This is a genomic window from Nocardiopsis halophila DSM 44494, from assembly GCF_000341245.1.
Taxonomy (GTDB): Bacteria; Actinomycetota; Actinomycetes; order Streptosporangiales; family Streptosporangiaceae; genus Nocardiopsis_A; species Nocardiopsis_A halophila.
Window position 1 is genome coordinate 1 of sequence record NZ_ANAD01000075.1, and the last position, 46,901, is coordinate 46,901.

General features: G+C 74.3%; 35 protein-coding genes, 1 other RNA gene and 1 pseudogene. 11 read left to right on the forward strand and 26 right to left on the reverse strand.

The genetic code is table 11. From position 1 onward, the window contains the following. Positions 1-469 precede the first annotated feature (469 nt). The 3 genes and pseudogenes from D450_RS35410 to D450_RS0109685 form a co-directional block, all read right to left on the reverse strand. The gene (locus D450_RS35410) at positions 470-1,435 is read right to left on the reverse strand and encodes a CDP-glycerol glycerophosphotransferase family protein (protein WP_338037965.1); all 966 of its coding nucleotides are present in this window, start codon (positions 1,433-1,435) and stop codon (positions 470-472) included. Then, positions 1,399-4,107 (reverse strand): annotated as a pseudogene (locus D450_RS29855) (glycosyltransferase); the annotation flags it as partial. The gene D450_RS35410 and the pseudogene D450_RS29855, both read right to left, overlap by 37 nt. 197 nt (positions 4,108-4,304) lie before the next feature. Next, positions 4,305-6,296: a glycosyltransferase gene (locus tag D450_RS0109685; RefSeq protein ID WP_017538469.1), complete on the reverse strand. Its 1,992-nt coding sequence runs from the start codon at positions 6,294-6,296 to the stop codon at positions 4,305-4,307. Positions 6,297-6,455: 159 nt separating this feature from the next. Here D450_RS0109685 and D450_RS0109690 point away from each other — a divergent pair, with 159 nt between their 5' ends. The 4 genes from D450_RS0109690 to D450_RS0109705 all read left to right on the forward strand — a co-directional run bounded on the left by D450_RS0109690 (position 6,456) and on the right by D450_RS0109705 (position 10,293). Continuing rightward, complete coding sequence (locus tag D450_RS0109690; protein WP_017538470.1) at positions 6,456-6,767, forward strand: hypothetical protein; 312 nt, start codon at positions 6,456-6,458, stop codon at positions 6,765-6,767. Between the two features lie 106 nt (positions 6,768-6,873). Beyond that, a complete protein-coding gene (locus tag D450_RS0109695) occupies positions 6,874-7,863 on the forward strand; it encodes a metallophosphoesterase family protein (RefSeq protein ID WP_017538471.1) in 990 nt (329 codons plus the stop codon). A gap of 70 nt (positions 7,864-7,933) precedes the next feature. Next, a complete protein-coding gene (locus D450_RS0109700) occupies positions 7,934-8,236 on the forward strand; it encodes a hypothetical protein (protein ID WP_017538472.1) in 303 nt (100 codons plus the stop codon). A 584-nt stretch (positions 8,237-8,820) separates the two neighbouring features. Next, on the forward strand, positions 8,821-10,293 hold the full coding sequence (locus D450_RS0109705; protein WP_017538473.1) for an SDR family oxidoreductase: 1,473 nt from the start codon (positions 8,821-8,823) through the stop codon (positions 10,291-10,293). Positions 10,294-10,310: 17 nt separating this feature from the next. Here D450_RS0109705 and D450_RS0109710 read toward each other — a convergent pair whose 3' ends face one another. After that, positions 10,311-10,844 carry a MarR family winged helix-turn-helix transcriptional regulator gene (locus tag D450_RS0109710; protein ID WP_017538474.1) on the reverse strand — a complete coding sequence of 178 codons (534 nt, stop codon included), beginning with the start codon at positions 10,842-10,844 and terminating at the stop codon, positions 10,311-10,313. A gap of 198 nt (positions 10,845-11,042) precedes the next feature. On the opposite strand from D450_RS0109710, the gene D450_RS29860 reads away from it, so the two are divergent. Then, positions 11,043-13,286, forward strand: coding sequence for an MMPL family transporter (locus tag D450_RS29860; protein WP_017538475.1), 2,244 nt, complete (start codon positions 11,043-11,045; stop codon positions 13,284-13,286). A gap of 157 nt (positions 13,287-13,443) precedes the next feature. Here the strand turns inward: D450_RS29860 and ssrA are convergent. The 8 genes from ssrA to D450_RS0109750 form a co-directional block, all read right to left on the reverse strand. Next, positions 13,444-13,816, reverse strand: a transfer-messenger RNA (tmRNA) gene (gene ssrA / locus D450_RS32370). A gap of 402 nt (positions 13,817-14,218) precedes the next feature. After that, the gene (locus tag D450_RS0109720; RefSeq protein WP_017538476.1) at positions 14,219-16,321 is read right to left on the reverse strand and encodes a penicillin-binding transpeptidase domain-containing protein; all 2,103 of its coding nucleotides are present in this window, start codon (positions 16,319-16,321) and stop codon (positions 14,219-14,221) included. A 23-nt stretch (positions 16,322-16,344) separates the two neighbouring features. Continuing rightward, positions 16,345-16,809 (reverse strand): SsrA-binding protein SmpB, encoded by a 465-nt coding sequence (smpB, locus tag D450_RS0109725; RefSeq protein WP_017538477.1) that lies wholly within the window; start codon positions 16,807-16,809, stop codon positions 16,345-16,347. A 45-nt stretch (positions 16,810-16,854) separates the two neighbouring features. After that, the gene (gene ftsX, locus D450_RS0109730) at positions 16,855-17,763 is read right to left on the reverse strand and encodes a permease-like cell division protein FtsX (RefSeq protein ID WP_193789657.1); all 909 of its coding nucleotides are present in this window, start codon (positions 17,761-17,763) and stop codon (positions 16,855-16,857) included. A gap of 63 nt (positions 17,764-17,826) precedes the next feature. Then, positions 17,827-18,516, reverse strand: a complete 690-nt coding sequence (ftsE, locus tag D450_RS0109735) for a cell division ATP-binding protein FtsE (RefSeq protein WP_017538479.1) — start codon at positions 18,514-18,516, stop codon at positions 17,827-17,829. A gap of 330 nt (positions 18,517-18,846) precedes the next feature. Further along, a complete protein-coding gene (gene prfB, locus D450_RS0109740; RefSeq protein WP_026128464.1) occupies positions 18,847-19,965 on the reverse strand; it encodes a peptide chain release factor 2 in 1,119 nt (372 codons plus the stop codon). A gap of 113 nt (positions 19,966-20,078) precedes the next feature. Then, entirely contained in the window at positions 20,079-24,944 is a 4,866-nt protein-coding gene (locus D450_RS0109745; RefSeq protein WP_017538481.1) for an NAD-glutamate dehydrogenase, read from the reverse strand. A 444-nt stretch (positions 24,945-25,388) separates the two neighbouring features. Next, positions 25,389-26,159 carry an HAD family hydrolase gene (locus tag D450_RS0109750; protein WP_017538482.1) on the reverse strand — a complete coding sequence of 257 codons (771 nt, stop codon included), beginning with the start codon at positions 26,157-26,159 and terminating at the stop codon, positions 25,389-25,391. A 137-nt stretch (positions 26,160-26,296) separates the two neighbouring features. Here D450_RS0109750 and D450_RS0109755 point away from each other — a divergent pair, with 137 nt between their 5' ends. Then, a complete protein-coding gene (locus D450_RS0109755) occupies positions 26,297-27,919 on the forward strand; it encodes a hypothetical protein (protein WP_017538483.1) in 1,623 nt (540 codons plus the stop codon). Between the two features lie 123 nt (positions 27,920-28,042). On the opposite strand, the gene pruA is transcribed toward D450_RS0109755, so the two are convergent. Beyond that, positions 28,043-29,671 (reverse strand): L-glutamate gamma-semialdehyde dehydrogenase, encoded by a 1,629-nt coding sequence (pruA, locus tag D450_RS0109760; RefSeq protein WP_017538484.1) that lies wholly within the window; start codon positions 29,669-29,671, stop codon positions 28,043-28,045. A gap of 113 nt (positions 29,672-29,784) precedes the next feature. Here pruA and D450_RS0109765 point away from each other — a divergent pair, with 113 nt between their 5' ends. Then, on the forward strand, positions 29,785-30,912 hold the full coding sequence (locus D450_RS0109765; protein ID WP_017538485.1) for an AraC family transcriptional regulator: 1,128 nt from the start codon (positions 29,785-29,787) through the stop codon (positions 30,910-30,912). A 255-nt stretch (positions 30,913-31,167) separates the two neighbouring features. On the opposite strand, the gene D450_RS0109775 is transcribed toward D450_RS0109765, so the two are convergent. Beyond that, complete coding sequence (locus tag D450_RS0109775) at positions 31,168-32,157, reverse strand: lipase family alpha/beta hydrolase (RefSeq protein WP_017538486.1); 990 nt, start codon at positions 32,155-32,157, stop codon at positions 31,168-31,170. 370 nt (positions 32,158-32,527) lie between these two features. Between D450_RS0109775 and D450_RS0109780 the strand changes: the two genes are divergently transcribed. Continuing rightward, on the forward strand, positions 32,528-33,322 hold the full coding sequence (locus D450_RS0109780) for a MerR family transcriptional regulator (protein ID WP_017538487.1): 795 nt from the start codon (positions 32,528-32,530) through the stop codon (positions 33,320-33,322). A 217-nt stretch (positions 33,323-33,539) separates the two neighbouring features. Here the strand turns inward: D450_RS0109780 and D450_RS0109785 are convergent, their stop codons facing one another. The 4 genes from D450_RS0109785 to D450_RS0109800 all read right to left on the reverse strand — a co-directional run bounded on the left by D450_RS0109785 (position 33,540) and on the right by D450_RS0109800 (position 35,544). Beyond that, a complete protein-coding gene (locus D450_RS0109785; RefSeq protein ID WP_017538488.1) occupies positions 33,540-33,992 on the reverse strand; it encodes a DUF6912 family protein in 453 nt (150 codons plus the stop codon). A 111-nt stretch (positions 33,993-34,103) separates the two neighbouring features. Then, positions 34,104-34,532 (reverse strand): type II toxin-antitoxin system HicB family antitoxin, encoded by a 429-nt coding sequence (locus D450_RS0109790; RefSeq protein ID WP_017538489.1) that lies wholly within the window; start codon positions 34,530-34,532, stop codon positions 34,104-34,106. Next, on the reverse strand, positions 34,529-34,720 hold the full coding sequence (locus D450_RS0109795) for a hypothetical protein (RefSeq protein WP_026128466.1): 192 nt from the start codon (positions 34,718-34,720) through the stop codon (positions 34,529-34,531). The genes D450_RS0109790 and D450_RS0109795 overlap by 4 nt, the downstream gene beginning before the upstream one ends. A 161-nt stretch (positions 34,721-34,881) precedes the next feature. Next, on the reverse strand, positions 34,882-35,544 hold the full coding sequence (locus D450_RS0109800) for an HAD family hydrolase (protein ID WP_017538491.1): 663 nt from the start codon (positions 35,542-35,544) through the stop codon (positions 34,882-34,884). Between the two features lie 149 nt (positions 35,545-35,693). On the opposite strand from D450_RS0109800, the gene D450_RS0109805 reads away from it, so the two are divergent. After that, a complete protein-coding gene (locus tag D450_RS0109805; RefSeq protein WP_017538492.1) occupies positions 35,694-36,890 on the forward strand; it encodes an acyl-CoA dehydrogenase family protein in 1,197 nt (398 codons plus the stop codon). Positions 36,891-37,382: 492 nt separating this feature from the next. Here D450_RS0109805 and D450_RS0109810 read toward each other — a convergent pair whose 3' ends face one another. The 8 genes from D450_RS0109810 to D450_RS0109845 all read right to left on the reverse strand — a co-directional run bounded on the left by D450_RS0109810 (position 37,383) and on the right by D450_RS0109845 (position 44,509). Then, entirely contained in the window at positions 37,383-39,047 is a 1,665-nt protein-coding gene (locus tag D450_RS0109810) for a glycoside hydrolase family 3 protein (RefSeq protein ID WP_017538493.1), read from the reverse strand. Positions 39,048-39,213: 166 nt separating this feature from the next. Then, positions 39,214-39,639: a VOC family protein gene (locus D450_RS0109815; protein ID WP_017538494.1), complete on the reverse strand. Its 426-nt coding sequence runs from the start codon at positions 39,637-39,639 to the stop codon at positions 39,214-39,216. Positions 39,640-39,917: 278 nt separating this feature from the next. Further along, positions 39,918-41,612 (reverse strand): phosphoenolpyruvate--protein phosphotransferase, encoded by a 1,695-nt coding sequence (gene ptsP / locus D450_RS0109820; RefSeq protein ID WP_017538495.1) that lies wholly within the window; start codon positions 41,610-41,612, stop codon positions 39,918-39,920. Next, the gene (locus D450_RS0109825; protein WP_017538496.1) at positions 41,612-41,869 is read right to left on the reverse strand and encodes an HPr family phosphocarrier protein; all 258 of its coding nucleotides are present in this window, start codon (positions 41,867-41,869) and stop codon (positions 41,612-41,614) included. Before D450_RS0109825 ends, ptsP begins: the two co-directional genes overlap by 1 nt. A 19-nt stretch (positions 41,870-41,888) precedes the next feature. Then, a complete protein-coding gene (locus D450_RS0109830; RefSeq protein ID WP_017538497.1) occupies positions 41,889-42,566 on the reverse strand; it encodes an HAD family hydrolase in 678 nt (225 codons plus the stop codon). Further along, positions 42,557-43,009, reverse strand: a complete 453-nt coding sequence (locus tag D450_RS0109835) for a PTS sugar transporter subunit IIA (protein ID WP_017538498.1) — start codon at positions 43,007-43,009, stop codon at positions 42,557-42,559. The genes D450_RS0109830 and D450_RS0109835 overlap by 10 nt, the downstream gene beginning before the upstream one ends. 60 nt (positions 43,010-43,069) lie before the next feature. Further along, positions 43,070-43,399 carry a glucose PTS transporter subunit EIIB gene (locus D450_RS0109840; RefSeq protein ID WP_083932591.1) on the reverse strand — a complete coding sequence of 110 codons (330 nt, stop codon included), beginning with the start codon at positions 43,397-43,399 and terminating at the stop codon, positions 43,070-43,072. Between the two features lie 66 nt (positions 43,400-43,465). Further along, on the reverse strand, positions 43,466-44,509 hold the full coding sequence (locus tag D450_RS0109845) for an SIS domain-containing protein (RefSeq protein ID WP_026124592.1): 1,044 nt from the start codon (positions 44,507-44,509) through the stop codon (positions 43,466-43,468). 158 nt (positions 44,510-44,667) lie between these two features. On the opposite strand from D450_RS0109845, the gene D450_RS0109850 reads away from it, so the two are divergent. Both D450_RS0109850 and D450_RS29865 read left to right on the forward strand, forming a co-directional pair. Continuing rightward, complete coding sequence (locus D450_RS0109850) at positions 44,668-45,405, forward strand: GntR family transcriptional regulator (RefSeq protein ID WP_017538501.1); 738 nt, start codon at positions 44,668-44,670, stop codon at positions 45,403-45,405. 72 nt (positions 45,406-45,477) lie between these two features. Next, on the forward strand, positions 45,478-46,901 hold a 1,424-nt coding region (locus D450_RS29865), incomplete at its 3' end, for a PTS transporter subunit EIIC (RefSeq protein ID WP_017538502.1).

Consider the following 46,901-nt stretch of genomic DNA (forward strand, 5'->3'; position numbering starts at 1 on the left):
CGCCGTCCCGTCGCCCCCTCCAGCCCGCACCACCGACCAACCGGCGGCCGACAGCCCAGGCCGGGAAACCGCCCCGCCCCGTCGTCGCCGCCCTCCGCCCGGCACCCCGCCGCCCGGCCGACGGCCCTGAGCGGGGTCCCGCTGTTCCCGTGTCGCCGCCTCCGCCCGGGCCCCGGCGGCCCTGCGGCCGCCCGGGAGCCGGGGGGACCGCCCCGCCTCTTCGCCTCCCGGGGCGTCGGCCCTCGGCGGAGGCGATGAAGCGCTCGCGGCCGCTCGCGGCCGACGGTGACGCGTTCGACGGTGCCCGTGGCGGCGGTGCGTCCGCCAGGCCACGGGGACGCCCGGACGGCGACGCCCTCGGCACACCGTCCGGACACCACCGGAGAACAGGCACCGGCGCCACCGGTCCGCCGCCCTGCCCTGCCCCGCGAACACCCGGGGACCCCGGTCGCTCCGCTGCCGAGCGGGGTCAGGTGCCTCCCGGTCCCGCCTCCTCCAGATCGGGGGCGGGGGTCTCCTGCCGGGGCGTCGGTGCCGGCACCGACGCCCCGGTGCCGGCGGTGCCGTGGAGGTCGCCGAAGACGGCGTCCACGACCCGCGCGGCCGCCTTGCCGTCGTCGAGGGGGCAGAACCGGTCCACGAAGGCCGCATACCGGTCGCTGTACTGCGACCGTACGGCGTCGGCGGCCCGCACCGCCTCCACCAGGCCGTCCTGGTCCTGGATCAGCGGACCCGGCGCGACCTCCTCGAAGTCGAAGTAGAAGCCGCGCAGCCGGTCCCGGTACTCCTCCAGGTCGTAGGTGTAGAAGAGCATCGGCCGCCCGGTGTTGGCGAAGTCGAACATCAGCGACGAGTAGTCGGTGACCAGCACGTCCGCCACCAGGAACAGCTCCTGCACCTCCGGATAGGCCGACACGTCCACGACGAACCCGTCGCCCGCGCCGGGCACCCGGTCGACGATGTTGGGGTGGCGGCGCACGAGCAGAACGTGCCCGTCCCCCAGCGCGTCGCGCATCCGCTCGATGTCCAGCCGCAGGTCCAGCTTGTACCGCCCCGGCGAGTAGAACCTGTCGTCCCGCCACGTGGGCGCGTACAGCACCGCCTTCTTGCCCTCGGGCAGCCCCAGCCGTGCGCGCACCGCGCGGGCCGTCTCCTCGCGCTCGGGCGAGTGGAAGATGTCGTTGCGCGGGTACCCGGTCTCCAGCACCGTCCCCTCGAACCGGAACGCCTGGCGCAGGATGGGCGTGGCCCAGGGGCTCGGCGAGACCAGGTAGTCCCACTGGGCCACCTCCCGGGCGAGCCGCTCGTGGTAGCCGCGGGGGGCGGAGCGCNGCGGGCGGCGAAGCGCACCCGCTCGATGTCGAACCCGATCCGCTTGAGCATGGACCCGTGCCAGGTCTGCACCACGGTCTGGCCCTCGCGCTTGGCGAACCACGACGGCAGGTGGGCGTTGGTGACGACCACCTCCGAGGTCGCCAGCGCCTCGAAGTACTCCCGGCTCCCGTGCGGCACCGGCCGCACCGCCGGAGGCGTCCGCACCTGCCGGTCCCGGACCAGCCACAGCGACGGCGCCGAGGAGCGCCGGCGCCGCAGCTCCTCGAAGACCTCGCGCGGGCTGTCGGAGAACTGCTTGCCCGAGTAGCTGTCGAAGAGCACCTGCGAGCGCACCCGCAGCTCCCGCATGGCCGGGTAGGCCTCCTCCCGCAGCCGCTTCTGCGCCCGCGGGCCCCGCTCCTCGGGGAGCAGGGCCGGGCCGACGGTGAGGACCGGCGTGGTGGCGTCGGCGGCGTCGAGCACCGCCGGGCACTCCGGGGAGTCGTCCGCGGCGGGCAGCCCGCCCAGCAGCACGCGCGAGGCCCGCACCGGCACCTGCGGAGCGGCCCCTGCGCCGGCCGGCCCCTCGCCGGCCCCGGCGGTGCGCATGTGCAGCCGGTAGGAGCCCGAGGCCAGGGGAAGCGTGTCACCGAAGCAGGGGACCGCGTCCACCGGAACGCGCGCTTGGAAGCGCGCCCCCTCGACCGCCAAGGGGAAGGCGTGCTCTTCGTTCCGCCCCTTCGCCTTGATCACCAGGCGGGGGCCGGGCGAGAGCGCCTCGCCCCCGGGGAGCACCCCCTCCAGGACCAGCACGCGCTCCTCCCAGCGGGCCGACCGCAGGACCGGCTGGGGGACGGAGACGCGCACGACGGCCGCGCCCGCGTGGTCCTGCTCCACCGCCGCACAGCGCGTTCCGGACAGCAGCGGCTCGTCCGGCACCCCCTCGACGGAGAGCGCACGCGGTTCCACGCCTTCGCCGACCAGCCGGACCTCCCACCGCTCGCCGGCCACGGGCCCGCCCGGGGCGCGCCTGCGCTCCTCCAGCCCGTCGGCCAGGTCGGCGACCGGGAGGGCGCAGGCGAAGGCGCCGTCCTCGGTCAGGCGCAGCGGCACGTCCACCTCCCGGTCACCCGGCAGGCGGCGCAGGCGCAGCGCCGCGCCGGGCGGCGGGGCGGCGACCGCGCCCTCCAGCACCAGGTGCCCGTCGGAGCAGGCGCGCCCGGTGACGGCGGCCCGGTCCGCGTTGACGAGCACCCGCAGGCCCCCGCCCCGCCACACCGGCCGGGCGGTGGTCCCCGGCGCCACCTGGGCGGACTCGGGGCGGCGCGGCGCGCCCGCGGCGGGGGAGGCGAGCGCGGCCGTGCGCGCGATGCCCCGGTTGACCACGGTCAGGTCGATCCGCCACTCCCCGGAGCGCCGCCCGTCCCGCCCGCCCAGCCGGAGCGGGTCGACCACCACCCGGTAGCCGCCCCAGTCGAGGCGGGCCCCGACGGCGTCGGGCGCGGCCGGGAACTCGGGGGCCTGGAAGACCTCCACCGGCAGCCGGAGGCGGCGCCCGGTGTCGGGGTCGACGGCGTGCGCGCGCACGAACTGCTGGTAGCGGCGGACCGGGCGCAGGTGCTTGAGGCACACCCTGCCCTCGACCACCAGCCTGCCGTCCTGCCAGGCGAGCCGCTCGGCCTTCTGGCGCAGCTTCAGCTCGGCGCCGAGCCGGTAGACGCGCCGCGGGACGCCTGCCGCGGGGTCGTCCTTGAACGGGTAGTCGCCGTAGTAGGCCAGGCCGTGCCGGACCGCGCCGGCCCGCCGCCTCTCGGCGCTCTTGTCGAAGGTGAGCACCTCCGCCAGGCGGTCCATGTCGCGGCGCCGCACCAGGTGCCATTTGAGCCGGTCGAGGGCGGGCAGCGAGGCGAGGGCGCGCGGGTGCGCCTGTGCCAGGTAGTCCTCGGCCAGGTCGCAGAAGAGCGTCCGGAAGCCGTCGTCGGCCTCGTCGAGGAGCTGCAGGAAGATGCGCAGGTCGCTGCCGAGGGCGGTGGCGTCCCACCGGCGGCGGTCCTCGGCGCCGCAGTGGCCGCCGACGAAGTCGGCGGTGGCGCGCACGGCCCGGAAGCGGTCCCGCAGCCCCTGCTCGTGCAGGCGGTCCTGGGTGATGGAGGCGTCGTCGCCCGGGCGCTCGCGCCACAGGTAGACGGGGCAGGAGTGCACGTCCACCCCCGAGGCCAGGAAGTGCGCCGGGATGACGGTGGCGATGTCCTCGTAGAGGACCCCTTCGGGGAAGGACAGCCGGTGGGCGTCCCAGAACGCGCGCCGCCACAGCTTGTTGGTGGCGAGCCGGTCGGTGAGCAGGGTGGTGCGGCGGGTCACGTGGGTGGCGCGGGCCGAGGTGCGGAAGATCCTGCGGTGCATCGGGGAGGGGCGGGTGCCCAGCTCGTCGAGGCGGTGCACGTTGCCGGTGGCGAAGTCCGACCCGGTCTCGCGCAGGCCGGCGAGCAGGGTGCCGAAGGCGTGCGGGGGGACGGCGTCGTCGCTGTCCACGAAGGCGAGGAAGTCGCCGCCCGCGTGCCGGACGCCGGTGTTGCGGGCCGCGCCGAGCCCGGCGTTGTCCTGCCGGACGAGCCGGACCCGGGGGTCGTCGCCGGCGTGCTCGGCGGCGATCCGGGCGCTGTCGTCGGGGGAGCCGTCGTCGACGACGACGATCTCCAGGTCGGTGAGGGTCTGGCCGCGGAGCGAGCGGAGGCAGGCGCCCAGGTACCTCTCCACGTTGTAGACGGGGACGATCACGCTGAGAGCGGGCATGCGCAGTCCAATCGGAGACCCCGGCGGTGCCGGACACCATCCTTTCTGTAGCCATACAACTACTCTGCGTTGTCATTGCGGGTCCATGACACGCGATCACCGGACGATTCGCCCCCTGGGGCGGGCCCCCGGCCTCCGGGGACGGCGCCGTTCCCCAGGCCGGGGCGCCGTGGTCGCGGCGCCCCCTCCGGCCCGCCTCAGGGGGCCGCGACGACCTTGACGGCCAGGCGGTCGGCGCTGGAGAAGTACACCCGCACCGTGCACCGGCGCGGGCGCAGCAGGCCCAGCGGGCCCAGGCGCGCCCCGGGGCGGCGCGGGCCCGGCACCGTCAGGTCCGGGTGGGTGAAGACCGGTGTGGTGCGCAGGACGTCGGTGTCCAGGCGGCACAGCCCGGTCCGGTCGGCCCCCTCGTCCGGGCGCAGCCACAGGTCCCAGATGGCCTCCTCGCCCCGGAAACGGGAGGCGAACACGCGCGCGGGCAGCTCCGCGCGGAAGCCGCCCCCGCCCGCCGCCCGGGCCGGCGCCTCCGCCTCGCACACGCCGCTCCCCCGCCGCACCGCCTCCACCCGCGCGCCCGGACCGGGCTCGGCGCCCCACAGCTCCCCCACCACGGTGATGCGCCCCTCCGCCGTGCGCACCGACCGCACCTCGGCGTGCACGGTCCGCACGCGGCTGCGCACGGCCGGGGCGCCGTCCTCGCCCACGTACGGCAGGAGCGACCGCAGCCCCGGCGCCTCCCGGGACAGGCGCGGGGCCCCCAGGTAGCCCGACGTGTCGCAGGCGGAGCATCCGACCGCCGTCTCGGCGCCGTCCGGCCGGCGGAGCGCGACCCGCCACTCCCCCTCGCCCGGTCCGCCCAGCCGGGGGACGACCGCCGTCCCCGCCTCCGCCGGGAACACGGCGGCCTCGGCCCCGCGCCCGCCGCCCGCACCCCCGGTGCGGCGGTGCAGGACCACCTCGGACCCCTCGGGCGCGCCGTGCAGGTCGATGCGGACGTCGCCGGAGCCGTCGACCGAGACCCGCCCCTGGACCTCCCGCGACCGGCGCTTCGACGCCTCCTCCAGGACCGCCTCGAAGCGCTCCGCGCTGTGCGCCTCGTCGAACCGCTCGGCCCCGATCCGCGCCGCCTCGCCCATCTCCGAGCGCGCACGGGGGTCGCCCAGCACCACCCGCAGCGCGTCGGCCATGGCCTCCGCGTCCCCGGGCGGCACGAGCAGCCCCTCCTTGCCCGAGGTGATGATGTTGCGGGGCCCGTGGTCGCAGTCGGCGCTCACCACGGGCAGCCCGAGCGACATCGCCTCCACCAGGACGTTGCCGAACGGCTCGCGCTTGGACGGCAGGGCGAACACCGCCCCCTTGGCCAGTTCCCAGGGCAGGCGCTCGGTCGGGCCCATCAGGTGGGCCCGCTCGTACAGGCCGCGCTCCTCGATCACGCCCCGGATCCGCGCCTTCTCCGGGCCTCCCCCGTGGATGCGCAGGCCCCATTCGGGGAACTCCCCGCTCACCTTCGCGAACGCCTCCACCAGGACGTCGAAGCCCTTGTGCGGCTTGAGCACGCCCCCGGTCACGATGAACGGGGCGCCGGCCGCGCGCAGGCCGCCCCCGCCGGCCGGGGGCACGCAGTTGGGCACCGCGGGCATGGAGTGCCCGCCGCCGGTGTCGGCCTGGAGGCGTTCGGCGACCTCCGGGGTGAGCACGGTGACCGCGTCCATCGCCCGGTAGGCGGGGTACAGCTCCCGCTTCACCTCGCGGGCGTAGCCCCAGGGGTGCGAGTGCTCCTGGGCCAGGCGCAGGTAGCCGCCGCCGTCCGCGCGCGCGAGCACCACGGTGATCCTCGGGTTGGAGCTGACCACCGCGTCGGCGTCGGTCCCGGCGAGGTAGCGCAGCAGCCGGAGCTCGGCCAGGCGCCCCACCTTGGGGGTCTTCTGCGCGGGGTCGTCCGGGTAGACGCGGGGGCGCTGCACCGCCAGCGGGTCCTCGGCGTCGCCGGTGGGCGACTCGGGGCGCACGTCGGTCAGGTTCACCACCCGCACCCGCGGGTCGAGCGGGAACGGGGACCGGTCCCGGGCCCGCCGCAGCGCCACCACCTCCACCTCGTGCCGGCCGGCGAGCGCCCCGGCCAGGTTGTGCACGGCGCTGACCACACCCCCGATGTGGTCGCGGTCCACGATGAGAAACGCGATCTTCACGGTGCCCCTCCCCCTCGCTCCTGACCGCCACCTTCGCCGCCGCCGGGGGCGCCCGCCACGACCGGCCCGGCGTGTCGCGGCCGTTGCTACGGATGAGTAACGCTACTGAGGGTGACAATGGCAGTGCTGTGAAGGCATGTCCGAGCGTGAGGAGGCGCCATGGCCAAGAAGAAGAACGCGCGTTCCCGTACGGCGCCGCCGCCCGCCGAGACCGCCGAGAGCGAGCAGCTCTCGCGCCTGGCCGAGGCTCTGGCCAAGTACGGTGTCGGCACACGGGTGATCCGCAGAGAGCCGCCCGTGCTGCGGGTGAGCAACCCCGACTCCGAGTACGCGGTGGAGGACGTGGGCTGCGAGCGCCGCGAGCACGGCCACGCCTTCCTCGCCTCCTTCGGCGTCCACCTGGGCACCAGCGAGAGCATCCCGCTGACCGCCCGCAAGGTCGCCTGGCTGGTGGGCGCCACGGACCGGTGACCCGCCGGCCCGCGGACCGGGGCCGCACGCGGTGTTCGCCCGGTGTTCGCCGGGCGTCCCCCGCGGGTCCGGTCCCGCGGCCCGGCGGGCGGCTACCGTGGCCGCCGTGACGACCTTCGTGCACACCGCCGACCTGCACCTGGACGGCCCGCTGCGGGGCCTGTCGCCGCGCCGGCCCGAGGCCGGGCGCACCGCCCGCGACGCCGCCGCCGAGGTGCTCGAACCGCTCGCCGACCTGGTCCTGGCCCAGGGCGCCGCCGCCCTGGTGGTCGCCGGGGACCTGTGGGACCGCGACCACCACCGCGAGGAGACCGTCCGCCGCCTGCGCGAGCAGGCCGAGCGCCTGCACGCCGCGGACGCGGCCGTCGTCGTCGCCGACGGGCCCCACGACACCGCCTACCCGGGCCGCCTGGCCTGGCCCCTGCCGCCCAACGTGCACCGGTTCGGCCCCGGTGCGCCCCGCACGGTGGTCCTGGACGGCGCCGGGCTGGCCTTCCACGGGTCCGACACGGCCCCGCGCCCGGGCGCCGCCGCCGTCCACGGCCTGCCGGCACCGGTGCCGGGGGCGGCCAACGTGGGCGTCCTGCACGTCCCGTTCGCCCCGGCGGCCATGGACGCCCTGGAACGGAAGGGCTACGACTACTGGGCGCTCGGCCACGAGCACCGCAGGACCGTGGTGTCGGCGGACCCGTGGATCGTCTACCCGGGCACCCCGCAGGGACGCCACTCCGGCGAGCCGGGCCCGAAGGGCGCCACAGTGGCGGACGTCGGGGACGGACGCGTCACCGGCGTCCGCCACCACGAGCTGGCCGGGGTCCGCTGGGAGCGCCTGGAGGTGGACTGCGCGGCCGGCGGGCTGTCCGCGGGGCTGTCCCGCGCCCGCGAGGCCCTGGGCCGGGCGGTCGCCGACCTGTCCCCGGGGCAGCGGCTGGGCGCCGAGCTGGGCCCCCTGGGCCCGGCCCCGTCCCGCGAGGCGCTGTCCTCCCTGACCGCCGCCCTCGACGCCGAGGCCCCGGCCCAGGTGCTGTCGGTGACCGCGCCCGCCCCGATGCAGGTGCCCCGGCCCCGCCGGAGGGTGCTGAGCCCGATCTCCTGAGCCCTCTTCCGCTCCCTCTTCTGAGCGCCGCGGGCGCGTGGCCGCGCCGCTCCCCGGGCATGACCGGGGGGTGGCAGACGTACAGCGGTCCGACGACGGGCGCCACCTCCTGATCGGAGGGCGCCGGTGGCGCGCCTCCGATCCCGAGCTGCCCGAGGACGTGCGCCGCCGCCTGGTGGACCACCTGATGGACGCGCGGCGGGCGGTGGCCGCGGCACGCCGCGCGGACGACCGGGAGGCCGAGCGCCGGGCCCGCGCGCGGGTGCACACGGCCAAGACCGGCCTCGGCGAACGCGGGACCCCGTGGTGGGAACAGCCCCTGCCGGACCGCCGCACCCGCTGGGAGGAGGCCCTGCGCGCCCTCGATCCGTGACCGGGTGCGCCGTCGGTGAACGAGGCGTGCCGGCCCTGTCTCGAACGACCGGCCGGACGGGGCGGCGGGCATCGGGAGTGGTGAGACCACCACTATGGGCGCCCAATGTGGTGGTCTCACCACTCCCGATGCCCCGAGCCCCCTCTGGCACCCGATATGCACCGCGATGCCGCGCCTGGCCGACCCTCCGACGGCCCGCCGCCCGATACGCGGGCACGGATGCGGCGCCCGCCGTTCCGCCACCGCCCTCTCGGGTGACCGCCCGCACGCCGAACGCTCGACAGCAGTGCCGCAAGGACCGCCGGCCTTCCCTGGCCGCCGCCCTCCACCTGGCACTCCGCCGACCCGGCGCCCGGCAGGCGACCATGAGCCGGGACCACTCGGCTCCTCTGCCGCCGGCGGACCGCAGGAACTCAAAAGGTTGGCCTTGGAAAAGCGTTGCGAACGCGTTTCGCCTTGCCGACGGGGCCTGACCGGCACACCGTTGCCGTCAGGGGTGCGACGGCCGAGGGAGCGGGGGAACCACCATGGGGCCAGAGCGGCGTCGCCGTACACGGCGGCCTTCGGGATCGGGGGGCTGACCGGTGACCGTCCTCGTCACCGGGGCCACCGGCTACATCGGCGGACGGCTGGTCCCCGAGCTGCTCGCGGCCGGGCGCCGGGTGCGCTGCCTGGCACGCTCCCCCGAGAGGCTGCGCGACCACCCGTGGCGCGACAGCGTCGAGGTGGTGCAGGGCGACGTCCTGGACGCCGCCTCGCTCAGGCCGGCCCTGCAGGGCGTGCGGACCGCCTACTACCTCGTGCACTCAATGGGCGGCGGGAGCGGTTTCGCCGAAGAGGACGCACGGGCGGCCCGCACCTTCGCCCACGCGGCCGCCGAGGCCGGCGTGGAGCGCATCGTCTACCTGGGAGGGCTCGCCCCCGAGCGCGGCCCGCTCTCCCCGCACCTGGCCTCCCGGCGCCGCGTGGGGCGCATCCTGCTCGACGGCCCGGTCCCCGCCGTCGTGCTCCAGGCCGCGGTCATCCTCGGCTCGGGGTCGGCCTCCTTCGAGATGCTGCGCTACCTGACCGAGCGCCTTCCCGTGATGGTCGCGCCGCGGTGGGTGCGCACCCGGGTGCAGCCGATCGCCGTGCGTGACGTGCTGCGCCTGCTGGTCAGAGCCGATGGGCTGCCCCCGGGCACCGATCGGGCCTATGACGTGGGCGGGCCCGACGTGCTCACCTACGCCGACATGATCCAGCGCTTCGCCCGCGCCGCGGGCATCGGACGCAGGCTGATCCTGCCGGTCCCGGTGCTCACCCCGCGGCTGTCCGGCCTGTGGGTCGGCCTGGTCACGCCCGTCCCCGCGGCGGTGGCCCGCCCGCTGGCGGAATCGCTGCGGCACGAGGTGGTCTGCCGCGAGGACGACCTGGCCGACGCCCTGCAGGACCACGAGCGCCTGGACACCGACGCGGCACTGCGCCTGGCGCTGCAGCGCATCGGCGAGGCCGACGTCGCCACCCGGTGGTCCTCGGCCTCCTGGCCCAAGGCGCCCTCGGACCCGCTGCCCACGGACCCCGGCTGGGCGGGCGGCTCGCTGTACACCGACACCAGGGAGCGGGCGACCCGCGCCTCCCCCGAGGCGCTGTGGCGCGTGGTGGAGGGCATCGGCGGGGAGAACGGCTGGTACTCCTGGCCCCTGGCCTGGGCCGCCCGCGGCTGGATCGACCGCGCGGTCGGGGGCGTGGGCCTGCGGCGGGGGCGGCGCGACCCCCGGCGGCTCCGGGTCGGCGACTCCCTGGACTTCTGGCGGGTGGAGGAGATCGAGCCGGGGCGGCTGCTGCGGTTGCGCGCCGAGATGCGCCTGCCCGGACTCGCCTGGCTGGAGCTGGGCACCGAGGTCCGCGACGGGCGCACCCGGTACCGGCAGCGGGCGCTGTTCCACCCGCGCGGACTGGCCGGCCAGCTCTACTGGTGGTCGGTGCGCCCCTTCCACGGCATCGTGTTCGGCTCGATGGCCCGCAACATCGTCCGCGCCGCCGAGCGAGAGCCGCGGACGGGCGGGGAGCCCCGGTGACGGCGCCGGGCGGCCGGTCAGCCGCCCGGGCCCGGCTCCGGGGGGACGGACCGCCCGGCCAGGGCGTCGAGGGTGGCGCCGATCCGGGACAGCCAGTCCGCGATGACCTCCAGCTCCCCGACCGAGTAGCGGTCGTGCAGGGCGGTCATCGCCTCCCTGATCCCCGTCCCGCCGGGGACCGGGGGCCTCTCGGCGCCGACGGCGGGGCGGACGACCACCTTGCGGCGGTCCTCGGGGTGGCGGTCGCGGACCACCAGGCCGCGGGCCTCCAGGCGGTCGACCACCCCGGTCACCGACCCGGTGGTCAGGCGCAGGTCCCGGGCGATCTCGCCCGGGGTCATCGGGCCGCCGACCTTCAGCAGGGCGTAGCACTGGAAGTCGCTGGGGTTGAGCCCGGAGCCGTCGGACATCGCGTGCAGCAGGCGGATGAGCCCGGCGGCCAGGCGCTGTCCGTCGTTCTGGATGTCCAGGTACAGCTCTTCGCGCCCGCCGTGCGGCGGCTTCCCCTCCGCCCTGCCGGCGGGGTCCGCCGATCCGGCGGGATCCTCCATCGGGCACCTCCCCACTCCCCGACTGCGCCGGAGAGCCGGTGCGCCGCCGTGTCCGGGACTGGATTCTAGGCGCTCACGGCCTTCGGGGGACAACGGCGCCCGGGCTTGACGCGGGACACGGCCCATGATTTATCTTGATTTCCAAGATAAACGGAAACCAAGATATTGATGACGCACACCACACCGGGAGGACGAGCGATGCGCGGCAGGACACGCGGCCGGAGGGCCTGGTACGGCGCGGCCGTACTGGTCGTCCTGGTCTGGCTGGCGGCGGCGGGGCCGCTCGGTTCGGCCATGGGCCGGCTCTCGGACGCGCAGACCAACGACGCCTCGGCGTTCCTGCCGGTGGGCGCCGAGTCCACGCAGGTCCAGCAGGAACGCGAGGCGTTCGACGACTCGGCCGCGGTTCCGGCGATCGCCGTCTACTCGGCGGACGGTCCGATGGGGCCGCAGAGCCTGGCCGCGATCTCCGAGGACGCCGAGCGCGTCTCCGGTGAGCCCTGGGTCGACGGCGAGGTCGCCGGCCCGGTCCCCGGGACCGAGGACGAGAGCGTCGCCCAGATCGTGGTGCCGGTCGCGGAGTCGGCCGACACCGGCGAGGCCGTGGAGGAGCTGCGCGCCCTCCTGGCCGACAGCGCCCTGGAGGGGGCCGAGGTCCAGGTGACCGGCCCCGCGGGGATCAGCGCCGACCTGTCGGCCGCCTTCGGGGGCATCGACGGGACGCTGCTGGCCGTCGCCCTGGCCGCGGTGCTGGTCATCCTCATCGCCGTGTACCGCTCCCCGCTGCTGCCCCTGGTGGTGATCACCGCCTCGCTGCTCGCCCTGGTGCTGGCGGCCGCGGCCGTCGGGGCCGCGGCGGAGGCCGGCCTGGTCGACCTCAACGGCCAGAGCCAGGGCATCCTGTTCATCCTGGTCGTCGGCGCCTGCACCGACTACGCCCTGCTGCTGGTCGCCCGCCAGCGCGAGGCCCTGCGCTCCGGCGCCGACCCCGTGCGGGCGGTGCGATCGGCCGTGCGCGGCACCGCCGCCCCGATCCTGGCCTCGGGCGGGACCGTCATCCTCGGCGTCCTGTGCCTGCTCGCCAGCGACCTGTCCTCCAACCGCGGCCTGGGACCGGTCGCCGCCCTGGGCATCGCCGCGGCCCTGGTCTCCGCGCTGACCTTCCTGCCCGCGGCGCTCCTCCTGCTGGGCCGGGGCGCCTTCTGGCCGTTCGCCCCGCGCCCGGACGGCGCGGCCTCCGACCCGGACGCCGACGCCCCGCTCCGGTCGGTCCTGCGCGCGCACCCCCTCTGGGGGCGCATCGCCCGGGTGGTCGAGCGCCGACCGCGCGCCCTGTGGGTGGGCACCACGCTGCTGCTGGCGGCGGCCGCCGCCTTCGTCCCGCAGTTCGAGGCCGAGGGCACCTCGCAGCTCGACGTCTTCCGCACCGAGGTCGAGGCCGTCGAGGGGCAGCGCACCATCGACCGGGCCTTCGGCGCGGAGGCCGGGGCGGTACCGGCCGTCGTGACCGCCGAGGCCGGGCGGGCCGACGACGTCGCCGCCGCGGCCGAGGGGGTCGCGGGCGTCACCGGAGCGCAGGTCCTGACCGACGGCCCCGGGCCGGGCGCGGGCCAGGCCCCGGGGCAGGCGGCTGAACCGGCCGAGCCGCGGGTCGAGGACGGACGCGTGCTGCTGGAGGTCTCCCTGGCCGCGCCGGCCGAATCCTCCGAGGCGGTGGAGATCGTCCGTGACCTGCGCGACGGGGTCCACGCGGTGCCCGGCGCCGACGCGCGCGTCGGCGGGGCCGCGGCGGTCGCCCTGGACACCCTGGAGACCTCGGAGCGGGACCTGGCGGTCGTCATCCCGCTCGTGCTCGCGGTGGTCCTGGCGGTCCTGGTGGTGCTGCTCCGGTCGGTGGTCGCCCCCGTGCTGCTGATCGCCACCACCGTGCTGTCCTTCGGCTCCGCACTGGGCGCGGGGGCGCTGGTCTTCGACCACGTGCTCGACCTGCCCGGGGCCGACCCGGTGGTCCCGCTCTTCGCGTTCGTGTTCCTGGTGGCGCTGGGGATCGACTACAACATCTTCCTCATGACCCGGGCCCGGGAGGAGGCGGTGCGCCACGGCCACAGGGAAGGGGTGCTGCGCGCGCTCACGCTCACCGGAGGGGTGATCACCTCGGCCGGCGTGGTGCTCGCCGCGACCTTCGCGGCGCTGGCCGTGCTGCCCATCCTCTTCCTGCTCCAGCTGGCGTTCCTGGTCTCCTTCGGGGTCCTGCTCGACGCCCTGCTGGTCCGCTCGCTCCTCGTCCCCGCACTGAGCCTGGACGTCGGCCGGCGGATGTGGTGGCCCTCCCGCCTGTCCCGCCGCCCCGAGGACGCCGAGCGGCAGGAGCGGACGGAGGGGCCGGAACGGCCCGCCTCCGATTCCGCTGGGACGACCGGGGGCACGGGGCCGACCGCGTGAACCCCGACTGACCCCGCCGGGAAACAGGAAAGGGGGCCCTGCCGATGGCAGGGCCCCCTTTCCCCGGGCACGCTCCCAGAGGCGCGCGCGTGACGCGCAGAAAATGAAAAAGCCCCTGACCGTGCGATCTCATCGCAGGCCAGGGGCTTTTTCTCAGGGGTGGAGGTGGCGGGAATCGAACCCGCGTCCTTCAGCACCGCACCAGAGCTTCTCCGGGCGCAGTCCGTGCTGTCGTTCTACTCGGCCCCAGCGCTACCACGGACAGTTCGCTGACAGGCCCAGCCACGAAGATGTCCCACCAGGCCCCGTGGCCTGATCCCGGTGGTGAGTCCTCTTAACGATGCCGGACACTGAGCCGAGGACAGGCCCAGGCCGACAGAGTTGCTATCGCTTAGGCAGCGAGAGCGAACTCAGTGCGCTTGGAATTGGCACTTGATATTTAATGCGAATGCAGGATTAACGAGGTCACAAACGCAACCCTCGGCCCGCTTCCCCTGAAACGATCACCGAAGTCGAAACCGATCACCCCCTGTGGATTTGTCAACGGGCCCGGGGACCCGCGCACGGGGAGCCGAAGCCCCCCGAGGGCGCCTCGGGCGGTCGCGGGTGCCTGAGCCCCCGCCCCCGTCCAGGGCGTCCTGCGTTCCAACGCTACCGGTACAACGCACGGGACGCCAAGCTGATTCCCGCTCGGGCCCCCGAACACGCAGAAACCCTCGCGGGCGCGGACGGGATCCATCAACGCGGCCCGCGAGGGCGGCCGGCAGGGTCGGGCCGGCCTTCCTGCGGCAGAGCCACCCCCGAGATGAGGCCCTGCCTCCTGGACTGAGTGACGCGACCCCCCATCGCGTCGCCCGGTCACCAGGAAGGACGCCCCCGGAGGCGGACAAGGTTGCCCCGAATGCCGACTTTGCTGCGATTTTCCCGGCCGGTCAGCCGCCGATGGGCGGCTCGGCCCCGGTCTGCTCCCCGGTACCGGGGGTCTGGCCGGGGCCCTGTCCGGGGGTCTGGCCCGTGTCCTGGCCTCCGGCGCCCTCGCCGGTGTCCCCGCCCTCGGCTCCGTCCGCGCCCTCCTGCTCCTCGGAGGACCCGGGCTCCTCGGCCGTCTTCGGCTCGGCGTAGCCGGCCTCGACGTACCCGGCCGGCAGCCCCTGGAGGAAGGTGTTCCCGGCCACCAGCGCGTACTGGTCCCACACCTGCTCCGGGTCGACCTCGGCCACCGCGGCGAACGCGACGTTCCCCTGGTAGCCCACGAACCACTGCACGGTGGTCGCATCCCCGCCGATGGTCTGCTCCACCTGGCCGACCTGCCCGTGCACCGGGACCGTCCCCAGGTTGGCCGGGGTCGCCTGGCCGCGCTCCACCGTCGCGCGCATCATCTGCCGGAGCGCCTCGACCGTGGCGCCGTCCAGCTTCTCCCCGTCGGCCGCCTCGGCGGCCATCTGGTCGTCGGCGTCCACGGCCAGGCGCGGCGCGTGCCAGGTGCCGTCGGCCACCGCGCCGGCCGCCAGCGCCATCCCCAGCGGGCTGACGGTGACGCCCTCGGCACCGGTCATCGCCCCGGCGGTCTCGGCCGCTCCCCCGCCCGCGGAGACCTCGCCGCTGTAGGTGGGCAGCGACAGCCGCCAGTCCGCGCCGATCCCGAAGTCGGCCGCGGTCCGGCGCAGCTCCTCCTCGCCGACGTCGGTGGCCAGCCCGGCCAGCGCCGAAGTGCAGCCGTTGGCGAAGGCGCTCTCCAGCGTCTGCGGCTGCGCCCACACCCCGTTGGGGCCCTCGTTGCCGAAGCTCTGCCCGCCGACCTCGGTGCTCTCCTGGCACGCGAGCGGGCCGTCGGCGGTGGCCGCCCCGCTGCGCAGCGCCGCGGCGGCCGAGACGATGGAGAACGCCCCGCCCGGCCGGTACTGCGCGTTCAGCGCACCGTCGTTGTCGAAGGAGGCCGGGTCGCCCGCGGCCGAGAGCACCTCTCCGGTGCGCACGTCGACCGCGACCAGGTGCGCACGCCCGGGCATCGCCTCCAGCGCGTCCTGCGCCGCCTGCTGGGCGGTCAGGTCCAGGGTGGTGGTCAGCGCACCGCTGGCGGCCCCCGGCCACTCCTTGAGCACCCCGGTCTGCCCGCCGTCGGCGTCCAGGGTGACGACCTGGGTGGTGGCGGTCCCGGCCAGGCGGTGCTGGAAGACGTTCTGCAGACCGCTCAGGCCGACCGTGTCGCCGGCCTGGTAGGCGCTGGCCACCCGGGAGGAGATGTTGTGCTCGGCCGTCCCGGCGACCTCGCCCACCACCGACCGCGCGGCGCGCGGGCTCAGCGGCATGCGCTGCTCGCGGGTCTGCACCCCGGTGATCCCCTCGGCCTCGGAGAGCACCTCGGCGTCCACGTCCTTGGTGCGCATCAGCACCAGCGGCTGGAAGTCCTCCGGCGGAGCCGAGCGGACGCGGTCGGTCATCGGGGCAGGGTCCTCGCCCAGCAGCTCGGCCAGTTCGGCGATGCCGGCGCCGCCGTCCTCCAGCTCGGCGGGGACGACCCCGAACTCGGTCACCTCCGCCTCGCCCACCAGGGGCTCGCCGTTGCGGTCGAAGACGCGGCCGCGGTCGGGCACGTCGTAGTTGACCGCCAGCCGCTCCCCCGCGCCCAGGTCGGGGTGGATCACCGAGGGGTCCCAGGCGATGCGCCAGCCGTCGCCGCCGCGGTTCAGCTCCATCCGCCCGGTGTACTTCCACACCGGGTCGCCGATGCCCAGGTCGGCCTGGGCCTCGAACGCGGCGGTGGCGCCGTCGTCCTCCAGCTCCACCGGCCCCAGGCCGAACCGCACGCCGGCCAGGTCGAGCTGGTCGTGCGCGCTCTCCAGGGCCGCGGCGACCTCCTCGGGGTCGCCGTCGGTCTGGCGGGCGGCGGCCTCGAACTCCCCCGCCTGCCAGTCCAGCAGGAAGGTCCGGACCGCCACGTCCGGGTAGGGCTGGGGCGCGCACGCGGCGAGCGCCGCCGCGGCGGCCAGGCCCGTTCCTGCGCTGAGGTACCGGCGGATGTGACGGGGGGACACCCTGGCTGTTCCTTTCACCTCGCCTAGCGGCGGCGGCGCAGGGCGCGCTCGATGTCGCGCTGCGCCTCGCGCGCGGCGATGTCCTGGCGCTTGTCGTGGCTTCGCTTACCGCGGGCCAGGGCCAGTTCGACCTTGGCCTTGCCCTCGCTGAAGTACAGCGACAGCGGGACGAGCGTGCGCCCCGGCTCCTGGGTCTTGCCGATGAGCCGGGCGATCTCGGTGCGGTGCAGCAGAAGCTTACGCGGTCGCCGGGCCGCGTGGTTGGTCCAGGTCCCGTGCGCGTACTCGGGGATGTGCACGTTCTCCAGCCACACCTCGCCGTTCTTGACGTGCGCGAAGCCGTCGGTGAGCGAGGCGCGCCCGGCGCGCAGCGACTTCACCTCGGTGCCGGTGAGGACCAGCCCCGCCTCGTAGGTGTCGTCGATGTGGTAGTCGTACCGGGCACGGCGGTTCTGCGCGATGACCTTGCGGCCCTTCTCGCGAGGCACTCGACCTCTCCTCTTTCTCCGTCGGGCCCGCGGGGCGGGCCTGGCTCACACCCGAAGGTAGCGCCGCAGCGTCAGGAACGACGAGATGGTGCACAGCAGGATGCCCAGGACCATCGAGAGCCCGATGACGTAGGCCAGCGAACCGGCGCCCAGCGAGACGTCGAAGGCGAACCAGGACTGGATCCGGTCCAGCAGCACGTACCGGGTCGCCACGATGAACCCGGAGGCGATGACGCCGCCGATGAGGCCCGAGATGGCCCCTTCCAGCAGGAAGGGCAGCTGGATGTAGAAGTTGGAGGCGCCCACCAGGCGCATGATCCCGGTCTCCCGGCGCCGGCTGTAGGCCGACAGGCGGATGGTGTTGCCGATCAGCAGCGCCGCGGCGGCCAACTGCACGAAGGAGACCACCAGCGCGGCCCACTTGAGCCCGTCCAGCAGCTCGAAGAACTGGTCGAGGACCTGCTGGTCGTTGTGGACCGAGTCGACGCCCGGCCTCCCCTGCACCGTCTCGACCACGGCGTCGAACTTGTTGGGGTCGCTCAGCTGCACCCGGAAGTTGTCCGGGATGTCGCCCTCCTGGGCGGCCTCGGTCAGCGCCCGGTTCTCCGAGAAGCGGTCCTGGAACTCCTTCCAGGCCTCGGCCGCGGTCACGTACTCCACGCCGGTGACCTCGTCCAGCGACTCCAGGTCGGACTGGATCGCCTCGCGGTCCTCCTTGGTGGCCGGGCCGTTCTCCTGGCAGACCTCCGAGGGGGAGACCTCGGTGCACATGTACACCGTGACCGAGACGCGCTCGTCCCAGAACTGGCGCATGTGCGAGATCTGCTGCTGCACCAGCAGGCCGCTGCCGAACAGGGCCAGGGAGATGGCCACCGTGATGATGACGGCGATGGTCATCGTGAGATTACGGCGAAGGCCGATCCACATCTCGGAAAGTACGAATTGTGCGCGCATGAGTGCTAAAGGTCCATCCTTGAGGGCTTCGGCGCTGCTGAGGCCGACGTCGGGTGCCGGGTGTCAGTAGGCCTGGCCGTAGACGCCGCGCGTCTGGTCCCGGACGACCACGCCTTCTTCGAGCTCGATGACGCGCTTGCGCATCGAGTCGACGATCGCGGCGTCGTGCGTCGCCATGACGACCGTCGTCCCGGTCCGGTTGATCCTGTCGAGCACCTTCATGATGCCGATGGAGGTGGCCGGGTCGATGTTTCCGGTCGGCTCGTCGGCTAGCAGGATCTGCGGCCGGTTGACGAACGCGCGCGCGATCGCCACGCGCTGCTGCTCACCGCCGGAGAGCTCCTCGGGCATCCGGTCGGCCTTGCCTTCCAGGCCGACGAGCTCGACGACCTCGGGCACCACCTTGCGGATGAACCGCCGCGGCTTGCCGATGACCTCGAGCGCGAACGCGACGTTCTCGAAGACGTTCTTGTTCGGCAGCAGGCGGAAGTCCTGGAACACGCAGCCGATCCGGCGCCGGAGGTGCGGGACCTTCCAGTTGGACAGGCGCGCCAGGTCCTTGCCGGCGACGTGGACCCTGCCCTTGGTCGGCTTCTCCTCCTTGAGGACCAGCCGGAGGAACGTCGACTTGCCCGACCCCGAGGGGCCGACGAGGAAGACGAACTCACTCTTGTCGACGTCGATCGACACGCTGTCGAGAGCGGGTCGCTTCTGGGTCGTATAGACCTTGGTGACGTTATCGAAGTGGATCACAGGAGCATCACAAGGTTCTCGGAGATCGGGGCACCCGGGCGGACATCGGGGTTCCGCTCAGGGAGGGTCCGGCCGCCCGGCCGGCACAAGCTACCGGCCTGCGGGGCCAAACGACAGTGTAGAGGCGAACGCAACCCGGAATGTCCTTGATCGACACGGCCCCGGGGAGCGCCGGGCGCCCCTTCGGGCGCTCCGGCCTCGGCCGCCCTCTACCAAAGCAGCAGAACCGAGCATATCGGAACTGTCAACCGATCATAACGGTCGCGTATCAGGCCGCGCGCCGTCCGGGACTCGGCGCCGACACCCGGCTAAGCGCTCCCGCCCCGCGGCTCAGGCCCTGCCGTCCTTCTCCTGGCTGCGCATCCACCGGATCTCGGAGTCCAGGAAGGGGTCGATGTCACCCTCCAGGACGCCGGAGGTGTTGCCGGTCTCCATCCCGGTACGGGTGTCCTTGACGCTCTGGTAGGGGTGCAGCACGTAGTTGCGGATCTGCGTGCCCCAGCTGCTGGTGCCCTCGCCGCGCAGCTCCTGCAGCTCGGCGGCCTCCTGGTTGCGCTTGCGCTCCAGCAGCTTGGCCTGGAGCATGCCCATCGCAGTCGCCTTGTTCTGCAGCTGCGAGCGCTCGTTCTGGCAGGCCACGACGATGCCGGTGGGCGTGTGGGTGATGCGCACCGCCGAGTCGGTGGTGTTCACGCCCTGGCCGCCCGGGCCCGAGGAGCGGTAGACGTCGATGCGCAGCTCGCTCTCGTCGATCTCCACGTGGTCGCTCTTCTCGACCACCGGCACCACGTCCACCCCGGCGAACGAGGTCTGGCGCCGGTTCTGGTTGTCGAAGGGCGAGATGCGCACCAGCCGGTGGGTGCCGTGCTCGCCGCGCAGCGTGCCGTAGGCGTAGGGGGCCTTGACCGCGAAGGTGGTCGACTTGACGCCGGCCTCCTCGGCGTAGGAGGTCTCGTAGATCTCGGTGGGGTAGCCGTGCTGCTCGGCCCAGCGCAGGTACATGCGCTGGAGCATCTGCGTCCAGTCGGCCGCGTCCACCCCGCCCGCCTGGGCGTTGATCGACACCAGCGCCTCGCGCTCGTCGTAGGGGCCGCTGAGCAGGGTGCGCACCTCCAGCTCGCCGATGTCGGCGCGCAGCGACTCCAGCTCGCGGTCGGCCTCGGCCCTGGCGTCGGCGTCCTCCTCGGAGGCGGCCAGCTCGAAGAGCACGCCGGCGTCCTCCAGCCGCTGGCGGATCGAGCCGACCTTGTTGACGGTGGACTCCAGGTTCGCCAGCTTGCGGGTGACCGCCTGGGCGTGGTCCTGGTCGTTCCACAGCTCCGGGTCGGCAGACTGCTCGCGCAGCTCGGCGATCTCGGTGTTCTTGGCGTCCAGGTCGAGGACGGCTTCGACGCTCGCCATCGTGGACGCGAGTTCCTTGAGCTTTTCTGCGGGGTCTAGGTCTGCCACGCCCCCAAGTCTAGGGCGTGGTGCGAAGGCCCGCGCGCGGCGGAGCCGCGCGCGGGCCTCGTGCGATGCGGTGGGCGATCCGGTGTGCGCGCCGGTGCCCTAGGGGCCCGGGCTCACTCCTCGGCCAGGGAGCGGATGGAGCGCAGCGCCACCGACAGCGTCGCCAGGTCGAAGCGCTCGGTCTCCCAGATCTCCGACATGGTGCGCCCCGCCTGCCGCACCCGGTCGGCGTTCTGCTCGCTCCACTGCTCGGCCAGCCGGTCGGCCGACTCCCCGGCCGAACCGGAGAGCAGCACGTCCCGGGTCAGCTCGGCGTGCGTGGCGTACAGGTCGTCGCGGACCGCCGAGCGCGCCATGGTCGCCCACCGGTCGTCGCGCGGCAGGGCGATGATGCGCTCGCGCAGCCGGGAGATCTGCAGCCGGTCGGCCAGGTGGAAGTAGACCTCGGCTACCTCGCGCACCGGGCGCCCGGTCCGGTCGGCGACCGCCACCAGGTCGAAGGCGGAGTAGGCGGGGACCATCCCGGCGACCCGCTCGGCCAGCTCCACCGGCACCCCCCGGCCCTTGAGCGCGTCCCGGCGCTCGCGGAAGGCGACCAGGTCCCGGCCCTGCAGCAGCTCGGGCAGCTGCGGCACGATCACCGAGGCCCCCTCGGAGAAGAACGCCACCTCCGAGCCCAGGTCGAAGCGGCTGGGCCGGTTGCGCAGCAGCCAGCGCGCGCAGCGCTCGGTGAGCTTGCGGGCCTCCAGCATCATCTGCAGCTGGGTGTCGACGTCGATGAGGTGGTCCAGCTCCTCGACCGCGCGCCAGAAGTCGCGCAGCCCGAAGACCTCCATCGCCACCAGGTAGGCGCGGACGATGTCGTCGGCCGAAGCGCCCAGCTCCTCGTTCATCCGGAAGGCGAAGGTGGAGCCGGACCAGTTGACCATGTCGTTCACCACCTGGTTGGTGATGATCTGGCGGGCCAGCGGGTGGTCGGGCATCGCGTCGGCGTAGCGCTCCCGCAGCGGCGTGGGGAAGTAGTCCACCAGGGTCCGCCGCAGGTAGGGATCGCCCGGCAGGTCCGAGTCGATCACCTGGTCCTTCAGGTCGATCTTGGTGTAGGCGATGATCACCGCGAACTCGGGGGCGGTCAGCCCCTGGCCGGCCGAGCGCCGCGCCGCGATCGCCTTGTCGTCGGGCAGGAACTCCAGCTTGCGGTCGAGCCCGCCGTCGCGCTCCAGCCGGCGCAGGTAACGCGCGTGGACGTGCAGCATGGAGGTGGTCTGCTTGCGGGCGGCCGCCAGCACGACGTTCTGCGCGTAGTTGTCGTCCAGGACCAGGTCGGCGACCTCGTCGGTCATCTCCATGAACAGGCGGTCGCGCTCGGCGGCGGGCAGCCGGCCGGCGCGCACCTCCCGGTCCAGCATGATCTTGATGTTCACCTCGTGGTCGGAGGTGTCCACGCCGCCGGAGTTGTCGATGAAGTCGGTGTTGACCCGGCCGCCGGCCAGGGCGTACTCGATCCGGCCCGCCTGGGTCAGGCCCAGGTTGCCGCCCTCGCCCACGACCTTGCAGCGCAGGTCGGCGCCGTCGACCCGGACCGGGTCGTTGGCCTTGTCGCCGACCTGGGCGTCGGTCTCGGTGGAGGCCTTGACGTAGGTGCCGATGCCGCCGTTCCACAGCAGGTCCACCGGGGCCTTGAGGATGCACCGGATCAGCTCGAACGGGGTGAGGGCCTGCACCTGGCCGTCGATGCCCAGGGCCGCCTTGACCTGCGGGGTGAGCGGGATCGACTTGGCGGTGCGCGGGTGCACGCCGCCGCCCTCGGAGATCAGCGAGGCGTCGTAGTCGGCCCAGGTGCTGCGGGGCAGGGCGAACATCCGCTCGCGCTCGGCGTAGGAGCGCTCGGGGTCGGGGTCGGGGTCGAGGAAGACGTGCCGGTGGTCGAAGGCGGCGATCAGGCGGGTGTGCCGGGACAGCAGCATGCCGTTGCCGAACACGTCGCCGGACATGTCGCCGACGCCGACCGCGGTGAAGTCCTCGCTCTGGACGTCCGTCCCCATCTCACGGAAGTGGTACTTGACCGACTCCCAGGCGCCGCGGGCGGTGATGCCCATGGCCTTGTGGTCGTAGCCCACCGACCCGCCGGAGGCGAAGGCGTCCCCGAGCCAGAAGCCGCGCTGCTTGGCGATGGCGTTGGCGGTGTCGGAGAAGGTCGCGGTGCCCTTGTCGGCGGCCACCACCAGGTAGGTGTCGTCGCCGTCGTGGCGCACCACCGAGGCCGGGTACTCCACCTTGCCGTCGACCAGGTTGTCGGTGACGTCCAGCAGGCCGCTGATGAACTGCTCGTAGCAGGCGACGACCTCGGCCATGACCGTGTCCCGGTCACCGGAGGGCAGGCGCTTGCATACGAAGCCGCCCTTGGCGCCGCTGGGCACGATCACCGAGTTCTTCACCATCTGCGCCTTGACCAGGCCCAGGATCTCGGTGCGGAAGTCCTCGGGCCGGTCCGACCAGCGCAGGCCGCCGCGGGCGACCGAGCCGAAGCGCAGGTGCACGCCCTCCATGCGCGGGGAGTAGACGAACATCTCGAAGCGCGGGCGCGGCTCGGGCAGGTCGGGGATGGCCTGCGGTTCGAGCTTGTAGACCAGGTAGGGCTTGGGCCGCCCGTCGGCGCCGGTCTGGAAGTAGTTGGTGCGCAGGGTGGCGTGCACGCAGGCGGCGAAGGCGCGCAGGATGCGGTCGTGGTCCAGGCTGGCGACCTGGTCCAGCTCGCCGCGGATCTCCTCGGCGATGGCCTCGGTGCGCTCGGAGCGCCCGGCCTCGTAGTGCGGGTCGAAGCGCGACTCGAACAGGCGCACCAGCAGCTCGGCCACGTGCGTGTTGGCGGCCAGCACCCCGGCCATGTAGTCGGCGGTGAAGGTGGTGCCGGTCTGGCGCAGGTACTTGGCGTAGGCGCGCAGGATGGTCAGCTGGCGCCAGTCCAGGCCCGCCTTGACCACCAGGGTGTTGAACCGGTCGGACTCCCCGCGCCCCTCCCACAGGGCGCTGAAGGCGTCCTCGAACAGGAACTTGAACCGGTTGTCGGGGACCGCGGCGCCGTCCATGGGGGCCAGGCCGAAGTCGTAGATCCAGGCGCGGCCCTCGCCGCCGCGGGAGGCGTCGTGGGCGGCGATGCCGTAGGGGCGCTCGTCGACCACCTCCACGCCCATGTTCTCCAGCAGCGGCAGCACCTTGGACAGCGACACCGGGGCGCCGCGGCGGTAGAGCTTGAGGTGCCAGGCCCCGGAGTCGGGGTCCTTGCGGTGCAGGTTGACCGCGAACCCGCCCTCGGGCAGGTCCCGCAGCCGGGACAGGTCGTCGACCGCGGTCCGCGGGTCGGTGTCGACCTTGTAGCCCTCGGGCAGGGCCTCGCCGAGCCCGCGCACCGCCCGCATGCCCTCGTCGGCGCCGTAGCGGGTCTTGAGCTCGGCCTGCAGGTCGTCGTCCCAGGAGCGGGTGGCGGCCACCACGCGCCGCTCCAGGGCGGCGCGGTCGACGTCGGCCAGGGCGCGGCCGCGCGGGGCGCGCACCACCAGGTAGAGGCGGGCCAGCGAGGAGGAGCCGACCATGACGCTGTGGTCCATGGAGGCGCCCTGGAAGGCCTCGTCGAGCACGTCCTGGATGTCGAGGCGGACCTGGGTGTTGTAGCGGTCCCGCGGCATGTAGACCAGGCAGGACATGTACCGGCCGTAGGGGTCGCGGCGCAGGAAGAGCTTGGCGCCGGGGCGCTCGCGCAGCCGCAGCACGCCCATGACCACGTCGTACAGGTCGTCGACGGGGGTCTGGAAGAGCTCCTCTCGGGGGAAGCCCTCCAGGATCTCCGCCAGGTCCTTGCCGTCGTAGCTCTCGGGGTCGAACCCGGCGCGGTCCAGGACCTCGGCCTGCTTGCGGCGCAGCAGCGGGATCTGGCGGATGCCGGTGGTGGCGGCCTCGTGGGTGTAGAGCCCGAGGAAGCGGCGCTCGCCGACGATGCGGCCCTGGTCGTCGAAGCGCTTGACGCCGACGTAGTCCAGGTACTTGGGGCGGTGGACGGTGGCCCGGGAGTTGGCCTTGGTCAGCACCAGTGCGTGCGGCTCGCGGGCCTTGGCGCGCACGGGCGGGGGCAGCGCGGCGAAGCTGCTGGAGGCGGGGGCGTCCATCCGCAGGATGCCCAGCCCGGTGCCGGCCCGCGGCCCCAGGGCGTCGTTGCCCTCCTCGTCGGCGGCCAGGTCGTACTCGCGGTAGCCCATGAAGTGGAAGTGGCCGTCGGCGACCCAGCGCAGGAAGGCCTCGCTCTCGGAGGCCTCGGCGGGGTCGACGCCGCCGGCGCGCATCGCCTCGGCGGCCGCGGCGAGCTCGTCGGCGAGCTCGGTGGCGCGGGCGCGCATCTTGGCCTTGTCCTCGTCCACGGCGCGCACGTCGCCCAGCACCCGCTCCAGGTCGGAGGCGACCTCCTTGAGCACGGTGGGGTCGCTCTGCCGCTCGACCTCGATGTGCATCCACGACTCGGGCAGCGGCAGCAGGCCGTCCTCACCGGCGGCCGGCTCGACCTCGCGCAGGTGCCCGGCCAGGTCGCGGGCGACGCTGAGCTGGGGGTGGACCACCAGGCGCACGGCCAGGCCCTGCCGGTTGAGCTCCATGGTGACCGAGTCGACGAGGAAGGGGGCGTCGTCGGTGACCACCTCGACCACGGTGCGGTCCAGGTCCCAGCCGTCGTCGGCGGCCGTGGGGTTGAACACCCGCACCTTGGCGCGGCCCTGCGGGCGCTCCGCGGCGAAGCGGTAGTGGGCCAGGGCCGGGGCGCACAGGCCGGCGGGCGAGCGCTCCTTCAGCTCCTCGGGGTCGACGTGGCGGTAGTACAGGCGCAGAAAGCGTTCGGTCCGGTCCGGATCGGCGGTGGTGCCGCCGTCGGCGGACCACTGTTCGGCCGCCTCGCGGACCAGCCGGTCCTGAACGGCGTCGGTCTGCCCGGGCATGTTCGATCTCACTCCCTTGTGAGCCGTCGGGGGTCGATCATCGGGTGATGCGACTTGTGAAGTTCTGTGAGGGCCGGCGCGCCGCCGCCGCCCCGCGGCCGGGCCGCGGGGCGGCGGCGTCCCGTTCGGGACCCTGTGCGCACAGGTGGGGGCTGCGGCGGCCGGACTCCGTTGTCCGGCCAGCGCCCGTGGAACAGGCTACTCCGTTTCACACGGCACAACCCTTACCAACGCCGACCAACGTCGTTAACAGTACGTTTCCGCCATCAAGGCCCCGAACGGCGATCGACGGACGATCCTCGACGGGGTACACCAGCGACGCTACGCGGGAGGGCGCGGCGCGGCCAGCCTTGCAGGCGCGCTGTCCCAAGTCGGCCCCGGGGACGGCGGGACGGTCCGCATCCCCCTAGTACTACCCGATCCCGGCGCCGGGCGGGGGCGTGCTCAGCCGATTCCGGTGCCTGGCGGGTCGGTCGCCTTGAGCACCGCGCCGACCACCGCCCGGGGGTCGGTCAGGTCCTCCAGCACCTGCTCGGCGCCGGAGGCGCGCAGCTGGGACTCGGTGGCCGAGCCGCTGAGCACCCCGATCGGCGCGGCGCGGCCGATCACCGCGGCCTCCACGTCGCGCACCGAGTCGGTGATGTAGACGGTGGAGCGCTCGGGGAACTCCGCGCCGCGCGCCTCGGCGGCGCGCATCCGGGTGAACTGGATCAGGCTGGCCTTGGGGTAGCCCTCGGACCCGAATCCGCCCAGGGACAGGTCCAGGTACCCGTCGAGGCCGAAGGCCTGGAGCTTGGCCACGGCGTTGGGCTTGATGGTGCCGGTGACCACGGTCTGCACGGTGTCCTCCATCGCGGCCACGGCGGCCAGCGCCTCGGCGGCGCCGGCGGCGGCGCGCGCCCGCGCCGGGAGCTGGTCGCGGCGGCGGACGAAGCCGTCGGCCAGGGCCTGCACGAACTCGGCCAGCGGCTCCTCGCCCGGCTCGATGTCCACGTCGTTGCGGGCGAAGAACTCGAAGAACACCTCCGAGTCGGTGCGCCCGGCGGTGGCGGCCAGGTAGACCAGCGGCGTCCCGGTGGCCCGCTCGAACGCCTCCGCGTAGGCGGAGCGCGTGACCTGCGCTGCGTCGACGAGCGTGGGGTCGACGTTCCACAACACGAGGCGGCTGATGGCAGTCTCCTTGAAGGCGAAGGGGCGGCGACCGACGCCTTCCATAGTGCCGCAATCCCGGAACCGGCGGCCTCCCGCGGGCGTCCCATCGCCGGTGGTGCTCCCCCGGCGCCCCCGGCACGGCACGGGTGCGGGAGCATCACGGTGTCGCGGGCCACGGAGGACGGAGCGGACGGGCGGGCATGAGCGTATTCGGCGGGGACGGGCTGATCGAGCCGGGCTTCTTCTCGGGGGACGACAGCTGGGGCGGGCAGCAGACCGACCGGGCCCAGAACGCGGCGATCCGCACCCTGCGGGGCCAGGTCAACGACGAGCGCCGCCGCCTCAAGTCCGAGCTGCGGAGCATCCGGGGGTCGCTGGAGCAGCGCTTGGACCGCATGGCCGCCTCCTTCGACGCGTTCGTCGAGCTCAGCGACGTGCGCGAGCAGCTGGTGGCGTTCGCCGGGGCGGCGATGGTGCGGCGGCGGGTGCTCGCCGTGCTCGACGGGGCCGACCCGGACCCGGACCTCCTGCGGCGACCCGGGGCCGGCACCGAGGGCTACTGGCTGGTCCCGGCGGCCCACGGCCTGGCCGACCTGCTCTCCGGCGATCTGGGCGGAGCGCAGCGGCACCTGTCCGAGGCCGCCGACCTCGATGCGGAGCGGGCGGGAACGTTCGCCCTGCTCGCGGCGGCCCTACGGGCCCCGGAGGCGGCGCCGGCGCTGGCCGAGTGGATCCTTCCGGGGATCATGCCCGAACCGCCGGAGCACCTGGCGGCCCACCAGTACGCCCTCCTCCTGCTCGCCGCCGAGGGGCGGCTGGGCGAGGGGCCGCGCGACCGGCTGCTCACCGGGGGGCGGCTCCTGCTCCGCGAGGCCACCGGAGGGTCCGCCGCCGACGACCCGGAGGCGCTGCTGGCGCCCCTGCTCTCCGGAGCGCAAGGGCCGCCCCGGGAGCCGACCGGGCTGAGCGGGACCGGACCGGTGCGCCAGGCCCTGGAGGCCGGATCCCGCCTCGCCCGATTGAGGACGGTGATCGAAGGGCACGCCGAGCGCACGGGAGACGACGGGGCCGCGCCCTCCTCCCCCGCCCTGGCCGCGGCGGCGCCCGCCCTGCGCCTGCTGGTCGAGGAGGGGAGCCCCGAGGAGGCACCGCTGCTGCACCGGGCGGGACAGCTGCGGTCGGTCGTGGAGAGCGGCGGCGGAACGGCGGACGGCGCCGAGCCGCGGTCCTGGAACGACGCGGCGGGGGTGACTCTGGACCTGCTGATGGGGTCGGCGTTCTCCGCGCGCAGCGCCCCGGGGACCCGGCGGTTCGCGCTGGACCTGTTCGCACCGGTGGTCCGCGACGGGGCCCGGGCCCTGGAGGAGCGCGCGACCGTCCCGCTCCCGGAGCTGGTGACCGCCCGCGAGCGCGGGGTGGAGGTGGCGGTCGGCGCCTCCGGCCCCGACCCCTCGTCGCTCCGGACGGCCCGCGAGCGACTGTCGGCGCAGGGCGACGACTCCGAGGTCCGCGGGGTCCTGATCCAGGCCGCCATGGCCGGGGCGTCCTCCCTGGCCTGCATGGTCGCGGCGGCGGCGATGTCCTCTCCGTTGCTGTGGGTGCTCACCGTCATCACGGGGCTCGGCGCAGGCTGGCTGGCCTGGCGCCTCGCAGAGGCCCGCGCCGCGCTCCGGACCGGGCGCGAGTACACGCTGAGCTCCCTGGAGCGCAAGGCGCTGTCGGCGGCGCGCTCATGGGCGAAGTACCGGTCCCACGCAGAACAGGCCCAGGCCCGCGCCCGCGAGGACGCCGAGGCGATCGAGCGCCTCCTGGCCGCGGACTGACGACGGGGACCGGCGGAGGCCACCGCCCCCTGCCCGGCCCTCAGGAGGCGCGGTCCGCCTCCGCGCCGGGGCCGGTCGCCCGTCCCGCGTGTTCACCGCGTTCGGCTGTCGCCGGGTACGCCCTCACCCCATGTGCGGGTAGCGCCAGTCCGTCGGGGGGACGAAGGACTCCTTGATCGCTCTCGGGCTCGCCCAGCGGACCAGGTTGAAGATCGAACCGGCCTTGTCGTTGGTGCCGGAGGCCCGGGCCCCGCCGAAGGGCTGCTGGCCGACGATGGAGCCGGTCGGCTTGTCGTTGATGTAGAAGTTGCCGGCCGAGAAGCGCAGCGCCGCGTCCGCCTTCTCCACCGCCGCCCGGTCGCGGGCGATCACCGCCCCCGTCAGCGCGTACGGCGCGACGTCGGCCATCTGGGCCAGCACCCGCTCGTAGTGGTCGTCCTCGTAGACGTGCACCGCCAGGATCGGGCCGAAGTACTCGGTGCGGAACACCTCGTCCTCGGGGTCGTCGCACTCCAGCACCGTGGGCTGCACGAAGTAGCCCTCGGAGTCGTCGGCGGCGCCCCCGGTCAGGATGGTGATGGAGTCGGTGGCCTTGGCCCTGCGCAGGGCCTCGGCGTTCTTGGCGAACGCCCGGTCGTCGATCACCGCCCCCATGAAGGTGGACAGGTCGGCGGTGACGTCGCCCATGGTCAGCGACTCGGTCTCGGACAGCAGCCCGTCGCGCATCCGGTGCCACAGGCTGCGCGGCACGTACGCGCGCGAGGCCGCCGAGCACTTCTGCCCCTGGTACTCGAACGCCCCGCGGATCATGGCGGTGCGCAGCACGTCCGGGTCGGCCGAGGAGTGGGCGACGATGAAGTCCTTGCCGCCGGTCTCGCCGACGATGCGCGGGTAGGACCGGTAGCCGTCGATGTTCTCCCCGGCGGTCCGCCACAGGTGCTTGAAGGTCCGGGTGGACCCGGTGAAGTGGATCCCCGCCAGGTCCGGCTGGGACAGCGCCACCCGGGAGACCGCCTCGCCGTTGCCGGTGACCATGTTGACCACCCCGGGCGGCATGCCGGCCTCCTCCAGCAGGCGCATGAGCCACCACGCCGCCGGGGTCTGGGTCGGCGAGGGCTTCCACACCACCACGTTGCCCATCAGCGCGGGCGCCGTGGGCAGGTTGCCGGCGATCGCGGTGAAGTTGAACGGGGTGATCGCCAGCACGAAGCCCTCCAGCGGGCGCAGCTCCTGCCGGTTCCACACCCCCCGCACCGACAGCGGCTGCTCGGCGTACAGCCGCCGGGCGAAGTGCACGTTGAAGCGCCAGAAGTCGATCAGCTCGCAGGCGGCGTCGATCTCGGCCTGCTGCACCGACTTGGACTGGCCGAGCATCGTGGCGGCGTTCACCGTCGCCCGCCACGGCCCGGCGAGCAGGTCGGCGGCGCGCAGCAGGACGGCGGCGCGGTCGTCGATCGACATGGCCCGCCAGGCGGGCGCGGCGGCCCGGGCGGCCTCGATCGCGGCGCGCACGTCGTCGTCGGTGGCCTCGGGCATGCGGCCCAGGACGTGGGCGTGCCGGTGCGGGACGACCGCGGGAAGGGGCGGCCCGCCGCCCATCCGGCGCTCGCCCCCGATGGTCTGGTCGAGCCGGGCCTCCTCGCCGCTCTGGCGGACGATCTCGGCCTCCAGCTCGGCGCGCTCGGGCGTCCCCGGGGCGTAGCTCAGGTTCGGCTCGTTGACGGGTTCGGGCACGCGGGTCACGGCATCCATCGTCAGCCTCCAGGACGGGTCTGCGGTCAGGCATACCCGAGCGGGTGGCGGGGGTCACATTTTCCCGCTCGCCCCCCGTGACCGCTGCGTCGCGTCCGCGCTACGTTGCGCTCATGGCCGGTGAGGCGTCCTCCGCAGACGTGCCCGCCGCCGCGGTGCGCGCGGTGCTGTGGGGTGCGCGCCGCCAGGGGGTGGCGTGCGGCCCGCTGCTGCTGCGTGCGGGCATCCCGCCGTCGGCGGCCGACGGGCGGGCGGGAGCGCACAGTGCACACGGGGCGCACGGGGCCCATGTGCCCGCCGACCGCTTCGCGCGGCTGGTGCGCGAGGCCTGCGCCGTCCTGGGCGACGAACTCCTCGGGCTGGCACCGGGGCGGGTCCCGCCGGGCGGCTTCGCGATGATGTGCCGGGCCGCCCTGCACAGCCGCGACGCGGGGGCCGCGCTGCGGCGGGCCGCCGCGTTCTACGCGCTCTTCCCGGGCGGCCCGCGCCCGAGGCTGGGCCCGGGGCCGCGCCCCGGCACGGTCCGCTGGGCGTTCACCGGGCGCCCGCGGGACGCGCCGCCGCCGGTGCGCGGCTTCGCCGAGGCGTGCCTGCTGGGGGTCACCGTGCGGACGCTGGAGTGGGCGGTGGACCGGCCGGTCCGCCCGCTGGCCGCGGAGGTCTCTCCCGGCGCCGACGTGCGCAGGCTGCCCGCGAGGGCCGTTCCCGGCGGCCGGCCGGTGCCCGGGGCGGGGCCGGCGCTGGTGCTGGACGAGCGGGACCTGGCGGTGCCGCTGGTGCGCTCGGAGGCCGAGCTGGAGCACCTGCTGTCCGGCGTCCCGGCGGGCCTGCTGCGGGCGCCGCGCGGCCCGGTGGCGGTGGCCGAGCGGGTGGCGCGGCTGCTGGCCCGCTCCCCCGAGGGGCCGCCGAGCGCCGAGCGGACGGCGGCGGTGCTGGGCATGAGCCCGCCGACGCTCCGCCGCCGCCTGCGCACCGAGGGGACCTCCTTCCGCAGGATCCGCGAGCGGGTGCTGTGCGAGGCGGCCATGGCGATGCTCGCCGAGGAGGGGGCGAGCGTCGCCCGGACGGCGGAAAGGCTCGGTTTCGCCGAACCGAGCGCGTTCCAGCGGGCGTTCAAGCGCTGGGCGGACACGACCCCGGGCGCCTACCGCGACGCCCTGCGCGGCGGAGCGGACCTGCAGAGAGCAGGAGCCGCGATCGAGAGCGGCGGATTCAGCGCCCGGGACCGCCGAAGGCGGTGATCCCGGCACTCTCGATGGACCTGTCCGCCGGCACGGCCTCCGTGCCGGTCGGGGCGGAGGAAAGCGCGCCCCTGTAGAGGACACGGCCGGCCCGGAGAGGGAGGCCGCTCGCACGGCCGCGGGACGTTCACGCACGATCCGGATCGACGACGGGTGGGGCCGCGCGCCCTCGTTCCGCCGACGCGCCTCCGGACCGCCCGGGAACGGGTCACCGCTCGCGGACGGGCCGGGGCGCCGGGCACGCACCGTGCGCCGTCAGATGCAGAGGGGCGGCCGGGCCGACTCGGGGTCGAGGGCGTTGAAGACGTACCGGTGCACCACCGGGTCGAAGGCCACGCCGATGTGGCCGGACAGGTCGGTCCGGCACCGGTCCTGGAGCACGATGTTGGTGACGTCGTCGCCCTCCAGGAACCCGCTGGTGTACGGCTGCACGAGGAAGTCGTACTTCGTCATGACGGTCGTGTAGGTGACGCCCGGGACGGCGGCCCCGCCCTCGTTCATCTCCTCCAGGAACTCCGACCCGGTGAGGAACTGGCGGCACGGCCCGCAGATCTCGTCGACCGAGCGGCCCAGGGTCGGGCCGAGCCCCCACTCCTCGCCGATCCTGTTGACCTCCGAGGCCCCGAAGAAGCGGGTGCCGTCCCACAGCGGGGTCAGGGCCACGTAGTTGGCGACCTTGTCGGCTCCGCCCAGGAACTTGACGTAGTGGTTCGGCATCAGGCTGCCCTCGGAGTGGCCGACGATGTCGACCTCCTCGGCGCCCGTCGCCTCCAGGACCCGGTCCACGTAGTCGGACAGCTCCTGGGCGCTCTCCTCCATCGGGACGGCGCCGCCGACCGCGCTCAGCGGCAGCGGCAGCTCCGAGCGCAGGCCGTAGGTGGGGGCGAAGACGCAGTAGCCGCGCAGGGCCAGGCGCGGCGAGAGCGCCTGCCAGTTGGCGAACCCGTTGGCGCCGTAGCCGTGCAGCAGGACCACCGGGCGCGGGTGGTCGTCGGTGGGCTCGCAGTCGAAGTCGTTGGCGCCGGGCGCGTCCGGCCAGGGGTCCTCTCCGGCGGCAGCGGCGGCCGGGTCGGGCTCGGGCAGCTCGGGCGGGCCGTAGGGAGCGGCCGCCCCGTCCTCGGCGGCCGTCGGCGCCGGCGCCTGCGGGGTGTCGGCGGCCGCGGGCGCCGCGGTCGCGAGCAGCAGCGCGGCCGCCAGCGCCGAGGCGGCCGCGAGCAGGGGATGCGGTGGGGTGCGGGGGGACACATGGCCTCCAGGGGGTCGGGGGCGGGGTGTGCCCTTGAAGCTAGGAGGGCGTCCCGCAACGTGCGATGCCGGAAGTGATCAGCCTGACCCGCAGTTCCGCTCACCGGGGTCCGCGGAGCCCGCCTGGGGTTCGTGCTGCACCGAATCCGTCGGCCGGTGCCGCACGACCGCTCGGCCCCCGGACGGCGACGCCTCAGTGGTGCCCCAGCGGTGCCGCGGTGCCCGCGTTCAGGGGCCCATTGTCCCCCTCGGCGGCGGAGATCCCTCGCCGACACGCGTCCGCCGTCCGGAAGGACTCCGAACGACGCATCGACGACCTGCGAGAACAGGCCTTGAAGGTGACGCGGCGTCACGTTCTAGGGTCGTCGTCATGGCACCTGAGGAGGCCGCCTACAAGGTGGGCGAACTGGCCCGGGCATCCGGGCTGACCGTCCGGACGCTGCGCTACTACGACCGGATCGGGCTGCTGTGCCCGTCCCGGTGGACCGGCGGCGGGCACCGTCTCTACGGGGAGGCGGAGGTCCGGCGGCTGTACCGGATCCTGCTGATGCGCGGGGCCGGGCTCTCGCTCGCCGACATCGGACGGGCGCTGGACGACCCGGACTGGGACCTGCCCGGGGCCGTCCGGGGCCACCTGGCCTCCCTCGACGGGCGGCTCGCCGCGGCGCACCGGCTGCGCGACCGCCTCTCGGCGATGGCCGCCACGCTCGACCGCGCGGACGTTCCCACCGCGGTGGAGTTCTTCGAGGCGATGGAGGAGATGGCCATGGTGGACGGCACGGTCCGGCGACGGATCTCGATCCTGGTGTACGAGGACATCGCGGCGATGCACGACTACCTGGTCCGGGTGTTCGGACTGGGCGCCGGGCCGCTCGCCCACGACGGACAGGGCCGCTGCGTGCACGGCGAGGTCGACGCCGGGGACGGCGTGATCTGGCTGCACCGGCAGGCCCCCGAGTACGGTCTGGCCTCGCCGAAGGCGCTGGGGGCCGCCACCGCGACCACGGCGGTGATGGTGGGCTCGGTCGACGAGCACTACCGGCGGGCGGTGGCCGAGGGCGCCGACATCGTCTACGCGCCCGTCGACCAGCCCTACGGCTACCGGGAGTACTCCGCCCGGGACCCCGAAGGGGCCCTGTGGTCGTTCATGGCACCGGCGGAGTGATCCGCGACGGCGCCCCCGGCATCCGAGGGCGCTGACCGGGCGGCGGATCCGGCCGTTCCCGACGAGGCGGGCGTGTCGCCGCGGAGAACGAGGGCCCCTCGAACTCCGGCCGGTGGAGTGGAGATGTCGCACTCCGCACCGGGACCGGGAGGCCCGCTTCTCGTGCGGTCCCCCTCCCGGCGCGGTGGCCGCCACCGGCGCCCGGGGCCCACAGCGCCTAATCCACCAGGTACTTCAGCTCCTGGACGGCGTACCACATCAGGTCGTGGTCGTCCTGGTGCCCGGCCTCGGGGTCGGCGGCGGCGCGGGCGATGCCGTCCTCGGCCCCCGCGTCGTCCACGTGCGCCGACGCGAGCTTCTTGTAGGGCACCGGGCCGTCGACGCGGACCGCGGCCGGGCCGCCCCGGTCGGGGTCCTCGGCCAGGGCCGCCTCGGGCATGTCGGCGGCCAGCACCACCCGCCGCCGCGGCGCGCCGGGGTCGGCGGCCAGCAGGCGCAGGGAGGCGTCGGCCGCGGCGAGCATGGCCTCGTACTCCAGCTCCTCGTCGTCGCCCCCGGTGGCCCGCAGGGGGCCGGTGGCGGCGAACGCGGTCAGCGGCTCGCCCCCGACCCGCCCCTCGGCCAGGATCTCGGCGAGGGCGGGCAGTGTGCTCGGCAGGTAGATGCGCATGGGAGAAGTCTGCCAAAACCCGGCCCCTGGACAGGCCGGGGACAGGCCGAGCTGTGGACGGCGCCCGGCCGCACCGCTCACGGCGGCCGGACACGGCGCGTCATCCCCGCCTCATCGGGCCGCCTTGGTCGGCGAGGTCCTCTGCTTACCGGTCCTGGCAGGCTTCCTCCTCCGGGCCTCGGCACGGAGCTGAGAAACACGTTGATGCGAGATACCGAGCGCGCGAGCCGCATCGCGCTGCGAAGCGCCTTGGGCCATCAGCGCTTCGATGGCCGCGCTCATGGCCTGCCCCTCCTCGACCGCGGCCCGCTCCCGCTCGGCACGCGCCCGCTCCAACCGCGCCAGCTCGCCGGCGGCCGCCGTGATCTCCAATTCGACCTCGACGTCCTCGATCGGACGGTCGAGGACGCCTGCGATCGCGTCGCGAGCCATCTCCCTCGCGTCGTCGAGATCCCGTCCGAAGGTGTGGACACGGAGTTCGGGAACGTCGACGAGCCAGTGGCGACCGTCCTTCTCGCACTGGGCCCGGTAGGTCTTCACAGGTCCTCGACCTCCTTGATGATCCGGCGGGCAGTGGGTTCCGCGATGTCGGCACGGCGGGGCACGGCGAACCGGAAGCCGCTGACGCTGTAGATGTCGTGTCGACCGCCGTGCCGCACGAACACCAGCGTCGCCCCCTTGTCCGCCGCCGCCTTGCGCAGTGTCTCCAATAGCTGTCGCTGCTTCATGCAGGCGTGTCTATATTACTAGGCACAACGCGGCTAGCAATATAGACAAACCTATCGCCCGCACCGGGGAGATGCCGGACACGACCCCCGACACCTCCCCGACTGGAACGGCTCGACACCGGGCATTGGGGACGCCCGGAACCACCCCGGGCGCGGCCGGGTCAGGCCCCCGCGGGCTCGAGTTCGGCTCCGAAGGCCTCGGCGAGGAGGGTGCGGGTGGTCGCCGGGTCGGTGTGCAGGATGCCGATCATGCCCAGGTCCATCGCGGCCTCGACGTTGTGCTCCAGGTCGTCGATGAACACGCACTCGCGCGGCTCCAGGCCGCTCTGCTCCGCGGCCAGCAGGAAGATGTCCGATTCGGGCTTGCGCATGCCCACCTCACCGGAGATCACCACCGCGTCGAAGGCCTCGGCGAACCGGTCGCGCGGGTAGCCGTTGCCCCAGGAGTTCGACAGCAGCGCGGTGCGCACGCCCCGGCCGCGTGCCCGCCGCATCACCTCGTACATCTCGTCCACGGGGCGGAAGGAGGAGAACATCCGGGAGATGAGCCCTTCGGCGGGGACCGGGCCGCCGTCCTCCAGCCGCAGTTCGGCGGCGAGGATCCGCTCGAACTCGGGGACGGGGATCTCGCCGCGCTCCAGGGCGTGGATCGCGTTGGCGCCCTCGGGGGTCGTGCGCAGTCCGGCGAACCACTCGCGCATGACGGCGGCGTAGTGGTCGCGGTCGATGCGGTCCGCCGCCAGCCACGCGTCGATGGTGGGGCCCAGCGGGGCGGTGAGCACCCCGCCCCAGTCGGTGATGATGCCGCGCAGAGCGTCGGGCATGCGATCGCCTCCTTCGGCTCCCCGGGGGTCGGCGGTACCGGGGGAGGGCATCCTTCCCCGCCGCCCGCCGGCGAACCGTCCGCCGCCCCGGGAAAATCGACCGCCACCGGAGGATACCGACCGGTCGGTGAAGTGGCATACTCGACACCATGGACTTCGGACTCAGCCCCAAGGCCCGCGACCACCTGTCCCGCCTCGAAGAGTTCATGGACGCCTGCGTCTACCCCGCCGAGCCCGCCTACCGGCAATGGCGCGAAGAGGCCGGCCCCGACGACCACCGCCTCCCCCCGGTCATGGAGGAGCTCAAGGCCGAGGCGCGCGAGCGCGGCCTGTGGAACCTCTTCCTCCCCGAGGTCGGCGGCCTGAGCGTCGCCGAGTACGCCCCCCTCGCCGAGGTGACCGGCCGCTCCCACCTCGCCCCGCAGGCGCTGAACTGTTCGGCGCCCGACACCGGGAACATGGAGGTGCTGCACATGTTCGGCACCCCCGACCAGAAGAAGCGCTGGCTGGACCCGCTGCTGGAGGGGCGGATCCGCTCGGCCTTCGCGATGACCGAGCCCGACGTGGCCTCCTCCGACGCCACCAACATCGCCACCTCGATCACCCGGGACGGCGACTCCTACGTGATCAACGGCCGCAAGTGGTGGATCAGCGGCGCGGCGGACCCGCGCTGCGAGGTCTTCATCCTCATGGGCAAGACCGACCCGGACGGCCCGGTGCACCGCCAGCAGTCCATGATCCTGGTCCCCAAGGACACCCCGGGCGTGGAGATCGTCCGGTCCCTGCCGGTCTTCGGCTACCAGGACCAGGAGGGGCACTGCGAGATCCGCTTCACCGACGTGCGGGTCCCCGCGGAGAACCTCATCTCCGGTGAGGGCGACGGCTTCATGATCGCCCAGGCCCGGCTCGGCCCCGGCCGGGTGCACCACTGCATGCGGGCGCTGGGCGTGGCCGAGCGCGCGCTGGAGCTGATGGTGGACCGGGCCAAGAACCGCGTGGCCTTCGGCTCCCCGCTGGCCGACCAGGGGGTCGTCCAGCAGCAGATCGCCGAGTCGCGCCTGGCGATCGACCAGGCCCGGCTGCTGGTCATGAAGACGGCGTGGCTGATCGACGAGTACGGCACCAAGGAGGCCCGGAACGAGATCGCGGCCATCAAGGTCGCCGCGCCCCGGGCCGCCCTGGAGACCATCGACCGCGCCATCCAGGTGCACGGCGGCGCGGGCGTGAGCGACGACTTCCCGCTGGCGCTGATGTACGCGCACTCCCGGGCGATGCGCATCTTCGACGGCCCGGACGAGGTGCACCTGCGCTCCCTGGCGCGCCGGGAGCTGAAGAAGAAGGGCTGAGCGCCCTGATGGGGCCGCCGGCCGGTAGTGGCGGTTCCACCACCACCGATCTGCGCAGGAGGGGCCGACCGCCCCATGAACCGGTCCCCGGTTGTCGGACCCGGTCGTTGAATGCCGGGCCGCGCGGGTCCGGGCCCGGTACCCCGCCGGGCCCGGACCCTGTGGCGCCGCTGAGGCCCGGGGTGGTGTCGTACCGCTCGACGTCGTCCTCCAGGGCTGAGGTGAGCCCCTGGACAGTGTCGAAACGGCGTCGGACCGGGCCTGGTCGAACAGCTCTCCCCCGATGTCCCCGAAGAGGTTCTGGGCAACCGTGTCGTCCAGGCGAATCGCCCGGCGTGGCACCGACTGCTCCAGGTGCGCCCCGGCCGGGACGACCCTCCAGGTGCGGTGCCGGTACCGGAAGCCCCGGTCGGAGCGGACCTGCCCGGCCGCCGGAGGCCTCGGCACCGCCCCGTCTCGGATTCGCGCGGCGGGGCGCCGGTCGCCGCCCGGTCAGTAGGACAGGCCGTCGCCGGTCTCCATGCCCGTGTCCGGGATCGGGACCGGGAGCCGGCCCTCGGGCCGCACCTCGCCCGCGATCGCACGGGCCGCCGCGGTGCGGGAGACCGGGACCGCGGAGTACACGGCCAGGAAGGCGTCGGCGTCCTCCGCCACCTGCAGGTCGTACGGCGTCCCCTGGGCGACCACGGCCACCGGCGCCCCGCCGGACGACGCGCGCTCCACGGCCCGGCGCTGCTCGGCGTCGCCGCGCGCCCCGTTGGTCCCCACCACGACCAGGTCCGCCCCCGAGGCCGAACCGGTGGTGTCCACACCCAGGTCCTGCAGCGCCGAAGTGATCTCCTCGGCGCCCGCCCCCTGGACCGCCACCTTCGCCCCGTCCTGGACCGGCAGCACGCCGCCCTCGTTGCGCAGCAGCGTCACCGAGGCGTCGGCGAGGTCCTGGGCGGCCTCGGCCGTGTCCTCGGAGGAGAAGACGCCGGCCGCCGCCTCCGGGTCCGCCCGCTCGGCGTCCAGGATGCCCCGCTCGGCCTTGAGTTCGAGGATCCTGCGCACCGACTCGTCCAGGCGCTCCTCGGTGATGCGCCCCTCGTCCACGGCCGAGAGCACCGCGTCGAACGCGGCGCCGGGGTCCGGCGGCATCAGCAGCTGGTCCGCGCCGGCCTCGACCGCCAGGACCGCCACCTCCCCGTCGTCGTGGGTCTGGCGCACGCCCTCCATGTTGAGCGCGTCGGTGGTGACGACCCCGTCGTAGCCCAGCTCGTCGCGGAGCACCCCGTCGATCACCTTCGGCGAGAGCGTGGCCGGCTCCCCCGAGTCGTCCAGCGCGGGCATGACGACGTGCGCGGTCATGATCGCGTCGACCCCGGCCTCGACCGCGTCGGCGAACGGCGGCAGGTCGTCGCGCTCCCAGGCGGCCCGGTCCTTGTCGATGACGGGCAGCCCGGTGTGGCTGTCGGTGCCGGTGTCCCCGTGCCCGGGGAAGTGCTTGACCACCGGGACCACGCCGCCCTCCGCGAAGGCCTCGGCCTCGGCGACGGCCATCTCCCCGACCGGTCCCGGGTCCGCCCCGAACGAGCGGATGCCGATGACCGGGTTGTCGGCGTTGGTGTTGACGTCGGCGACCGGGGCGTAGTCGAGGTTGATCCCGACCGCGGCCAGCTCCGCGGCGGTGGACGCGGCCAGCGCCTCGGCCTGGGCGGTGTCGCCGGTGGCCCCGACCGCCATGGCGTCGGGGAAGCGGGTGCCCGCCTCCAGCCGGGCGACCATCCCCTGCTCCTGGTCGACGCCGATCATCAGCGGCACCCCCGCCCCCTGCCCGGCCGCCTGCTCCTGGAGCCCGTTGGACAGCTCGGCGATCTGCGCGGGCGTGCCGAGGTTCTCGGGAAAGTAGATGAGGCCGCCGGGCCGGAAGTCGGAGAGGGCCTGGGCGTTCTCCTCGGGGGTGGTGCCGGCCGCGTTGAGCACGAAGAGCTGGCCCACCTTGTCCTCCACGGACATGTCGGCCAGGAGCGCATCGGCCCGCTCGACGGCCTGGGCCCCCGCCCCCTGGCCGGAGGATCCGCCGCCCTCGTCGGAGGGGGCGGTCCCGCCCGAGCAGGCGGCGGTGAACAGCAGCAGGCCGGCGCCGACGGGCGCGAGGCGGCGGAGCGCGGACATGGCGGTCTCTCCGGCGGGGTGGACGGCATCGGTCGGCGGGGGACGGCGCGGGCCGGGTGAGGCCTGGGCCCGCGGATGGACTGTACCGCCGCGGGGGCGCCGCGCGGCGCCCGACCGGCCGGGACCCGCGCGGCGCCCCCGCCGCGCCGGGCCTTCGGCGGGGCGCTCAGCCGATCTGTTCGGCCAGGGCAACGATGACGCCCTCCGGCCCCCGGAGGTAGCAGAGCCGGTACATCTCCTCGAACTGCGCCACCTCCCCCACGAGTTCGGCTCCGTGGGGGCGCAGACGGGCGATGGTGTCCTCGATGTCGTCGACGGCGAACATGATGCGCCGCAGGCCCAGCACGTTGGGCGGTGCCTCTTCGGGCTGTTCGGCCACCGCCTCCGGCGCACGGAACCGTGTCAGTTCGATCTTTCCGCCGCCGTCCGGGGTGCGCATCATCGCGATGTCGACGCGCACGCCCTCGATCCCGACGACGCGGTCCACCCACTCCCCTTCGACCGGCGCCGAGCCCTCCAGCTCCATGCCGAGTTCGGCGAAGAAGGCGATCGCCCCCTCCAGGTCCTCGACGACGACGCCTACGTGGTCCATCCTCTGAATCGCCATGGGCCGAGCGTAGGGACGGCCTGTGACAGAACCCCTGCTGCTCTGCGGCGGCGGGGCGGCAGGGATCGGAACGGTGATCGATGGTGGTGGGACCACCACTTCAGGACACCGATGGGGGTGATCCCACCACCATCGATGCACACAAGGGACCGAACACGACCGGGGCCGTGCCCGCCGTTCCGGCGGGCACGGCCCCGACGGCCTGTGTATTCGGGCCCGAGCGCTGAACGCGCGCCGCGTGTAGGCGCGTCCTCGGCTGCCGCCTACAGCCCCAGCTCGGCCACGCCCGGGAGGGCGTCCCGGGCCGCGCGCTTGGCCTCGTCGATCCCGGGGGCGTCCAGGGCGGCGCTCGCCGCCGCCTTGCACTCCTCCAGGCTCGCGCGGCTCAGGGCCGCACGGACCAGCGGCAGCGCCGAGGCCCCCATGGACAGGGTGGTCACCCCCGCGCCGACCAGCACGCACGCCAGCAGCGGGTCGGCGGCGGCCTCGCCGCACACCCCGCACGGGCGCTCGGCCGCCGCAGCCGCGCGCGCCGTGGCGGCGATGAGCTCCAGCACCGCGGGCTGCCACGGGTCCTGGAACCGGCTCAGCCCGCCGGCCTCGCGGTCGGCGGCGCAGGCGTACTGGGTCAGGTCGTTGGTGCCGATGCTGAAGAAGCCGGCGCTGCGCGCCAGGTGGCGCGCGCCCAGGGCGGCGGCCGGCACCTCCACCATGACGCCCGCGTGCTCGATGCCCGCCTCCTGCGCGCGCTCGGCGAACCAGGCGGCGTCCTCCGCGTCGGTCACCATCGGCGCCATGACGTTGAGCACCGCCTGCGCACCGCGCGCCGCCTCGGCCAACGCGGTGAGCTGGGAGGACAGCATCTCGGGGTGGCGGCGCATCATGCGCAGCCCGCGCACGCCCAGGGCCGGGTTGGGCTCCTCCCCCGGCGGCGGGAGGAAGGCCAGCGGCTTGTCCGCCCCGGCGTCCAGGGTGCGCACCACGACCTTGCTCCCGGCCGGGAACGCGTCCAGCACCGCCCGGTAGGCCTCCACCTGCTCCTCGTGCCCGGGGGCCTCGCCCCGGTCCAGGAAGAGGAACTCGGTCCGGTACAGCCCCACGCCCTCGGCGCCGTTCTCCAGCGCCGCCGGCAGCTCCTTGGGGCCGCCGATGTTGGCCAGCAGCGGCACCCGGTGGCCGTCGGAGGTGGCACCGGGCCCACCGCTCTGCGCGGCCGCCGCCTCGCGGGCGGCCTGCCGGGCGCGGGCCCGCTCGACCCGCTCGGCCGAGGGGTCGGCGACGACCTCGCCGGCGGTCCCGTCCACCAGCAGCGCGGCGCCCTCGGCGATACCGTCGGCCGCCGCCCCCGCGACCACCGCGGGCAGGCCCAGGGAGCGGGCCAGGATCGCCGAGTGGCTGGTGGGCCCGCCCTCGCGGGTGACGAAGGCCAGCACCTGGTCCGGGTCGAGCGTGGCGGTGTCGGCCGGCGCCAGGTCGGCGGCGACCAGCACGAACGGGGTGTCGGACTCGGGCACGCCCGGCACCGGGACGCCCAGCAGCCGGGCGACGATGCGGTCGCGCACGTCGTCCAGGTCGGCCACGCGCGCGGCCATGTACTCCCCGGCCGCCGCGAGCATCTCGCGGTAGACGCCGAAGGCGTCGGCCACGGCGCGGGCGGCGGCCGCCCCCTCGCGCACCCGGCGGCGCACGTCGTCGGCCAGGGCCGGGTCGCGGGCCATCAGCGCCTGCGCCGACAGCACCTCCTGGGCCTGCCCGCCGGCCTTCTCACCGCGCGCGGACAGGTCGCGCGCGGTCTCCTCCATCGCCTCGGCGGCGCGGGCGGCCTCGGCCTCGGCGTCCCCCTCGTATCCGGTCGAGGGCGGCTCGGGCACCGAGCGGGCCAGGCGCAGCGCCGGGCCGTAGCCCACGCCGGGGCTGACCCCGGTGCCCTCCAGCACCCGCTCGTCGGGCTGCCCCATCAGGCCGCACCCGCGATCTCGGCCAACCGGTCGAGCACCGTCTCGGCGTCCTCGCCGTCCACGCTGATGGTGATCTCGTCACCGTGCCGCACGTCCAGGCCCATCACGGCCAGGATGCTCTTGGCGGAGACGGGCGCGCCGTCCCCCTTGGCGACGGTCGCCTCGCCGGACGCCTTGGAGGCGGCCTCGACGAACATCGCCGCGGGCCGGGCGTGCAGCCCGACCTCGGACTCGACTTTCACGCGGCGCTCTGCCACTGCTGGCTCCTCTGTTTCCTCATGCCTTGGCTCGGCCGGTCCCGCCGGGCGGGGGCCAGCCCACTTCGGTCAGGTGGTCGACCACCAGGTCGGCACCGGACAGTGTCTCGCGGTCGTGGGTGGTGGTGACCCCGACCACGCCCATTCCGGCCCGTCGGCCGGCCTCCACCCCGGCGGGGGTGTCCTCGAAGACGGTGATGCGCTCGGGCGGCACGCCCAGCATCCGCGCCCCGGCGCGGTACCCCTCGGGGTCGGGCTTGCCCACGGCGACGTCGGCGGCGGTGACCGTGCCGGTGAACAGCTCCCACAGGCCGGCCATCTTCAGCGCGGACTCGGCCCACTCCCGTCCGGCCGAGGTCACCAGCGCCACCGGGACGCCGCGCCCGTGCAGGGAGCGCACGAACGCCACCGACTCGGGCAGCACCTGCACCGGGGGCAGGTCCGGCGCCGACCCGATGCGCTGCAGCTCCACCAGGAGCACGTCCCAGGAGACGCCGGGGAACAGCGAGGGGTCCTCGGCCACGACGTCCGGGCCGCGTCGGCCCATGAAGCGGTGGAGGACCTCTTCGTCGTAGGGCCGGCCGTGCGCCTGGAGCAGGCGCGCCCAGACCTCCATGGACCGCGGCTCGCTGTTGACGAGCGTGCCGTCCAGGTCGAACAGGGCGCCGCGCCCTTCGGCGCCGCCGGTCACCGCCATGTGAACAGCGCGGTCGAGCCGGCCTCGACCGCGCCGGACTCCACGGTGTCGAGCACGGTGTCCTGGGGGGCGTCCAGGGCGACGACCGGGACCGCCGGGGAGCGGCCCCCGGCCTCCACGGCCGCCGGGTCCCAGCGCACCAGCGGGGCGCCGGCCTCGACGGTCGCACCCTCGGAGGCCAGGGTCTCGAACCCCTCCCCCTTCAGGTCGACGGTGTCGATCCCCAGGTGGACCAGGACCCCCTTGCCGTCCTCGCCGGCGATGACGAAGGCGTGCGGGTGCAGCTTGACGATGGTCCCGGCGATGGGGGCGAGGGCGGTCTGGGGCGCGCGCTCGGGGTCGACCGCGGTCCCGGGTCCGACCATCCCCTGGGAGAAGACGGGGTCGGGGACCCCGGCCAGTCCGGTGGCGGTCCCGGGGACGGGCGAGAGCACTGCGAGCATGGTGGGCACCTCCCGGTGCGGGGCGCGGGCCGAGCGCTCGGCCCGCGCCGGGTGCGGGTGTCAGTCGAGGATGTCGTTGATGTCGTCGGTCAGCGCGTCGGCCTCGGGGCCGACGACCACCTGGACGACGTTGCCCTGGGAGAGGACCCCGTGGGCCCCGGCCGCCTTCAGCGCCGCCTCGTCCACCTTGGACGGGTCGGCCACCTCGGTGCGCAGGCGCGTGATGCACGCCTCGATGTCGGTGATGTTGTCGGCGCCGCCGAGCCCGGCGACGATCGCGGCTGCCTTGTCGGCCATCTTGTTTCCTTGCCTTGTCGAGGTTCCGGCGGGCCGCCCGCGCCCGAGGACGGCCGTGGGCGGTCGTGGACCGGCGCGGACCTGCCGGTCCATGCAGAGCTTAAGCGCCCGCGGGCCGCGGGCCGAAGCGTTCGGCCCGCACAGGGCCCGCCCGGGCGGTCAGGAGGTCTGGGTGACCTTGCCCAGGCCGCGGGGCGCGTCGGGGTTGTAGCCCAGGCGCCGCGCCAGCCGCTCGGTGAGCTGCTGGGCGGGGACGATCAGCCCGATGGGCGCGGTCCACTCCGGCAGGTCGGGCGCCGGGAGGGCCAGGTCGCAGGCGGAGGCCAGGGTGGAGCCGCCGCCGATGCCGTAGACCGGGGCGCCGGCCGCGGCGACCCGCTCGGCCAGGGCGGCGGTGCCCGGCAGCGTGGGGCCGGAGTTCGCCGCGACCAGGATGGCCGGGGTGGAGGAGTCGACCACGGCGATCGGGCCGTGCAGCAGGTCGGCGTAGGACAGCCCCATGGCGTGCAGGTAGCAGGCCTCCTTGAGCTTGAGGGCGGCCTCCAGCGCCGTGGAGAAGGCCATGCCGCGCCCGGAGATCACCGCCCCCTGCACCGGGGTCAGCCGCTCGGCCAGCTCCTCCACGCCGTCGCCGGGGGCGGCCAGCAGCTCCTCGATGGCGTCGGGCACCGCGTTCAGCTCGCCGGCGTCCAGGTCGGCGCCGAGGCCCAGGGCGAGCACGGCCAAGGCGGCCAGCTGGGTGGTGTAGGTCTTGGTGGCCGGCACCGCCAGCTCGTCCCCGGCCTTGGTGACCAGGGCCAGGTCGGCGGACTCGGCGAGCGGGGAGCCCTCCCCGTTGGTGACCGCCACGGTGCGGGCGCCGCAGTCGGCGGCCCAGGCCATGGTGTCGACGATCTCCTCGGTCCGGCCGGACTGGGAGATCGCCACGGCGAGCACCCCGTCCAGGTCGACCTTGGAGCCGTAGGTGGTGGCGATCGACGGCGAGGCCAGGGTGGCCAGCCGCCCGGCGTGCGCCTGGAGCAGGTAGGAGCCGTACACTGCGGCGTTGTCGGAGGATCCGCGGGCGATGAACAGCACCTGCCGGGTGCGGCGGCCCAGCTCGCCCAGGTCCGCGGTGAGCGGCGTCAGGGCCTCCAGGGTGCGGCGCAGCGCCGCGGGCTGCTCGGCGATCTCAGCGCGCATCACGCTCGTCGTCGTGGTCATCAGGCATCTTCCCCATCGCTGGTGCCGCCGGAGACGCCGGCGCCCGTGTTAATCGCTGTGCGGCCGGGAACGGATCGGCACATGACAATGTACTCTGGTCTAGTCCGGCCTATACCAGTCATACCAGAACGTCCCACCAGCGAACAGGCGACCGAACCATGATCGACCCCACGAGCCCGGTTCCCAAGTACGCCCAGCTCCGGGACCTGCTGCTGGACTGGATCACCGAGCGCGGTCTCGCGGTCGACGACCCCATCCCCTCCGAGCGCGAACTCGGCAACCGCTACGGGCTCTCCCGGATGACGGTGCGCCAGACCGTGGACGTCCTGGTCTCGGAAGGGGCGCTGTACCGGGTGCCGGGCAAGGGCACCTTCGTGGCCCGCCCCAAGATCGCCATGCCGCTCGAACTGGCCTCGTTCACCGAGGATATGCGCGCACGCGGCTTCACACCCGGATCGCGCGACCTGGCGCGCCGCGCCGCCCCCGCCTCCGCGCACACCGCCCGGCTGCTGGAGCTGGCCCCCGGCGACCAGGTCCTGCACATCGAGCGGCTGCGCACCGCCGACGGCGAGCCGATGGCGGTCGAGCGCACCACGCTCCCGCTGGCGCCGCTGCCCGGACTGGAGCGCGTCGCGCTGGGCGACCGCTCCCTCTACCGGATCCTGGAAGAGGAGTACGGGATCCTCCTCGACTCGGGCGAGCAGACCATCGAAGCAGGGATCTGCGACCCCGCAGACGCGAAGCTGCTCGGGCTGCCCAACGGCAGCCCGGTGCTGTCGATGCAGCGCCGCAGCTTCTGCAAGGGGGTCTGCATGGAGCTGGCCGTGTCCAGCTACCGCGCGGACCGCTACCAGCTGCACTCGCGTCTGGACCCGCGGCGCCCCGCCGGCGGCTGAGGCCGCCGGACGCGTCCCGCACACGCGCCGGCGCCGCCATCCCACCCGTCCGCATCCAATGGAGGAACACCAGTGAGTTCCACGAAATCCGCCGAGAGCGGCGCAGGAGCGGGATCCTCGCTCCTCGGGCTGCTCCAGCGCATCGGGCGCAGCCTGATGATGCCGATCGCCGTGCTGCCCGCGGCGGCGATCCTGCTCCGGCTCGGCCAGGGCGACATGCTGGGCGCCAACGGCCCGGAGCCGGGCGGCCTGGCCGACGTCACCGGCCTGGGCTGGATGGAGCCGGTCGCCGGTGTCATCGGCACCGCCGGCGACTCGCTCTTCCAGGCGCTGCCGCTGCTGTTCGCGGTGGGCGTGGCCATCGGCTTCGCCAAGCGGGCCGACGGCTCGACCGCGCTGGCCGCCGTGGTGGGCTACGTGGTGTTCGACCGCGTGACCAAGTACCTCTTCTTCCACTTCGACCCCAGCGGGCAGCTGAAGGAGTCGGTCACCACCTTCGACGCCGCCGGCGAGGAGGTCATCAACTGGGGGGTCAAGAACCCCTCCGACGTGCTCGGCGGCATCGCGATCGGCATCCTGGCCGCGGTGCTGTGGCAGCGCTACTACAAGATCAAGCTCCCGGCCTGGCTGGGCTTCTTCGGCGGCCGCCGCTTCGTCCCGATCGTCACCGCGGTCGCCTCGCTGCTGCTGGCGGTCGTCTTCGGCTTCATCTGGCCCACCGTCGGCGGCTGGATCAACGACCTGGGCACCTGGATCGTGGCCTCCGGCCCGCTGGGCGCCGGCGTCTACGGCGTCGTCAACCGCCTGCTGCTGCCCTTCGGCCTGCACCACATCGTCAACTCGGTGGTCTGGTTCGTCTTCGGCAGCTTCGAGAACCCCGCCACCGGCGAGGTCGTGCACGGCGAGATCAACCGCTACCTGGCCGGCGACCCGACCGCCGGCGGCTTCCTGTCCGGCTTCTTCCCGGTGCTGATGTTCGGCCTGCCCGCCGCCGCCATCGCCATGTGGCGCGCCGCGCACCCGAGCCAGCGGGCCACGGTCGGCGGCATCATGATCTCGGCGGCGCTGACCGCGTTCGTCACCGGCATCACCGAGCCGATCGAGTTCGCGTTCATCTTCATCGCCCCGGTGCTCTTCGCGGTGCACGTGGTGCTCACCGGCGTCTCGATGGCGATCCTGAACGCGCTCGACGCCCACCTGGGCTTCGGGTTCTCCGCGGGCCTGATCGACATGGTGCTCAACGCCTTCAAGTCCAACACCACCGGGCTGGTGTGGATCCTGCTGATGGGCGTGGCCTACTTCGCGATCTACTACGCGGTGTTCTACTTCCTGATCAAGAAGCTCAACCTGCCCACCCCGGGCCGCGAGCCGGTCGAGGAGAACGCCTCGGTGGCCGCCAACCCGGACCAGCCGGGCGAGGCCGCGGCGTCCGGCGACGGCGCCGCCACGGGCCAGGAGAAGGGCGGCGGCACCGGCTGGCGCCCCCCCCCCTTCTG

What these genes read in the sequence shown, in the direction of transcription:
- ptsP (WP_017538495.1), bottom strand. Translation starts at nt 41,612, where the DNA reads ATGGGGCAGCCCGACGAGCGGGTGCTGGAGGGCACCGGGGTCAGCCCC.
- D450_RS0109750 (WP_017538482.1), bottom strand. Translation starts at nt 26,159, where the DNA reads ATGGAAGGCGTCGGTCGCCGCCCCTTCGCCTTCAAGGAGACTGCCATC.
- D450_RS0109785 (WP_017538488.1), bottom strand. Translation starts at nt 33,992, where the DNA reads ATGCGCATCTACCTGCCGAGCACACTGCCCGCCCTCGCCGAGATCCTG.
- D450_RS0109810 (WP_017538493.1), bottom strand. Translation starts at nt 39,047, where the DNA reads ATGTCCGCGCTCCGCCGCCTCGCGCCCGTCGGCGCCGGCCTGCTGCTG.
- ftsX (WP_193789657.1), bottom strand. Translation starts at nt 17,763, where the DNA reads ATGCGCGCACAATTCGTACTTTCCGAGATGTGGATCGGCCTTCGCCGT.
- D450_RS0109780 (WP_017538487.1), top strand. Translation starts at nt 32,528, where the DNA reads ATGGCACCTGAGGAGGCCGCCTACAAGGTGGGCGAACTGGCCCGGGCA.
- D450_RS0109845 (WP_026124592.1), bottom strand. Translation starts at nt 44,509, where the DNA reads ATGACCACGACGACGAGCGTGATGCGCGCTGAGATCGCCGAGCAGCCC.
- D450_RS0109815 (WP_017538494.1), bottom strand. Translation starts at nt 39,639, where the DNA reads ATGGACCACGTAGGCGTCGTCGTCGAGGACCTGGAGGGGGCGATCGCC.
- D450_RS0109755 (WP_017538483.1), top strand. Translation starts at nt 26,297, where the DNA reads ATGAGCGTATTCGGCGGGGACGGGCTGATCGAGCCGGGCTTCTTCTCG.
- D450_RS0109805 (WP_017538492.1), top strand. Translation starts at nt 35,694, where the DNA reads ATGGACTTCGGACTCAGCCCCAAGGCCCGCGACCACCTGTCCCGCCTC.
- D450_RS0109830 (WP_017538497.1), bottom strand. Translation starts at nt 42,566, where the DNA reads ATGGCGGTGACCGGCGGCGCCGAAGGGCGCGGCGCCCTGTTCGACCTG.
- D450_RS29860 (WP_017538475.1), top strand. Translation starts at nt 11,043, where the DNA reads ATGCGCGGCAGGACACGCGGCCGGAGGGCCTGGTACGGCGCGGCCGTA.
- pruA (WP_017538484.1), bottom strand. Translation starts at nt 29,671, where the DNA reads ATGGATGCCGTGACCCGCGTGCCCGAACCCGTCAACGAGCCGAACCTG.
- D450_RS0109850 (WP_017538501.1), top strand. Translation starts at nt 44,668, where the DNA reads ATGATCGACCCCACGAGCCCGGTTCCCAAGTACGCCCAGCTCCGGGAC.
- D450_RS0109840 (WP_083932591.1), bottom strand. Translation starts at nt 43,399, where the DNA reads ATGGACCGGCAGGTCCGCGCCGGTCCACGACCGCCCACGGCCGTCCTC.
- D450_RS0109800 (WP_017538491.1), bottom strand. Translation starts at nt 35,544, where the DNA reads ATGCCCGACGCTCTGCGCGGCATCATCACCGACTGGGGCGGGGTGCTC.
- D450_RS0109795 (WP_026128466.1), bottom strand. Translation starts at nt 34,720, where the DNA reads ATGAAGCAGCGACAGCTATTGGAGACACTGCGCAAGGCGGCGGCGGAC.
- D450_RS0109710 (WP_017538474.1), bottom strand. Translation starts at nt 10,844, where the DNA reads ATGGAGGATCCCGCCGGATCGGCGGACCCCGCCGGCAGGGCGGAGGGG.
- D450_RS0109745 (WP_017538481.1), bottom strand. Translation starts at nt 24,944, where the DNA reads ATGCCCGGGCAGACCGACGCCGTTCAGGACCGGCTGGTCCGCGAGGCG.
- D450_RS0109765 (WP_017538485.1), top strand. Translation starts at nt 29,785, where the DNA reads ATGGCCGGTGAGGCGTCCTCCGCAGACGTGCCCGCCGCCGCGGTGCGC.
- D450_RS0109835 (WP_017538498.1), bottom strand. Translation starts at nt 43,009, where the DNA reads ATGCTCGCAGTGCTCTCGCCCGTCCCCGGGACCGCCACCGGACTGGCC.
- D450_RS0109690 (WP_017538470.1), top strand. Translation starts at nt 6,456, where the DNA reads ATGGCCAAGAAGAAGAACGCGCGTTCCCGTACGGCGCCGCCGCCCGCC.